The 55824-nt window shown below is 71.5% G+C and carries 48 protein-coding genes, 1 other RNA gene and 1 pseudogene (2 of these 50 only partly in view); 16 read left to right on the plus strand and 34 right to left on the minus strand.

The genetic code is table 11. The annotated features are described in order from the left end of the window. The 4 genes in view from fliI to fliF are tightly spaced (at most 41 nt apart) and all read right to left on the minus strand, a layout consistent with a single transcriptional unit that may run on beyond the window. On the minus strand, positions 1-799 hold the 5' portion of the coding sequence (gene fliI, locus JI742_RS06160; protein ID WP_201824778.1) for a flagellar protein export ATPase FliI. Its footprint begins 662 nt before the window's first position; only the first 799 of its 1461 coding nucleotides appear in the window; it begins with the start codon at positions 797-799; the stop codon falls past the left edge of the window. Then, complete coding sequence (locus JI742_RS06165) at positions 796-1626, minus strand: FliH/SctL family protein (RefSeq protein WP_201824780.1); 831 nt, start codon at positions 1624-1626, stop codon at positions 796-798. Before JI742_RS06165 ends, fliI begins: the two co-directional genes overlap by 4 nt. Beyond that, positions 1613-2608: a flagellar motor switch protein FliG gene (fliG, locus tag JI742_RS06170; protein ID WP_201824781.1), complete on the minus strand. Its 996-nt coding sequence runs from the start codon at positions 2606-2608 to the stop codon at positions 1613-1615. The genes JI742_RS06165 and fliG overlap by 14 nt, the downstream gene beginning before the upstream one ends. 41 nt (positions 2609-2649) lie before the next feature. Further along, positions 2650-4374 (minus strand): flagellar basal-body MS-ring/collar protein FliF, encoded by a 1725-nt coding sequence (gene fliF / locus JI742_RS06175; RefSeq protein WP_201824783.1) that lies wholly within the window; start codon positions 4372-4374, stop codon positions 2650-2652. A gap of 107 nt (positions 4375-4481) precedes the next feature. Here fliF and fliE point away from each other — a divergent pair, with 107 nt between their 5' ends. Next, positions 4482-4844: a flagellar hook-basal body complex protein FliE gene (gene fliE / locus JI742_RS06180; RefSeq protein WP_201824786.1), complete on the plus strand. Its 363-nt coding sequence runs from the start codon at positions 4482-4484 to the stop codon at positions 4842-4844. 201 nt (positions 4845-5045) lie between these two features. Then, positions 5046-5693: an NYN domain-containing protein gene (locus JI742_RS06185; RefSeq protein ID WP_201824788.1), complete on the plus strand. Its 648-nt coding sequence runs from the start codon at positions 5046-5048 to the stop codon at positions 5691-5693. An 85-nt stretch (positions 5694-5778) separates the two neighbouring features. Here the strand turns inward: JI742_RS06185 and JI742_RS06190 are convergent, their stop codons facing one another. The 13 genes from JI742_RS06190 to flhD all read right to left on the minus strand — a co-directional run bounded on the left by JI742_RS06190 (position 5779) and on the right by flhD (position 19062). Further along, positions 5779-7158 (minus strand): methyl-accepting chemotaxis protein, encoded by a 1380-nt coding sequence (locus tag JI742_RS06190; protein ID WP_201824789.1) that lies wholly within the window; start codon positions 7156-7158, stop codon positions 5779-5781. Positions 7159-7231: 73 nt separating this feature from the next. Then, on the minus strand, positions 7232-7945 hold the full coding sequence (locus tag JI742_RS06195; protein WP_182662940.1) for an RNA polymerase sigma factor FliA: 714 nt from the start codon (positions 7943-7945) through the stop codon (positions 7232-7234). 55 nt (positions 7946-8000) lie between these two features. Further along, entirely contained in the window at positions 8001-8879 is an 879-nt protein-coding gene (locus JI742_RS06200) for a flagellar biosynthesis protein (RefSeq protein ID WP_201824790.1), read from the minus strand. Between the two features lie 28 nt (positions 8880-8907). Next, positions 8908-10578 carry a flagellar biosynthesis GTPase FlhF gene (gene flhF / locus JI742_RS06205; protein ID WP_201824791.1) on the minus strand — a complete coding sequence of 557 codons (1671 nt, stop codon included), beginning with the start codon at positions 10576-10578 and terminating at the stop codon, positions 8908-8910. Continuing rightward, positions 10575-12683, minus strand: coding sequence for a flagellar biosynthesis protein FlhA (flhA, locus tag JI742_RS06210; RefSeq protein ID WP_201824792.1), 2109 nt, complete (start codon positions 12681-12683; stop codon positions 10575-10577). Before flhA ends, flhF begins: the two co-directional genes overlap by 4 nt. A 53-nt stretch (positions 12684-12736) precedes the next feature. Next, on the minus strand, positions 12737-13885 hold the full coding sequence (locus JI742_RS06215; RefSeq protein WP_201824793.1) for an EscU/YscU/HrcU family type III secretion system export apparatus switch protein: 1149 nt from the start codon (positions 13883-13885) through the stop codon (positions 12737-12739). 131 nt (positions 13886-14016) lie between these two features. Then, the gene (locus JI742_RS06220) at positions 14017-14676 is read right to left on the minus strand and encodes a protein phosphatase CheZ (protein ID WP_236676809.1); all 660 of its coding nucleotides are present in this window, start codon (positions 14674-14676) and stop codon (positions 14017-14019) included. A 10-nt stretch (positions 14677-14686) separates the two neighbouring features. Further along, complete coding sequence (cheY, locus tag JI742_RS06225; protein ID WP_201824795.1) at positions 14687-15082, minus strand: chemotaxis response regulator CheY; 396 nt, start codon at positions 15080-15082, stop codon at positions 14687-14689. Positions 15083-15112: 30 nt separating this feature from the next. Continuing rightward, positions 15113-16111 (minus strand): flagellar motor protein MotB, encoded by a 999-nt coding sequence (motB, locus tag JI742_RS06230; protein WP_201824798.1) that lies wholly within the window; start codon positions 16109-16111, stop codon positions 15113-15115. A gap of 135 nt (positions 16112-16246) precedes the next feature. Continuing rightward, positions 16247-17107 (minus strand): flagellar motor stator protein MotA, encoded by an 861-nt coding sequence (gene motA, locus JI742_RS06235; protein WP_201824800.1) that lies wholly within the window; start codon positions 17105-17107, stop codon positions 16247-16249. A 179-nt stretch (positions 17108-17286) separates the two neighbouring features. Further along, entirely contained in the window at positions 17287-18129 is an 843-nt protein-coding gene (locus JI742_RS06240; protein ID WP_236676810.1) for a class I SAM-dependent methyltransferase, read from the minus strand. A 20-nt stretch (positions 18130-18149) separates the two neighbouring features. After that, entirely contained in the window at positions 18150-18689 is a 540-nt protein-coding gene (gene flhC / locus JI742_RS06245) for a flagellar transcriptional regulator FlhC (protein WP_201824801.1), read from the minus strand. A gap of 49 nt (positions 18690-18738) precedes the next feature. Beyond that, complete coding sequence (gene flhD, locus JI742_RS06250; protein WP_182660721.1) at positions 18739-19062, minus strand: flagellar transcriptional regulator FlhD; 324 nt, start codon at positions 19060-19062, stop codon at positions 18739-18741. 467 nt (positions 19063-19529) lie between these two features. Here flhD and JI742_RS06255 point away from each other — a divergent pair, with 467 nt between their 5' ends. After that, positions 19530-20348 (plus strand): flagellin N-terminal helical domain-containing protein, encoded by an 819-nt coding sequence (locus JI742_RS06255; protein WP_201824802.1) that lies wholly within the window; start codon positions 19530-19532, stop codon positions 20346-20348. Positions 20349-20462: 114 nt separating this feature from the next. Here JI742_RS06255 and prfB read toward each other — a convergent pair. The 12 genes from prfB to gyrA all read right to left on the minus strand — a co-directional run bounded on the left by prfB (position 20463) and on the right by gyrA (position 34794). Continuing rightward, positions 20463-21567, minus strand: a protein-coding gene (prfB, locus tag JI742_RS06260; protein WP_201824803.1) for a peptide chain release factor 2 whose coding sequence is annotated in 2 segments (ribosomal slippage) — positions 20463-21485 and positions 21487-21567 — 1104 coding nt in all. Because the reading frame shifts where the segments join, the coding sequence is not laid out codon by codon here. Between the two features lie 126 nt (positions 21568-21693). Beyond that, positions 21694-22038 (minus strand): ComEA family DNA-binding protein, encoded by a 345-nt coding sequence (locus tag JI742_RS06265; RefSeq protein ID WP_201824804.1) that lies wholly within the window; start codon positions 22036-22038, stop codon positions 21694-21696. Positions 22039-22178: 140 nt separating this feature from the next. Further along, positions 22179-23345 carry a lipopolysaccharide assembly protein LapB gene (gene lapB, locus JI742_RS06270; RefSeq protein WP_201824805.1) on the minus strand — a complete coding sequence of 389 codons (1167 nt, stop codon included), beginning with the start codon at positions 23343-23345 and terminating at the stop codon, positions 22179-22181. Next, positions 23335-23709, minus strand: coding sequence for a LapA family protein (locus JI742_RS06275; protein WP_201824807.1), 375 nt, complete (start codon positions 23707-23709; stop codon positions 23335-23337). The genes lapB and JI742_RS06275 overlap by 11 nt, the downstream gene beginning before the upstream one ends. 10 nt (positions 23710-23719) lie before the next feature. Continuing rightward, entirely contained in the window at positions 23720-24046 is a 327-nt protein-coding gene (locus JI742_RS06280; RefSeq protein ID WP_201824808.1) for an integration host factor subunit beta, read from the minus strand. 182 nt (positions 24047-24228) lie between these two features. Next, positions 24229-25941 (minus strand): 30S ribosomal protein S1, encoded by a 1713-nt coding sequence (gene rpsA, locus JI742_RS06285; RefSeq protein WP_201824810.1) that lies wholly within the window; start codon positions 25939-25941, stop codon positions 24229-24231. Between the two features lie 154 nt (positions 25942-26095). Further along, on the minus strand, positions 26096-28183 hold the full coding sequence (locus JI742_RS06290; protein ID WP_201824812.1) for a bifunctional 3-phosphoshikimate 1-carboxyvinyltransferase/cytidylate kinase: 2088 nt from the start codon (positions 28181-28183) through the stop codon (positions 26096-26098). 63 nt (positions 28184-28246) lie between these two features. After that, positions 28247-29143, minus strand: a complete 897-nt coding sequence (locus JI742_RS06295; protein ID WP_201824814.1) for a prephenate dehydrogenase — start codon at positions 29141-29143, stop codon at positions 28247-28249. A 73-nt stretch (positions 29144-29216) separates the two neighbouring features. After that, positions 29217-30326, minus strand: a complete 1110-nt coding sequence (gene pheA, locus JI742_RS06300) for a prephenate dehydratase (protein ID WP_201824816.1) — start codon at positions 30324-30326, stop codon at positions 29217-29219. After that, positions 30319-31422: a 3-phosphoserine/phosphohydroxythreonine transaminase gene (serC, locus tag JI742_RS06305; protein WP_201826441.1), complete on the minus strand. Its 1104-nt coding sequence runs from the start codon at positions 31420-31422 to the stop codon at positions 30319-30321. Before serC ends, pheA begins: the two co-directional genes overlap by 8 nt. Before the next feature lie 121 nt (positions 31423-31543). Then, on the minus strand, positions 31544-32146 hold the full coding sequence (locus tag JI742_RS06310; protein ID WP_201824818.1) for a DUF2059 domain-containing protein: 603 nt from the start codon (positions 32144-32146) through the stop codon (positions 31544-31546). Further along, complete coding sequence (gene gyrA, locus JI742_RS06315) at positions 32143-34794, minus strand: DNA gyrase subunit A (RefSeq protein WP_201824820.1); 2652 nt, start codon at positions 34792-34794, stop codon at positions 32143-32145. Before gyrA ends, JI742_RS06310 begins: the two co-directional genes overlap by 4 nt. A gap of 344 nt (positions 34795-35138) precedes the next feature. On the opposite strand from gyrA, the gene ompA reads away from it, so the two are divergent. The 6 genes from ompA (at position 35139) to JI742_RS06345 (ending at position 44463) form a co-directional block, all read left to right on the plus strand. Beyond that, positions 35139-35813 carry an outer membrane protein OmpA gene (gene ompA / locus JI742_RS06320; protein ID WP_201824822.1) on the plus strand — a complete coding sequence of 225 codons (675 nt, stop codon included), beginning with the start codon at positions 35139-35141 and terminating at the stop codon, positions 35811-35813. Positions 35814-35942: 129 nt separating this feature from the next. After that, positions 35943-36644: a bifunctional 2-polyprenyl-6-hydroxyphenol methylase/3-demethylubiquinol 3-O-methyltransferase UbiG gene (gene ubiG, locus JI742_RS06325; RefSeq protein ID WP_201824824.1), complete on the plus strand. Its 702-nt coding sequence runs from the start codon at positions 35943-35945 to the stop codon at positions 36642-36644. Between the two features lie 23 nt (positions 36645-36667). Beyond that, the gene (locus JI742_RS06330) at positions 36668-37351 is read left to right on the plus strand and encodes an HAD family hydrolase (RefSeq protein WP_201824826.1); all 684 of its coding nucleotides are present in this window, start codon (positions 36668-36670) and stop codon (positions 37349-37351) included. 125 nt (positions 37352-37476) lie between these two features. Continuing rightward, entirely contained in the window at positions 37477-41496 is a 4020-nt protein-coding gene (locus JI742_RS06335) for a DUF748 domain-containing protein (RefSeq protein ID WP_491047173.1), read from the plus strand. 49 nt (positions 41497-41545) lie between these two features. Beyond that, positions 41546-41917: a transfer-messenger RNA gene (gene ssrA / locus JI742_RS06340) on the plus strand. A gap of 182 nt (positions 41918-42099) precedes the next feature. Beyond that, positions 42100-44463, plus strand: a complete 2364-nt coding sequence (locus JI742_RS06345; protein ID WP_201824831.1) for a heavy metal translocating P-type ATPase — start codon at positions 42100-42102, stop codon at positions 44461-44463. A 62-nt stretch (positions 44464-44525) separates the two neighbouring features. On the opposite strand, the gene JI742_RS06350 is transcribed toward JI742_RS06345, so the two are convergent. Beyond that, the gene (locus JI742_RS06350) at positions 44526-44927 is read right to left on the minus strand and encodes a hypothetical protein (protein WP_201824833.1); all 402 of its coding nucleotides are present in this window, start codon (positions 44925-44927) and stop codon (positions 44526-44528) included. An 839-nt stretch (positions 44928-45766) separates the two neighbouring features. Here JI742_RS06350 and JI742_RS06355 point away from each other — a divergent pair. The 6 genes and pseudogenes from JI742_RS06355 to JI742_RS06380 all read left to right on the plus strand — a co-directional run. After that, positions 45767-47206 carry a TolC family protein gene (locus tag JI742_RS06355; protein WP_201824835.1) on the plus strand — a complete coding sequence of 480 codons (1440 nt, stop codon included), beginning with the start codon at positions 45767-45769 and terminating at the stop codon, positions 47204-47206. A gap of 11 nt (positions 47207-47217) precedes the next feature. Next, positions 47218-48651: a copper oxidase gene (locus JI742_RS06360; RefSeq protein ID WP_201824837.1), complete on the plus strand. Its 1434-nt coding sequence runs from the start codon at positions 47218-47220 to the stop codon at positions 48649-48651. Between the two features lie 193 nt (positions 48652-48844). Continuing rightward, the gene (locus tag JI742_RS06365; protein WP_201824839.1) at positions 48845-49810 is read left to right on the plus strand and encodes an IS481 family transposase; all 966 of its coding nucleotides are present in this window, start codon (positions 48845-48847) and stop codon (positions 49808-49810) included. Positions 49811-50015: 205 nt separating this feature from the next. Then, entirely contained in the window at positions 50016-50207 is a 192-nt protein-coding gene (locus tag JI742_RS06370) for a hypothetical protein (RefSeq protein WP_201824841.1), read from the plus strand. Between the two features lie 246 nt (positions 50208-50453). After that, positions 50454-51583, plus strand: a protein-coding gene (locus JI742_RS06375) for an IS3 family transposase (RefSeq protein WP_201824843.1) whose coding sequence is annotated in 2 segments (ribosomal slippage) — positions 50454-50715 and positions 50715-51583 — 1131 coding nt in all. Because the reading frame shifts where the segments join, the coding sequence is not laid out codon by codon here. A gap of 59 nt (positions 51584-51642) precedes the next feature. Then, positions 51643-52206: pseudogene (locus tag JI742_RS06380) on the plus strand (ABC transporter substrate-binding protein); the annotation flags it as partial. A 33-nt stretch (positions 52207-52239) separates the two neighbouring features. Here the strand turns inward: JI742_RS06380 and JI742_RS06385 are convergent. From JI742_RS06385 to flgA, 4 genes are all read right to left on the minus strand, one after another. Continuing rightward, the gene (locus JI742_RS06385; protein ID WP_201824845.1) at positions 52240-53439 is read right to left on the minus strand and encodes a hypothetical protein; all 1200 of its coding nucleotides are present in this window, start codon (positions 53437-53439) and stop codon (positions 52240-52242) included. Between the two features lie 220 nt (positions 53440-53659). Next, positions 53660-54055 (minus strand): hypothetical protein, encoded by a 396-nt coding sequence (locus tag JI742_RS06390; RefSeq protein ID WP_201824847.1) that lies wholly within the window; start codon positions 54053-54055, stop codon positions 53660-53662. Between the two features lie 14 nt (positions 54056-54069). Continuing rightward, positions 54070-54429, minus strand: coding sequence for a flagellar biosynthesis anti-sigma factor FlgM (flgM, locus tag JI742_RS06395; RefSeq protein WP_201824849.1), 360 nt, complete (start codon positions 54427-54429; stop codon positions 54070-54072). 187 nt (positions 54430-54616) lie between these two features. After that, complete coding sequence (gene flgA, locus JI742_RS06400) at positions 54617-55351, minus strand: flagellar basal body P-ring formation chaperone FlgA (RefSeq protein WP_201824851.1); 735 nt, start codon at positions 55349-55351, stop codon at positions 54617-54619. A gap of 198 nt (positions 55352-55549) precedes the next feature. Between flgA and flgB the strand changes: the two genes are divergently transcribed. Continuing rightward, positions 55550-55824 carry the 5' portion of a flagellar basal body rod protein FlgB gene (gene flgB / locus JI742_RS06405; RefSeq protein WP_201824853.1) on the plus strand. The gene runs 142 nt beyond the window's last position, so only the first 275 of its 417 coding nucleotides appear in the window; the start codon lies at positions 55550-55552; its stop codon lies off the right edge, out of view.

Consider the following 55824-nt stretch of genomic DNA (forward strand, 5'->3'; position numbering starts at 1 on the left):
CCGCCACCACCACGCTGCGCTTGAGTCCCTCCTCGCCCAGGATGTCCTCGATGAATTCCTTGACCTCGCGGCCGCGCTCGCCGATCAGGCCGACGACGATCACATCCGCCGCGGTGTAGCGCGCCATCATCCCCAGCAGCACCGACTTGCCGACGCCCGAGCCGGCGAAGAGGCCGATGCGCTGCCCCCGGCCGACAGTGAGCATGGCGTTGATCGCGCGCACGCCGGTGTCCAGCGGCAGGCGCACCGGGTCGCGGTCCATGGCATTGATGGGGCGGCGCAGCAGCGGCTCGTCGTGCACGTCGGCGATGGGGCCGCGCCGGTCCATGGGCAGGCCCTCGGGGTCGACCACGCGGCCGAGCAGGCCGGGGCCCACCGGCAGGTGGCGGCTGCGGTCCTCGATGCGCCGCCAGGGGTGGCTGGGCTGGCCCAGGTGCGGCGGCTGCACCGGCACGGCCAGCGGCTCGACCCGCGCGCCGCTGGCCAGGCCATGCACCTCGCCGGTCGGCATCAGATAGGCCCGGTCGCCGGCGAAGCCGACCACCTCGGCCAGCACCGGCGCCTGGCCTTCGGGATGCAGCTGGCAGACCGAGCCGACCGGCACCCGCAGGCCGGCGGCCTCCAGCACCAGGCCGGCCACCCGCACCAGGCTGCCATGCACGGCCAGCGGCGCCGGGCTGGCGGCGAAGCTGCGCAGGTCGCTGAGGTAGCGCGCCCAGCCGGGCGGCAGAGCCGGTGCCGGGCGGGCGGGCTGCGGCGCGGCCGGCGCGCTGCCGGGCTCGAAGGGATCGGGCTTCATGCGCTCGCCCCGTCCACGGCCGGCTCGACCCAGGGCGTCTCGCGGCCCAGATTGGCCACGGCCCGGGCCCAGCGCGCGGCCAGGCTGGCATCGACGCTGCCCAGCTCGCTGTCGACCCGGCAGCCGCCGCGGGCGATCTGCGGATCGGCCTGCAGCCGGGCACCGCGGGCGGCCAGGGCCTCGCCGACGCCCTCGGCCACGCGCGGCAGCTCGTCGGGGTGCACGCGCATCACGATCTGGCGGGCCGAGCCCAGGGTGGCGTCCAGCGCCTCCTGGGCCACCTGCACCAGCAGCTCGGGCTGCCGGGCCACGCGGTCGCGCACCACCTCGCGGGCCAGGGCCACGGCAATGTCGGCCACCTGCTCGGCCAGCAGGGCCTGCAGGGCATCGAGCTGCTCGCCGTACTGCTGCGTCAGCGCCACCAGCGGCGCGGTGAGCTGCTGGGCATAGCGCTGCTTGAAGCCCTCCAGCGCGACCAGGCCGTCGCGGTAGCCATCGGCATAGCCCTCCTGGCGGCCCTGGGCGCGGGCCTGGGCGCGCTCGGCCTCCAGGTCGGGCGGCGGGGCCTCGGGCTCGGGCGGCTCGGGTGGCGTGGGGCCAAGCTGGCCCGGCCGCCAGGCGCTAAAGCTGCGCAGCTCTTCGCGCGGGATGAAGCGGGCATAGGGCTCGCGCGCGCCGGGCGTCGGCGTGGGCTCGGGCGGATGCTGGTGCAGGCGGCGGTGCGCCCGGGCGGCAGCGGCCTCGTCGCGCGGCGGTGCGGCTTCGGGCGCCGCCGCCGCGCCGGCCGGCCGGCCCAGGGGCTGCGGCTTGAAATCAGACGAAGGCATCGTCGCCGCCTCCGCCCAGCACGATCTGGCCTTCGTCGGCCAGGCGGCGGACGATCTTCAGCATTTCCTTCTGCTCGGCCTCGACTTCGGACAGGCGCACCGGGCCGCGCGACTCCAGGTCCTCGCGCAGCGTCTCGGCCGCGCGGCTGGACATGTTGGCGAAGATGCGCTCGCGCAGCTCGGCCGTGGCGCCCTTGAGCGCGATGACCAGCGACTCGCTCTGCACCTCCTTGAGCAGGGCCTGGATGCCCCGGTCGTCGACCTTCATCAGGTCGTCGAAGGTGAACATGTTGTCCATGATCTTCTGCGCCAGGTCCGGGTCGGCCGTGCGGATGAAGTCCAGCACCGAGGTCTCGACGCTGGAGCCCATCATGTTGATGATTTCCGAGGCCGTCTTGACCCCGCCCATCGAGGACTTCTTGGTCCGCTCGCCGCCGGCCAGCACCTTGCTCATGACCTCGTTGAGGTCCTTGAGCGCGCTGGGCTGGATGCCGTCGAGCGTGGCCACCCGCACCATCACCTCGTTGCGCTGGCGCTCGCTGAACTGCTTGAGCACCTCGGAGGCCTGGTCGAACTCCAGGTGCACGAGGATGGCCGCGACGATCTGCGGATGCTCGTTGCGCAGCAGCTCGGCCACCGAGCCCGGGTCCATCCACTTCAGGCTCTCGATGCCCGAGACATCGCCGCCCTGCAGGATGCGGTCGATCAGCAAGTTGGCCTTGTCCTCGCCCAGGGCCTTGCGCAGCACGCTCTTGACGTATTCGTCGGTGTCGTTGACGAGCAGCGTGGTGTCGGCCGCATCGTCGGTGAAGCGCTGCAGCACCGTCTCGACCCGGTCGCGCGGCACGGTCTTCATGCGGGCGATGGTCTCGCCCAGGCGCTGCACTTCCTTCGGCGAGAGATGGCGGAAGACCTCGGCCGCTTCCTCTTCGCCGAGCGACATCAGCAGGATCGCGGCGTCTTCCAGTCCCTGGTCGTCCATGGTGGGTGAGGGTGTGGGGGCGTGTTCGGGGGGATGCGGACTCAGGCGTCCTTGCTGACCCACTGGCGCATGATGGTGGCCACCGCGGCCGGGTTCTCGCGCGCCAGGGTGCGGGCCTGGTCGAGCCGCCGGTCGGTGGCCGGGGCCTCCAGCGCCGGCAGGCCCTGGGCCGACGGGCCGCCCAGCGCGACCGCGGCCTCGCCGCCGGGCATCGGCAGGGTGCCGACGTCGTCAACCACGGTGTCCAGCCGCGGGCCGGCCGGCCGCTCGACCGGCCGCGCCGCCTTCAGCGCCGGGCGGATCGCACCGAAGACGATGATCAGCGCCAGCAGCGCGATGCCCACCGGCAAGGCCAGGCTGCGCACCAGCTCTTGCAGCTCGGGTTGCTGCCACAGCGGGATCTCGGGCTCGGCTTCGGGCGCGGTGATGCGGAAGGGCGCATTGACCACCTTCACCGAATCGCCGCGCTCGGCATTGAAGCCCACGCTCTCGCGCACCAGCGCGGTCAGCTTCTCCAGCTCCTCGTCGCTGAGCGGCTGGCTCGTCGTCTTGCCCTTGGCATCGGTCACGCTGCGGTGGTTGACCACCACGGCCGCATTCACGCGCCGCACCTGGCCGCTGGCGCCGCGCGTCACGCGCACGGTGCGGTCGATCTCGTAGTTCACCGTCGATTCGCGCCGGCCGTTGCCGCCGGTGCTGCCGGTGCTGGCGCCGGCCAGGGTCTGAGCCGGGCCGTTGACGGGGGCCGAGGCCGGCGTCGGCGGCTGGTTGCTGGCCGCGCCCGGCACGCCGGTGGGCACGGCGGTCGCGCCGCCCGGGCCGGTCTCCAGGGTCTGCTGGCTGCGTACCGCGGGCGCGGCCTTCTCGCCCTGGTTGGGACGGAATTCCTCGGAGGTGGCCTCGGTCTCGGAGAAGTCGACCTCGGCCGTCACGGTGGCACGCAGGTTGTCGCGGCCGACCACCGGTTCCAGCAGCTCGTTGATGCGCTGGGCATAGCTGCGCTCGATCTGCTGCACGTACTGGAGCTGCTGCGCGTCCAGGCCGGGCGCGGGGCTGCCCTCGGGCGGGTCGGACAGCAGGGCGCCGCTCTGGTCCAGCACGCTGACCGACTGCGGCGTCATCTCCGGCACGCTGGCGCTGACCAGGTGCACGATGCCGGCGATCTGCGCCCGGTCCAGCATGCGGCCGGCATGCAGGGTCAGCAGCACGCTGGCGCTGGGCTTTTGCTGGGCGCGGAAGAAGCCGTTCTGGTTGGGCAGGGCCAGGTGCACGCGGGCGGCCTGCACGGCCGAGAGGGCCGAGATCGAGCGGGTCAGCTCGCCCTCCAGACCGCGCTGGAAGGTGAGCCGCTCCTGGAACTGGGTCTGGCCGAAGCGCGCGCTGTCCATCAGCTCGAAGCCGACGATCGAGCCCTTGGGCAGGCCGGCCGAAGCCAGCTTGAGCCGCACGTCATGCACCTTGTCCGCGGGCACCAGGATGGCCGCGCCGCCGTCGGCATGCTTGTAGGGCACGCCCATCTGCGAGAGCTGGGCCAGGATGGCGCCGCCGTCCTTGTCCGACAGGTTGGCGTAGAGCACCTTGTAGTCCGGCCGGCTGCCCGCCGTGCCCAGCAGCAGGGCCAGGGCCAGCAAGGCCAGCACGCCGCCGCCCAGCATCCACTTGCGGCCCGGCGGCAGCGTGCCCAGGCGCTGAAGCAGGCCGGGCGGGCTGGCGTTGGGGGTGCCGCCTAGCGGCATCGGGTTGGCAGCAGCCAGGGCAGTCTCCATGGCTGGGGATTGTTCCGGCGGGGCCGTTGGCACATGCGGGGAACAGTCGCGCCGAAGCGGGGCAGTTCCCGCCATCGCGGGCCGGCCTGCTCCGCACAATGCGCAGCATGGACGTCAAGCTCAAGCCCTTCGACTTCGCCCAGGCCGCGGCCCGGGCGGGCATGTCGCAGGTCGCGGATCGTGTCGCGGCCAAGCTCCGCGAAAGCGCCGCCGCGACCGCGGGCGAGGCCCCGGCCGCCAGTGCCCCGCCCAGCTTCCAGGACAGCTTCCGCCTGGCCCTGCGCCAGGTCAGTCAGGCCCAGCTCGAAGCCGGCGGCCTGCAGCGCGAAGTGCAGCTCGGCAACCCCACGGTCAGCCTGGAGCAGACCATGGTCGCGATGCAGAAGGCGCAGATCGGCTTCCAGGCCGCACTCACCGTGCGCAACAAGCTGGTCCAGGCTTACTCAGACGTGATGAACATGCAGGTCTGAAGGGCACTGCCGGCACCGGTCGCGTGCGGCAGGATTTGCGGATCCAGTGCTTACGCCCCGCGATGGGACGCCGATATGGCAAACTTTGAGTCATCAAAAACGGCTGCCTTTCGGGTGACATGTAACAGGAGGCTTGACCTCCGACCCGTCTGGCGGCCAATTTTTTGGGTCGGTTTGTTGGGTCTCTGAAGACAGCCAGGCATGCACCGCTACGCCATCTTGATCGACGGCGGATTCGCCCGGCGTGCCCTGCGGACCCGTGTGGCCGCCGACGCAGCCAGCTTTCAGCGCCTGGTTGAGACCCTAGCGGGCCATGTCGCGCTGCGGGATCGCCTCCTGCACCGGGTCTACTTCTACGACGCAACGCCCCTTGAAGGCTCGCGGACGATGCCGCTGCAAGGTGGCTTGGTCGAGTTTGGGCGCAGCCCGGTGGCTTCGGAATCCAAAGCCTTGTTCGACGAGCTGAAGCGCCTTCCATTCTTTTCGTTGCGAATGGGCGAGACTGCGCTCAACGGCTGGCAGGTGGACCCCAAGGCGCTGGAAGCCGCCACGACCGAGGCCCTCACGGTCACGGCTGCGCAGATCAAGCCCCGCATCACGCAAAAGGGCGTAGACATGCGCATCGGGATGGATATCGCCGCACTGACGCTCAAGCAGCACGTGCAGTGCATCGTCCTGGTGTCAGGCGATAGCGATTTCGTCCCTGCAATGAAGTTTGCCCGTCGGGAGGGTGTCCAGGTTTTCCTGTGTGCCCTTGGCCGCCGTGTTCGGCCCGCCATGCTTGAGCACAGTGATCTGGTGCTTGAGGTTGATCGGCCCAGGTCCGGGGCTGAGATAGCGGCCGTTTAGTCGCGAGCCGACATCATCCCGACGGGGGCCGATAGGCTCCCGCCGGTTCCCATTCGCAGGGAGTCTGGACGGGGCGCCGTGCTTCTCAGAACTTAAACGCCATCCGCATGCCGCCCCAGTGCCGGCCGCGCACGACGATGGGCGCCGCCGCTTCCTTGAGCAGCACGAAGTGGCCGCCGCCCATGTCGCGGCGGTAGGTCTGGAGCAGGAAGGGCCGGGTGTTGCGGGCACTGGCCAGGCCGGTGCGGTCGTTGAAGATGCGGCGCCAGCGGCTGTTGGCCGTGTTCCAGGTGACGTCGCCGGCGCGCTGCGGCTGGCAGTAGATGCGGTTGTGCGTCGGGATGTAGCCGTTGCGGTCGGTCGCGATGCAGAACACCACCTTCGGATCCAGCGCGAGAAAACGCTCCTGGACGGCCGGGAAGAGCCGGTCGCTGACCGCGTTGTAGGCCGTCAGATGCTGCAGCGGGTTGCTGCCCTCGACCGGGCGGTAGGCCTCGTCCCAGAGCTGGGCCTCGCTGAGCTCGCCGCGGACAAGGGCATCCTCCAGCGCCTCGGCAATCTCGCCGGCGGCCTGCTGCGCGGCGCGGATGAAGGGGCTGTCCTCGGTCTCCACGCCGCAGTCGGCGACCAGCTCGATCAGCGACTCGCCGGCCTTGAGGAAGGCTTCGCTGCGCTGGTTGGCCTGGCCCAGGGTGCTCACCGCCTGCTGCATCTCGCGCTCGATGCCGCCCATCTGCTCGGCCAGCCGGGTGCAGATGCTGCGGCTTTCGGCGGCGGCCTCGCCGATGCGGCCGACGCCGTCCTCGACCTCGGCCAGCGCGCGGTGGAAGGCGCCCTGGCTGGCGGCCTTCTGACCCTCGCGGGTCTGGATCTCGCGGGCCAGGGCGCCGATGCGCTGGTCCAGCTCGGCCACGGTGCTGAAGATGGCCTTGGACGAGGTCTCGACCTGGGCCGAAAGATCCTTGACCGCATCGGCCACCACGCCAAAGCCGCGGCCGGCCTCGCCAGCGCGCTTGGCCTCGACGCTGGCATTGAAGGCGACCAGCCGCGTCTGCAAGGCGATCTGCGTGATCTGCCCGGCAGCGTCGGAGACATGGCGCAGCGTGTCGACGATGGCGGCCACCTCCTGCCCGACCTGCTCGACCGCATGGCGCGCACGGCCGACCGCGGCATGGCTGGCCTCGGTGGTGCTGGCGATACCGGCCTGCGAGGCCTGCACCTCGCGCACCTGCACGCCCAGGGCCTGCACGGCGCTGGCGCCCTGCTGGCCGACGCGGGCGGCATCGTCGATTTCGCCGCGCACTTGCGCCGCGTCCTGGCCGAGCCGCGAGGCCAGCTTGGCGATGGAGGTGACGGCCGAGCGCAGCTCGGCGACCTCGCGTGGCGGGCTGGCGGCGCCGGGCTCGACCAGGCTGACCTGGGCGGCGGACCGGCGTCCGAAGCGTTGAAGAAAGGGGGTCAGCATGCTCGGCCTCGGGGTCTGGGCGGTGAGTGGGTTTCAGTCCGGCGCGGGCCGGGCCGTGGACAGGGGGGCCGGCTCAGTGCTCGCGCATCTTCACGCGCAGCCGGGCGATGCTCTGGCTGTGCAACTGGCAGACGCGGCTCTCGGTCACGCCCAGGATGGCGGCGATTTCCTTGAGGTTCAGGTCCTGCTCGTAGTACAGGCTCATCACCAGCTTCTCGCGCTCGGGCAGTTGCTCGATGGCCTGGACCAGGGCCTCGCGCATGCGGCGGTCCTGCAGGCGGCTCATCGGCGTCTCGCCGCTGTCGGGCACGTGGCGGTCGAGGAAGTCCTCGTCGCCCTCGTCGCCGCTCATGTCCTCCAGGTGCACGAGCTGGGTGCCGCGCACCTTGCCGAGCAGGCCCTGGTAGTCGGTCAGCGACAGGCCCATGGCCGCGGCAATCTCGCTTTCCTGCGGCGCGCGGCCGAGGCGGTGCTCAAGCTGCTGCACCGCGGTCTCGATCTCGCGCTGGCTCTTGCGGGTGCCGCGGCTGGCCCAGTCGCTGCCGCGCAGCTCGTCGAGCATGGCGCCGCGGATGCGCTGGCTGGCGAAGGTCTCGAATTGCACGCCCTGCGCCAGGTCGAAGCGCTGGGAGGCATCGGCCAGGCCGATCATGCCGGCCTGGATCAGGTCGTCGAGCTGCACATTGGCCGGCAGCTTGGCGATCATCTGGTGCGCCAGGCGGCGCACCAGCGGGCTGTACTGCCGCAGCACCGCATTCGTGTCGGGGCGACCGGTGGCGGTGTACATGGCGGCGGCGGGGGTGGGGCTGCGGGAGGGCGAGGCAAAGGGGCTCATGGCGGTCTCAGCGCATCGCGTGATGGCGGGCGGCGGGTGCGGCCCGCGGGGCAGGGGGCGGACCGGCTTCGCGGGCCAGGGCCGGCAGCGGGGCCAGCACCGGGCGGCCCTGCGGCTCGGCGCGTCGCCGCGTGGCCTCGCCGACCGGCGGCGCATAGGCGCAGGCCATCAGCGCCTCCAGGCGCTGCACCAGGGCCGGGGCGGGCGGCTGCTCGGGGGGCTCGGCCGGGTCGATGCCCATCCAGTGCTGCTGCACGCCGCCCAGGAAGCCGTCGGCGCAGCGCGCCAGGCTGGCGGCGATGCGCGGCGCCAGCCGCGAGCCGGGCGCTGCGGCGAGCAGCAGCTCGTGCGTGCGCAGGCCGGCGCGCAGGGCCAGCAGCTTGAGCGCGGCATAGGCTTCGGTCAGCGCCGCGCCCGATTCATCGCACAGCACCAGCGGGCGCAGCAGGGGCGCGCGGCCGTCGCGCACGGCGCGGCCGAAGAGCCGGGCCAGGTCGGCGGCGGGGGCATGCAGCAGGATCAGCTCGGCCTCGGGTGCGGCCTCGGCCAGGGCGTCGAGGAAGGCCTCGGTCGAGCCCCCCGCATCGACATGCTGCTGCGGCAGGCCGCGCGCGGCCAGATAGGCCAGGTGGCGGTCGAGCGGCTCGATCGCCTCGGCCAGGTCGAAGCGGGCCAGCTCGCCCGGCTCGCGGGCATGCAGGCCGGCATCGACGACCAGGGTGCGGCGGTCGAGCAGGGCGGCGGCGCCGGCCAAGCGTTCAAGCAGCAGGCCGCCCCAGGCCAGGGCCGGGTTGGCGATCACCGGCAGGATGCGCAGGGTCGGCGCCGCGAAGCGGCGGCGCAGGCCGGCGGCCTGGTCTTCGGGCATGCGGGCGGAGGCGCTCACGGCAGGGTCCTCGGCAGGGCAGCGGGCTTCAGCGGACGGGCGGCTTGAACAGGCGCGAGGCCGGTTCGCGTGCCGGCAGCGGCGCGGCGAAGACCAGGTTCATCTCGCCGCTGTCGAAGCGCCAGGCCGGGCTGCCGCCGCCGCGCAGCGCGCGCTGCACCAGGGCCTGCGCGCTCAGGCGGTGCCAGTCCTCCGGCACGCGCTGGCCGTTGGCGATGGCCAGCACCTTCATGCGGTGGCGGATCAGGGCATCGAGCGCGGGGGCGAGCTTGACGGCTTCGTCGAGCTTGCTCAGCACCACGCCCTCCACCCGCGCGCTGCGGTAGCGCTGCACCACGTCCTCCAGCGTCTCGCCCTGGGCCGAGGCATTGAGCACGAGCACGCGGCGGATCGAGGCATGCGCCACCATCTCCAGCAGCTCATGGGTGCGGCTGTCGCGCTGGGCCACGCCGGCCGTGTCGATCAGCACCATCTTCTTGGCCGAGAGCAGGTCGAGCAGGTCTTCCAGCGAGGCGCGGTCGTGCGCGGTGTGCACCGGCACGCCGAGGATGCGGCCGTAGCTGCGCAGTTGCTCCTGCGCGCCGACGCGGTAGGCGTCGAGCGTGATCAGGCCGAGCTGCGAGGCGCCGTGGCGGGTGGCGAAGGCCGCGGCCAGCTTGGCGGTGGAGGTGGTCTTGCCGACGCCGGTCGAGCCGATCAGGGCATAGATGCCGCCCTGCTCCTCCAGCGCGGCCTCGCGCTCGCCGGTCAGCAGATTGCATTCGAGCACGCCGCTGGCCCAGCCGATCTCGTCGGCCTCGGCCGGGGTGGCGGGCAGGGCATCGACGAGCTTGCGGATCAGCGCGGTCGAGAAGCCGCAGTCCAGCAGGCGCTGGGTCAGGCGGGCCTGGGCCGGATGGCGCTGCAGGCGCTCCATGAAGGCCAGGGCACCGAAGCGTTCCTCGATCAGGCCCTTCATCGCGCGCAGCTCATGGATCATGGCCGACTCGCCGCTGCTCGGCGCAGCCGGGCGGGCGGCTTCGGCCGGCGCCGGCTCGGGCGTGATGGCCGCGACCCGGCGGCGCGCGACGCGCTGCTCCACCGCATGCACGGCCATGTCGACCGGATCGGCCAGCAGGGGCAGGCGCTCGGGCGGGGCCGGCGGGGCGCGGCGGGCGCCGGCGGCATGCGGCTCATCGGATGAGCCGGCTGCGGCCGGGGTGCGGCGGGGGCTGGCTTCGGACCGGTCCTGGGCCTCGGCAGCAGCCGGCATGCGGCGCGCGGCGGGCGGGCTGGCCGGGGCCGCTGCGGGGCTGGGCCTTGGGGCGGCGGGCGGGCGGGCTGCGGCCTCGGGCCGGGCCTGCGCCGGGCTGGCCGGCGCTGCCGCGGCGGGCGGCTGCAGGGCCGCCTGGCGCTTGCGCAGCAGGCGTTCACGCACATAGTCCTGGAAGGACAGGGTGCTCATCGCCAGCTTCTGCACATCCTGGGTAACCTCGTCGCCCGCGGCCGGGGCCGGGGCAGCCGGCGCATGCGGCTCGGCCGCATCGGCCTGCGCGGCCAGCCGGTGGGCGGCGGCCAGGGCCTGGGGGGCCATGGCCAGCATCTCGACGCCCTGGCTCGTCTGGCGGGTGGAGAGGACGACGGCCTCCTCGCCCAGCGCGGCGCGCATCTTCTGCATGGCCTCGCGGGAGCTGCGGCCGGTGTAGCGCTGGACGTTCATGCGGTGCCTCCGATGACGGAACCGATACGGATGGAATGGGTTTCAGGGATCTCGCTGTGGCCCAGCACCTTCAGCCGCGGCGCGGCGCGGCGCAGCAGCCGGGCCACCGGCACGCGGATCGCGTCGGGCACCAGCAGGCAGGCGGGATGGCCCAGGTTCTCCTGGCGCTTGGCGCTGTCGGCGGCGCCGCGGCTCAGCGCATCGGCCACGCCGGGGTCCAGCATCGGCCCGTTGCCGCCGCCCAGGGCCTGGGCCAGCAGGCGCTCCAGCTCGGGCTCGATGGCGATCACGTCCAGCTCCTTCACCGGGCCGTAGATCTGCTGGACGATGGCCGGCGCCAGGGCGATGCGCACGCGCCGCGCCAGCTCGGCGGGGTCGGTGGCCAGGCTGCTGTTGGCGCCGACATGCTCGGCCACCGTCTCGACGATGGAGCGCATGTCGCGGATGTGCACCCCTTCTTCCAGCAGCAGTTGCAGCAGTTTCTGGAGCGTGGCGATCGGGACCATCTTGGGGATCACGTCTTCGATGACTTTGGGGGCCAGGCGGCCCAGGTGCTCGACCAGGGCCAGCGTCTCGCTGCGGCCCAGCAGGCGGGCGGCCTGGGTTTGCATCAAGTGTGAAAGGTGGGTGGCCACCACGGTCGAGCAATCAACGACGGTGTAGCCGGCCATTTGTGCTGCTTCGCGCTGGCCCTCGTCGATCCAGACCGCAGGCAGGCCGAAGGCCGGGTCGCTAGTGCGGGTGCCGATCAGCGGCGTCTGCGCGCCGCCCGGGTTGATCGCCAGCAGCATGGCGGGATAGGCCTCGCCCTCGCCGATCACCGCGCCGCGCAGGGTCAGGCGGTAGGCGCCGGGGCGCAGCTCCAGGTTGTCGCGGATGTGCACGGGCGGCGGCAGGAAGCCCACGTCCTGCGCGAACTTGCGCCGCACGCCCTTGATCCGGCCGAGCAGCTCGCCGCCGCGGGCTTTGTCGACGAGCTGGATCAGGCGGAAGCCCAGCTCCAGGCCCAGGGTGTCGACGGGTTGCAGGTCGTCCCAGCTCGCCTCGGCATTGGGGTCGAGCGGCTTGATCTCCTCGGCCGGCGTGGCGGCCGCGGCGGCGCGCGCCTCGGCCGCGCGGCGCTGCTGTGCCCAGGCCAGGGTGCCCAGGCCGGCGGCCATCAGCAGGAAGACCAGGTGCGGCATGCCGGGGATCAGGCCCAGGGTGCCGATCACGCCGGCGGCCACGCCGATCGACTTCGCGCTGCGGAACATCTGGCCGACGATCTGCTGGCCGACATCCTCGCCCTTGCCCACGCGCGAGACCACCATGGCCGCGGCCACCGAGATCAACAGGCCGGGAATCTGCGCGACCAGCGCATCGCCGATGGCCAGCAGGATGTAGTTGTCGGCCGCCTCGCCGGCCGACAGGCCGTGCTGGATCATGCCGATCAGCATGCCGCCGATGATGTTGATGAAGAGGATCAGGATGCCGGCGATGGCATCGCCACGCACGAACTTGCTGGCGCCGTCCATCGAGCCGAAGAACTCCGCCTCCTCGCCCACCTCGGCGCGGCGGCGCTTGGCCTCCTTCTCGTCGATCAGGCCGGCATTCAGGTCGGCATCGATGGCCATCTGCTTGCCCGGCATCGCGTCCAGCGTGAAGCGCGCGCTGACTTCGGCGATGCGCTCCGAGCCCTTGGTCACCACCATGAAGTTGATGACCACCAGGATGGCGAACACGACCAGGCCGACCGCGAAGTTCCCGCCGATCAGCACATGGCCGAAGCTCTCGATCACCTGGCCGGCGGCGCCGGTGCCGGTGTGGCCTTCCATCAGCACCATGCGGGTGGAGGCCACGTTCAGCGACAGGCGCAGCAGGGTGGACAACAGCAGCACCGTCGGGAAGGCCGCGAAGTCCAGCGGCCGCAGCATGTTGGCCGCGACCATCATGATCATCAGCGCCACCGCGATGTTGAAGGTGAACAGCAGGTCCAGCGCAAAGGCCGGCAGCGGCAGCACCATCATCGCCAGCACCAGCAGGACCAGCAGCGGCGCGGCCAGGCCGCTGAGCAGGCGGGCCTGCGGGCTCAGCCAGGCTTGCAGTTGACGCAGGGCGGGATTCATCGGGGCGGGTCCGGGCAGGGACGGTCAGGGCATCGGGGCGGGCGCGGCATGGCTCAGCCGGCCGCGGGGGCGGTGTGCGGGTCCAGCTCGGCCGGCACCGGCAGCGGCGGCAGGCTGCCGGGCATCGGCGCCTGGCCGGCCAGCGCGGCCTTGAGCTGATAGACGTGGGCCAGCACCTGGGCCACGGCGGCATAGAGGGCCACCGGGATCTCGCGGTCGAGCTCGCCATGCGCCCACAGGGCGCGGGCCAGCGGCGGGGCTTCGAGCACCGGCACGCCATGCTCGGCGGCCACCTTGCGGATGCGCAGCGCGACCAGGTCGGCCCCGACGGCGACGATGCGCGGCGCGCCGGCCGAGCCTTCCTCGTACTTCAGCGCCACTGCATAGTGCGTCGGGTTGCTCACCACCAGGTCGGCCGTCGGCAGCGCGCTGAACATGCGCTGCTGCGCGCGCTGGCGCATCAACTGGCGCAGGCGGCCCTTGACCTCGGGGTTGCCTTCCTGTTCCTTGTGTTCCTGCTTGGCTTCCTGATGGCTCATGCGCAGGCGCTTGGCATGCTGGAAGTGCTGCAGCGGCGCATCGACCAGCGCGAACAGCAGCAGCAGGCCCAGCACCGCGCCCAGGCCGCGCAGCAGCAGGCCGCCGAGGTGGCCCAGCGCGGCCGGCAGCGGCAGTTGCAGGGCGCCGGCAAAGCGCTCCAGGCCCTGGGCCAGGAAGAAGCCGGCCACCGTGACGATGGCCAGGGCCAGGCCGCAGGCCTTGAGCGTGTCGATCAGCTTGTCGCTGGAGAACAGCCCGACCAGGCCGGTGAGGGGATTGAGCTTGTCGAACTTCGGTTGCAGGGGCTTGAGCGTCCAGTTCCAGCCGCCCAGGGCCAGGCCGCCGAGCACGGCCACCGCCAGCAGGGCCGCGCCGACCGGCAGCACGGCCTGCAGGAACTGGCCGAGCGCGGCGCCGAGGCGGGCCTCCAGCACGCCGGGCGTGCGCAGGCTCTGGGCATCGAAGCGCAGGCCGCCGACGAGGATGTCGGACAGCGGCTCCAGCGCACGCGGCAGCAGGACGAGCGCCAGCAGCAAGCCCGCGCCCACCGCCAGGGCATGGCCGAGGTCGCGCGAGCGGGGTACCTGCCCGTCCTCGCGCGCCTGCTTGAGCCGGCGCGCCGAGGCGGGGAGATGGCGATCCTGTGCGTCGTTCTGGGCCATGGCTGGAAGGCATCCCTTTGCAGGGGATTCTTCCCAGCCAGCGCGCGGCGCGCCGCCGGATAAGCGGCGTGCACCGTGCCCTTATCGCCTGCTCTCGGCCGGGCGGCGCGAGGCCGCGGCCCGGTCCAGGCTCAGAAGCCGAGACTGGCCAGCAGGTCGTCGACCTCGCTCTGGCTGTGGACGATGTCGGTCCGGCCTTCGGTGTTGACTACGGGCCCTTGCAGGCTGCCGGTCTCGCCGCGCGGCGCGGGGGGCGGCACGGCGGCCAGCTCGGCCGGGGCAGTGGCCTTGAGCAGCTCGACGAGCTGGTCCTCGATGGTCGAGGCCAGGCCCACCACCCGGGCCACGACCTGTCCGGTGAGGTCGTGGAAGTCCTGGGCCATCATGATGTCGGTCAGGTGCGCATCGATGCGCTGCGAGGCGGCCTCGACCTCGCCGACGAAATTCATCACCCCGCCGCTGGCCACGGCCTTGACCGGGTCGGCGACGATGCGGCGCGCCATGTCGCGCGTCTGGGTGGCGATGGCCTCATGCTCGGCCTTGGCCTGGTCGACCGAGTTCAGCACCTTGTTGGCCGCGTCGGCCGTCTTCTGCGCGATGTATTGCAGGCGGCTCTTGGCATCGGGCAGGTTGTCGGCCACGTCGCGCAGGCGCGGCGCATAGCCGAGCTGGTGCAGCGCGTCATGCAGCATGCGGGTGAGTTCGCCGAGCTTCTGGTAGACCTCGGGCGAGGCGCCCTGGGGTTGCAGCGGGGTCAGCATCTCGGCGGGCAGGGCGGTGGTGGGGCTCATGCTTTGCTCCTCAGACCGCGGTGGCGAGCTTCTGCATGATCTTCTGCACCTTCTCCTCCAGCGTGGCCTTGGTGAAGGGCTTGACGATGTAGCCGGCCGCGCCGATCTGGGCGGCCAGCACGATGTCCTCCTTGCGGGCCTCGGCCGTCACCATCAGCACCGGCAGGTGCTTGAGCGCCTCGTCGGCCTTGACCGCCTTGAGCAGGTCGAAGCCGTTCATGTTGGGCATGTTGATGTCGCTGACGACGAAGTCGTAGTGGCCGTTGCGCAGCATCTGCAAGGCCACGACGCCGTCCTCGGCCTCCTCGGCCTGCTGGTAACCGATCTCCTTGAGCAGGCCACGCACGATGCGGCGCATGGTCGAGAAGTCGTCGACGATCAGGAATTTCAGCTCTGGGGTGCTCATGGGCGTCCTCGGGGAGGGGGCGTTCGCTGCTTATCGGCCGGCGGCCGGCGGACTTGAAGGGGGCGGGGGGGGCGGCAGGCGATCGATCAGGGCGCCGGCCTCGGGCGGGCGCTGGGCGTTGTCGACATCGATCGGCGGCTCCTCGCGCTCGGCCCCGCGGAAGAAGCGGTCCTCGGCCTCGCGGTTCATCACCACGATGCTGATGCGGCGGTTGGTCGGCGCCAGCGGATCGTCCTTCACGAAGGGCTGGCTGGCGGCCAGGCCCTGCACCCGCAGGATGCGGCCATCGTCCAGGCCGCCGGCGATCAGCTCGCGCCGCGAGGCATTGGCCCGGTCGGCCGAAAGCTCCCAGTTGCTGTAGCCGGCCGCGCCGCCGGTGAAGGGCGCGGCATCGGTGTGGCCCTCCAGCGTCAGGCGGTTGGGCACCTCGCCCAGCACCTCGCCCAGGGTGCGCAGCAGCTCGCGCAGATAGGGCTGCACCGTGGCGCTGCCGCTGGTGAACATGGGCCGGTTCTGGGCGTCGGTGATCTGGATGCGCAGGCCGTCGCGCGTCAGGTCGAGCTTGATCTGCGACTTGAACTCGGTGAGCCGCGGGCTGGCGATCAGCACCTCCTCGACCTTGTCGCGCAGCAGCTTCAGCCGCGCCTGCTCGGCCTGGGCCTGCTCGGCCTTGAGCGATTCGAGCTTGGCCAGGGTGTAGCTGCTGCGCTTCTGCTCGGTCTCGCCCCGCTTGACCTGACCGCCCTGGCGGCTGAGGTCCTCGCCGCCGCCCTGGACGACGGAGGACGAATCGCCCGAGCCCGAGCCGCCGAGCATGGAGATCTTCACCGGGTTGGCGAAGTAGTCCTGGATGCCCTTGCGGTCGCCCTCGGTCGTCGAGCCCAGCAGCCACATCAGCAGGAAGAAGGCCATCATCGCCGTGACGAAGTCGGCATAGGCGATCTTCCACGCCCCGCCATGCGCCGCATGGCCGCCCTTCTTCACCCGCTTGATGATGATGGGCTGAAGCTTCTTGGCATCACCCGCCATGGCAGGCCTCCGACCTCAATCGACCCGGCCGGCGAAGCCAGGCCGACTTCCAGCAGACGCCGCGGATCCGGCTTCGCCGGTCCGCTGGCGTCGCCCCCCTCGGGGGGGTGCGCCGCAGGCGCTCCGGGGGGGGGCTCATTTCTTGCCTTTGACGTGGCCTTCGAGCTCGGCGAAGGTGGGGCGCTCGGTGGAATAAAGCACTTTGCGGCCGAACTCGATGGCGATGGCCGGGGCATAGCCCTGCATCGAGGCCAGCAGCGTGGTCTTGATGCATTGCAGCTCCTTGCTGCCTTCCTCGACCTTCTGCTCCAGCAGGCCGGCTACCGGCTCGGCAAAGGCATAGGCCAGCAGGATGCCGAGGAAGGTGCCGACCAGGGCCGAGCCGATCATGGCGCCCAGCACGGCGGGCGGTTGGCCCACCGAGCCCATGGTCTTCACCACGCCCAGCACGGCCGCGACGATGCCGAAGGCCGGCAGGCCGCCCGCCACGCGCTGAATGGCCGCCACGGGGGCATGGGCCTCGTTGTGGTGGGTCTCGATCTCGCTGTCCATCAGCGATTCGATCTCGTGCGGATTGAGGTTGCCGCTGACCATCATGCGCAGGTAGTCGGTGATGAACTCGACCACATGGTGGTCGCTGCCGACCTCGGGGTACTTCTGGAACAGCGGCGACTTGTCGGGCTCCTCGACATCTTTCTCGATGGCCATCAGCCCGTCCTTTCGGGCCTTCTGCAAGATGTCGTAGAGCAGGGCCATCAGCGCCATGTAGCGCGCCTTGGTGTACTTGCTGCCCTTGAAGCAGGAGAGGGTGCCGGCCACCGTGGCCTTGACCACCTTCATCTGGTTGTTGACCAGGAAGGCACCCAGCGTGGCGCCGCCGATCATGCCCATCTCCCAGGGCAGGGCCTTGAGGATGGGGCCCATGTTGCCGCCGTGGGCGATGAAGACCCCGAACACGCAACCGAGCACGACGACCCAGCCGATGATGACGAACATGGTTGGCGAATCCGCAGGAGGAAGTCAGGGAAGAGGAGGGCGAGCGCTGTTCAGGCCCATCGTCCCCCAAGTCCGCCGGGGCAAGGCCCCAAAAAAAGCGGCGGATCAGGGACTGATCCGCCGTCAAGGCGCTCCAAACGCCACCAGGAGAACAACACGCAAGATGCTTTGCGGCGGGCTCAGGCCGCGTTCCGGCCCTCGTCGATCCGCCGGCGCAGGCCCAGGGGCCGGACACTCGCGGCCCGGAAGGGCGCGCGGTAGGCGTAGAGGGTGTGGCCGCCGGCCGGCAGCCGCAGATCGGCCCGCATGCCGGGCAGGGGAAAGGCCAGGCTCAGCAGCCAGGCGCCGGGCTCCAGCTCGGCCTGGGCCTTGGCCAGGGCGCGCGGCATGGATTCGGGCCGCTGGAAGAGGTAGACCATGTCCAGGCCCTCCCAGTCGCTGCCCCACAGGTCGCCGCGCCGGATCGCGGCGCCGCGGCAGCGCAGGCGGGCGACCAGGCTGAGGGGCAGGCTGGTCTCGATGCCTTCGAGCCGTGCATCCGGGTAGGCGCCGCGCAGGGCCTTGAGACCGTCGCCCAGGCCGCAGCCGGCATCGAGGATGCGGGGCTCGGCCGGCAGGGGCAGGCGCTCGGCCAGGCCGTCCAGGGCCTGGGCGGGGGTGGGGTAGAGCGGCGCATCGCGCCAGGCCGATCGCGGGTAGAGCAGCAGCAGCAGGCCCAGCGGCAGCAGCCAGACCCAGGCCGGCAGCACGCCGGCCAGCAGGCCGCCGAGCAGCATCACCGGATAGCCCAGCAGCAGGCAGACCTGGCGCATGCGGCTGTCCGCGCCGGGCAGGAAGGCCAGCGGCAGCAGGCAGGCCAGCAGGGCCGCCGGCGCCTGACCCAGGCCGGCATGGCCCAGCAGGATCTGGAGCGCCCAGGCGCTGGTCCAGGCGGCGACCGCCGGCAGCGGCCAGGCCAGGCTGAGGGGCCGACCGGTCGACACGGGCTCGCGCTCCGGAAGTCGGGTGATGTTGGCGGACATGGTGCGACGCGCGCAGGCGCTCAGTGCAGTTGCAGTGCGCCGCTGGCCTTGCCCTTGCCGGCGCGGGCCGGCGGATTGCACAGGCCGCAGACGTAGTGCTTGGCGATCTCGTGCGGATGCGTGACGAAGTGGCCGCCGCACTGGCTGCACGGGGTCATGGTCAGCATGCCGTTGTCGATGAACTTCACCAGGCGCCAGGCGCGGGTGATCGAGAGCTGCGGCTCCAGGCCCTGGGTCTGGATCTGCTCCATGTAGAGCCGGTAGGCCTTGATGATGGTCTCGATCTCGTCGAGGGCCGCGCTCTTGTTCAGGTACTCGTGGATGTTCAGGAAGAGGCTGGCATGGATGTTGGGCTGCCAGGTCATGAACCAGTCGGTGCTGAAGGGCAACTGGCCCTTGCTGGGCGACTTGCCGGCGACTTCCTTGTAGAGACGCAGCAGGCGCTCGTAGGACAGGTCGGTCTCCGACTCCAGCACCTGCAGGCGGGCGCCGAGCTGGATCAGCGTGACGGCGGTCTCGATCTGCTTGGCTTCGGTCAGAAGGCTCTTGCTGCGGCTCATGGCGGGCTCCGGATTCAGGTGCTGGTGCGGGGTCGGGTGCAGCGCGGACTCAGGCGGCTTCCTGGTGCCGGCCGGCCATCAGGATGCTGGCGTGCAGGCGGCTGACGCCCTCGTTGGCGGCGCTGCGGCCGTGGTTGGTCAGCAGGCCCCAGACCATCTCGTCGTCCACCCGCATGCGCATCAGCAACTGGTTGCCCGAGGCGACCTTCATCAACTGGGCCGGGCTCAGGGTGATCAGCAGGTCGGCCGCTTCCTCCGACAGGCCCAGGCGGAACAGCGCCTCCTCGCGGTCGCGGCGGATCAGGCTCTGCGCCAGCATCAGGTAGGAGAGGTTGGCTTCGCGGATCTCCATCAGGATCTGTTCGGTGGTCATGGCGGCTTCCTGCGTGTCGGGTGGGGGGAGGGATCTGGCGGGCGATCGGCGCTTTGTTTTTGCGATCACCGTGGAATGAACTGTAGGCAGGCCCCCGCCCGGCTTGAATCAGCCTGGCGCTGTTTGCGAGGTGCTGGCAGGGAGACAGGCGTGTCGGACAAATTCCTACACGGCGGGCGGCAACACGGTGTTTTTCCGAGGGCCCCTCAAGTCCGCGCAGGCGGCTTCCGATAAGCAGCCAACGGGTCGAACGATCGATCCCGCGGTCCGGCAAGGACCCCTGCAGCCGCCTTACAAGGACCGGCGGCGCGCAGGCCCCTTGCGTCGGGCGAGCGCCTTCCGGACGGGCTTCGGCCCGGTCGGCGGGCAGGCAGATCGGTGCATGCCGCTTGCCACCCTGGAACCAGCATCACCGTCCTTCTATCGCCGGCGCAAGCCGGGTCTCTCATCCCGTCAAGGAGCCCATCATGGTCATGACCGTCAACACCAACAACTACTCGCTCAATGCCCAGCGCAATCTGGGCGGCTCGCAGTCGATGCTTGCCACCTCGATGCAGCGCCTGTCGTCCGGCATGCGCGTCAACAGCGCGAAGGACGATGCCGCCGGCCTCGCCATCGCCGAGCGCATGAATGCCCAGGTGCGTGGCATGAACGTCGCCCAGCGCAATGCGAATGACGCGATCTCGCTGTTCCAGACGGCGGAAGGCGCGATGGGCAAGATCGGCGAGAACCTGCAGCGCATCCGCGAGCTGGCCGTGCAGTCGGCCAGCGGCTCGATCAGCGACGACGACCGCGCCAACCTGCAATCGGAAGCCGACCAGCTCGTCGAGGAAATCGCCCGCGTCGGCGACAACGCGAAGTTCAACGGCATCAACCTGCTCGACGGCAGCTTCACCAGCACCGATTTCCAGATCGGTGCCGACGGCACCGACGTGATCACCGCCGCCACCGACTTCGACATGACCGCGCTGACCGCTTACGCGGCCGCCGACATCAGCACCGCCGCAGGCGCCACCGCCGTCATCGCGGACATCGACACCGATCTCGACACGCTCAACACCGCGCGCTCCCAGGCTGGTGCCTTCCAGAGCCGCTTCGAGGCGGTGATCTCGCAGCTCCAGGTGAGCGTGGAAAGCACCTCGGCCGCCCGCGGCCGGATCATGGATGCCGACTTCGCCGCCGAGACCGCCAACCTGTCGAAGGCGCAGATCCTCCAGCAGGCCGGCACCGCCATGGTCGCCCAGGCCAACCAGTTGCCGCAGCAGGTGCTGTCGCTGCTGCGCTGATCGAACGCCCGGGCCCGCAAGGCGCGGGCCCAGAGGACAGAAAGCCCCTGCCGGCATCGCGCCGGCAGGGGCTTGTGCTTTCAGGGGCCAGGCTCAGGGTCTGAGCCCCGGGGCTCAGACGCCCTGCTTCAGGCTGGCGGCGATGAAGCCGTCCAGGTCGCCGTCCAGCACCTTCTGGGTGGCCGAGACCTCGACATTGGTGCGCAGGTCCTTGATGCGGCTCTGGTCCAGCACATAGCTGCGGATCTGGTGGCCCCAGCCCACATCGGTCTTGCTGTCCTCCAGCTTCTGTTGCTGCTCGCGCTGCTTGCGCATCTCGTGCTCATAGAGGCGCGCGCGCAGCATCTGCCAGGCCTCGTCGCGGTTGCGGTGCTGCGACCGGTCGTTCTGGCACTGCACGACGATGCCGGTCGGGATGTGGGTGAGCCGCACCGCCGAGTCGGTCTTGTTGATGTGCTGGCCGCCGGCGCCGCTGGCGCGGAAGGTGTCGGTGCGCACATCGGCCGGGTTGATCTCGATCTCGATCGAGTCGTCGACCTCGGGATAGACGAAGACACTGGCGAAGCTGGTGTGCCGGCCGCCCGAGCTGTCGAAGGGGCTCTTGCGGACCAGGCGGTGCACGCCGGTCTCGGTGCGCAGGTGGCCGAAGGCGTAGTCGCCGCTGATCTTCAGCGTCGCACTGCGGATGCCGGCCACGTCGCCCTCGGTCTCTTCCATCACCTCGACGGCAAAGCCCTTGCGCTCGCAGTAGCGCAGGTATTGGCGTTGCAGCATCTGCGCCCAGTCGCAGGCCTCGGTGCCGCCGGCACCGGCCTGGATGTCCAGGAAGCAGGGCATGGGATCGGCCGGGTTGTTGAACATCCGGCGGAATTCCAGGCCCTCGACCTGCTCGGCCAGGGTGACAGACTCGGCCTCGATCACGGCCAGGCCGTCCAGGTCCTCGTCGGCCTTGCTCAGCTCGTACAGCTCGCCGTTGTCGGCCAGGTTGCGCTCCAGGCTGGCGATGGTCTCGACCACCGCTTCGAGCGACTTCTTCTCGCGGCCCAGGGCCTGGGCATTCTTGGGATCGTTCCAGACGGTCGGATCCTCGAGCGCGGCATTGACCTCGCTCAGACGACGGGACTTTTCATCCCAGTCAAAGATACCTCCGGAGTTCAGCGGTCCGGTGGGCGAGGTCGGCAAGGCGGCTGCCGATGGCGTTGATGCGTTCGATGTCCATGGGGTCTCGGGCGTTCGGTCGGTGCAGGGCCGGCCAGGATGGCCGGAAACCCGCGATTTTCGCACTGCACCGGCCGGCCCTTGGCTTGCGGCTGGGCGCCACCGCCCTCCCGGTGGCGCCGTGGCCTCAGCGGCTGGCAGCCGGCCGGGCCGGGGCCGGGCGCGGGGCGGCCGGCGCGGCGCTGCCGCCGGGCGCATAGGGCTTGCCTTCGACGGTGAGGCCGGCATCCGACAGGCGTTGGGCGCTGCCGGGGCCGACGCCGCCGACGCGGCCGATCAGGTCGCTCCAGTCGCGGAAGGGTGCCTTCTGCCGCTCGGCCAGCAGCTTGCCCGACAGGGCCGGACCGATGCCCTTGACCGATTCCAGGCTGGCTTGGTCGGCGCGGTTCACGTCGACCGCGGACCAGGCCGCACCGGCGGCGCAGCCCAGCAGCAGGCCGCAGGCGATCAGGCGACGCAGGGGGGTGTTCATCAGCATGTCTCCCAGGTGGCGCCGGCGGCTTGCCGGCTGCGAACCACTCTAGGCAGGCGGCCGATCCGGCGGCGGGCCGGCAGCCCCTCGGAAGTGGGGCTGCGCTCCCCAGCTTGTAGGGCTGCGCGCGGCGCGGCCGCTCAGGCGTCTTCCAGGCGCTGCGGCGGGTAGCTGTCCCAGGTCTGGCAGCCGGGGCATTGCCAGAAGTAGTTCTGCGCCTCGAAGCCGCAGGCCGCGCAGCGGTAGCGCTGCTGCGGCCGCGCACCGGCCGCGACAACCCGGGCCAGGGTCTCGGTCTGGGCCGGGTTCAGGCCTTCGCCCTGCGCCGCCTGGTGGCGCAGCAGGGCGGCCGCGCCGGACAGGCCGGGCCGGCTGGCCAGGGCCTCGTTGAGCAGGCTGGCCTGGGCCTGGGGATCGTCGGTCAGTTGGTGAAGGGCGTTCAGCAGGTCCTGGCTGGGTGCGAGGCGGTAGGCCTCCAGCAGCCGCGCCCGCACCGCCTCGACCTGGCCGGCGGCCCGGGCCGCGGTGGCGATCTCGCCGGCCACCAGGGCCGCGATGCTGGGCTGGCTGACCAGCAGCGGCTGCCAGGCGGCCAGGGCCTCGGCCGGCTGGCCGGCGCGGGCCAGGGCCAGGCCCTGCAGCACCTGCGGGCGCGGGGCCTGGGGTGCGGCTTCGCGGGCCCGCGCCAGCGCGGCGCGGGCTTCCTCGGGGCGCTGGCGCGCGTCGGCTTCCAGCGCCAGTTCGCAAGCATGATGGGCGATGCGGGCGGCGAAGGAGCCGGCGCCGCTGGATTCGAGCTTGCGCGCGGTCTCGATGGCGGCATGCCAGTCGCGCGAGCGCTCGTAGAGGCCGAGCAGCTCCAGCCGCGCATCGGTGGCGAAGGCGCTGCCGTCCAGCGTGCGGAAGGCGGCTTCGGCGCGATCGAAGAGGCCGGCCTTGAGGAAGTCCTGCGCCAGGGCGAACTGCGCGCGGGCGCGCTCGGATTCGGCCAGGTCGCCCCGGGCGAGCAGATGCTCGTGGACACGCACGGCGCGCTCGTACTCGCCGCGGCGGCGGAACAGATTGCCCAGCGCGAAGTGCAGGTCGGCGGTGCCCGGGTCCTGCTGCATGGCCTCGATGAAGGCATCGATGGCCTTGTCCTGCTGTTCGTTGAGCAGCAGGTTCAGCCCGCGGTAGTAGGCCTTGGGCGAGTCGGCCTGTTCGCGCTTCCACTGGCGCAGGTCGAAGCGGGCGGCCAGCCAGCCAAAGCCGAAGGCGGCCATGACCGCCAGCGGCAGCAGCGAGAGCAGGGTGGGGTTAAGATCCATCGGGGGTGCCGCGCAGGGCATCGCGCGGCCCCAGGGCCGGCAGGTCGGGAAGGGGGGGCGGCCGCAGATCGGCTGCGCCGCCGGCGGCGGCAGACCGGCCGGGTTCGCTGCCAACCGGGGCGGTCTCGGCGGCGGCATCCTGGCGCTCCTGCGCGCGGCGGCGGTGGCGCCACCAGCTCGGCAGCATGGCCAGCACGCCCAGCGCGCAACCCAGCGCGAAGGCGGCGAGCACGATGTAGACCATCGGTGCGCGCCATTCGTGGCCGAAGAACCAGCGGACCGCGGCCTCGTCCTGGTTGTTCAGCGCGAAGGCGAACAGCGTGAAGAAGAGGAAGGCCCGCAGGAGCCAGGTCAAGACCCGCATGCGATCGATTCTAGGCGTCGGCCCGGTCGGCCTCGCCCGCCGCCGGGGCACGCGCGCCGGCCGCATCGACCGACTCGCGCAGGGCCTTGCCCGGCTTGAAATGCGGCACCAGCTTCTCGGGGATCGGCACTTGCTCGCCCGAGCGCGGGTTGCGGCCCATGCGCGGCGGCCGGCGGTTGATCGAGAAGCTGCCGAAGCCGCGGATCTCGATGCGGTGGCCCTGGGCCAGCGCATCGCTCATCGCATCGAGCATGGTCTTCACCGCGAACTCGGCGTCGCGGTGGGTGAGCTGGGGGAAGCGCTCGCCCAGCAGGTTCACCAGGTCGGAACGGGTCATGGTCATCATGATCGGGAGGAGGCTGCGGGCCCGGCCCGCCCAGGCCGGACACGCGGCCGCGCAGCTTAACGCCTGCCGCGGCGGGGCCGGAAATGACGACGGGGGCCGAAGCCCCCGTCGCTGGATGGACCCTCGACGCCCGGGGCCCGAAGGCCGTCCGGCGTCGGGCCCGCGGCCGCGGATCAGTTGTTGCCCTGATCCAGCTTGGCCTTGAGCAGCGCGCCCAGGCTGGTCGTGCCGGCGTTCTCACGCTCGTTCGACTGCGAGATGCGCTGCATGGCTTCCTGCTGCTCGACGTTGTCCTTGGCCTTGATCGAGAGCTGGATCGAACGGGTCTTGCGATCCACGTTGATGATCAGGGCGGTGACTTCGTCGCCGTCCTTCAGCACGTTGCGGGCATCTTCCACGCGGTCGCGGGAGATCTCGCTGGCGCGCAGGTAGCCGGTCACGTCCGGGGTCAGTTGGATCTCGGCGCCGCGGGCGTCCACCGTCTTGACGGTGCCGGTCACGGTCGCGCCGCGGTCGTTCATCGTCGTGTAGGTCGCGAAGGGATCCCCATCGAGCTGCTTGATGCCCAGGCTGATGCGCTCGCGGTCCACGTCGATGGCCAGCACCAGCGCCTCGACTTCCTGGCCCTTCTTGTAGTTGCGCACGGCGGCCTCGCCCGGCTCGTGCCAGGACAGGTCCGACAGGTGCACCAGGCCGTCGATGCCGGCCGCCAGGCCGACGAAGACGCCGAAGTCGGTGATCGACTTGACCGGGCCCGACAGCTTGTCGCCACGCTTGTGGTTCTGGGCGAACTCTTCCCAGGGGTTGGCGCGGCACTGCTTCATGCCCAGCGAGATGCGACGCTTGTCCTCGTCGATCTCCAGCACCATGACCTCGACCTCCTCGCCCATCGTCACCAGCTTGCTGGGGGCGACGTTCTTGTTGGTCCAGTCCATTTCGGAGACGTGCACCAGGCCTTCGATGCCCGGTTCGATCTCGACGAAGGCACCGTAGTCGGCGATATTGGTGACCTTGCCGAACAGGCGGGTGCTGTTCGGGTAGCGGCGCGAGACGCCGATCCAGGGATCGTCGCCCATCTGCTTCAGGCCCAGGCTGACGCGCATCTTCTCGGCGTCGAACTTCAGGACCTTGGCGGTCAGTTCCTGGCCGACCTGCACCACTTCCGTCGGGTGACGGACACGGCGCCAGGCCATGTCGGTGATGTGCAGCAGGCCGTCGATGCCGCCGAGGTCGACGAAGGCACCGTATTCGGTGATGTTCTTGACCACGCCGTTGACGATGGCGCCCTCGCGCAGCGTCTCCAGCAGCTTGGCGCGCTCCTCGCCCATCGAGGCCTCGACCACCGCGCGACGCGACAGCACAACGTTGTTGCGCTTTCGGTCGAGCTTGATGACCTTGAACTCCATGGTCTTGCCCTCGAAGGGCGTCATGTCCTTCACCGGGCGGGTGTCGAGCAGCGAGCCCGGCAGGAAGGCGCGGATGCCGTTGACCAGCACCGTCAGGCCGCCCTTGACCTTGCCGCTCACCGTGCCGGTGACGAACTCGCCGGATTCCAGCGAGGTCTCCAGCGACAGCCACGAAGCCAGGCGCTTGGCCTTGTCGCGCGACAGCATGGTGTCGCCGTAGCCGTTCTCGATGGCGTCGATCGCCACCGCGACGAAGTCGCCGACCTGGACTTCAAGCTCGCCCTGGTCGTTGCGGAACTCGTCGATGGGCACATAGGCTTCGGACTTCAGGCCGGCGTTCACGACCACGAAGTTGTGCTCGACAGCCACCACCTCGGCGGAGATGACCTCGCCGGCGCGCATGTTGGACTTGTGGAGCGACTCCTCGAAGAGCGCGGCGAACGATTCCGAACCTTGGTAGGCGGGAGCGGTTTGGGGCATGGGATGGATCTTCCGGGCCGGCGGGCGCCAGCGGTATCGCCGCGGAGACGGCGGTTGATGGTTGAATCCGCGCCCTCGGGCGGCCCGTCGGGCCAGGGAGGGAAGGGCGCGGGCCCTGGGCGGCGGTGAGGCCGCCCATCCTGCGGGTCGGGCCTCAGGCGGCCGGAGCGTGCTCCGGGCCGGACGGGGCCTCACCCTGCGCGTCGTCCCACCAGCGCAGCAACTGCGCGATCGAGGCTTCGATCGTCAGCGCCGAGTTGTCGAGTTCTCGCGCATCTTCGGCCGCTTTCAGCGGGGCGCTGCTGCGGGAACGGTCCCGTGCGTCGCGCGCTTCAAGGTCAGCCAGAAGGGCCGGTAGTGTAGCCGACACGCCGGCTGCGCCGAGCTGGCGCAGGCGCCGCTCGGCGCGCTGCGCGGCGCTGGCCGTCAGGAAGACCTTGAGCTGCGCATCCGGGAAGATCACGGTGCCCATGTCGCGGCCGTCCGTCACCAGGCCGGGCAGGCGGCGGCAGCGGCGCTGCCAGTCGAGCAGGGCGGCGCGCAGCGCCGGCAGCGCGGCGATCTGCGAGGCCATCTGGCCGATGGCCTCGTCGCGCAGCCGGTCGGTCACGTCCTCGCCCGGCGTGCCGAGCAGGGCCCGGCCGCCCTCGAAGCGCAGCGGCAGCGCGGCGGCCAGCGCGGCCAGGGCCGGCGCGTCATCCGGCGCGATGCCGGCGCGCTGCGCGGCCAGCGCGCAGGCGCGGTAGAGCGCGCCCGAATCGAGGTGGTGGTAGCCCAGGCGCTCGGCCACGGCCGAGGCCAGGGTGCCCTTGCCGGAGGCGGTCGGCCCGTCCACGGTCAGCACCGGGATGGCGCCGGGCTCGGCCCGCGCCAGGGCAAGGAAGTCGCGGAAATAGCCCGGATAGGTCTTGGCCACGCAGCCCGGGTCCAGCACCCGCAGCCCCACCGGCGGCTGGCCGGCCGCGCCCGGCGCCAGCGGGTTGAAGGCCGCCAGCGAGGCGCACATGGCCATGCGGTGGTCGTCGTAGGTGTGGATGGCCGCACGCTGCCAAGCGCCGGTCGGCGGGCTGACTTCGAGATAGTCGGGCCCCTCGACCACGGTCGCGCCGAACTTGCTCAGCTCGGCCCGCATGGCGGCCAGGCGGTCGGTCTCCTTCACCCGCCAGCTTGCGATGTTGGACAGCCGCGTCCTGCCCGGGGCATAGAGGGCCATCACGGCCAGGGTCATGGCCGCATCGGGGATGGCATTGCAGTCCAGGTCCACCGCCTTCAGCGGCCAGGCGCCGCGCTTGACCAGCAGGGCATTGGCTTCCATCGTCACGTCGGCGCCCATGGCGCGGGCGGCGTCGACGAAGCGGATGTCGCCCTGGATGGATTCGGCGCCCACGCCTTCGATGCGCAGCGGTGCATCGACCGCGGCAATCGCCGCCGCGCCGATGAAGTAGGAGGCCGAGGAGGCATCGCCCTCCACATGCACCGCGCCCGGCGAGCGGTAGCGGCTGCCGGCCGGGACGGTGAAGCGCTGCCAGCCCTCGCGTTCGATCGCGATGCCGAAGCGCGCGAGCAGCTTGAGCGTGATCTCCACATAGGGCTTGGAGATCAGCTCGCCCTGCACCTCGACATGCAGCGGCCGGTCCTCGGCCACCAGCGGCAGGGCCAGCAGCAGGGCGGTGAGGAACTGGCTGGAGACATCGCCGCGCACGCGGATCGGCGCATCCAGCGCCAGCGGGCTGGGGCCGCTCAGGGCCAGCGGCGGATAGCCCTCGGTGCCGGTGCAGGCCACCTGGCAGCCCAGCGGGCGCAGGGCCTCGACCAGGTCGCCGATCGGCCGCTCGTGCATGCGCGGGATGCCGCGCAGGCGGAAGCCGGCACCCGTCGTGCCCTGGCGCGCGGCCAGAAGGGCCAGGGCCGCGGCCAGCGGGCGCATGGCCGTGCCGGCATTGCCCAGGAAGAGATCGGCCTCCTTCACCGCCAGCCGGCCGCCCAGGCCGGTGACGGCCAGCGGGCCGCCCGGCGTGGCGCTGGGCGTGACCGTGCAGCCTAGCGCGCGCAGCGCCTCCAGCATGACGGCGGTGTCGTCCGAGGCCAGCAGGTCGTGCACGAGCGTCGTGCCCTCGGCCAGGCCGGCCAGCAGCAGCACGCGGTTGGAAATGCTCTTGGAGCCCGGCAGCCGCGCCGTGCCGCCGATGGCGACGAGAGGCGGCAGGTCGAGGAAGGGCGGGCGGGCGGCGGAGGCGGACATCGGCGGGCGGTTCACGGGGCGCGCGGCCGGGCCGGCCCGGCGCGGGATCGGGGGGGAAGGGCTTCAGTCGCCCGCCGCGGCGGGCGGCAGGGCGGCCGGGCCGCCCATCGTCCAGGCGCTGCGGCCGGCGGCGGGGGGGCGGATCAGGGCCTCCAGCGCCGCGGCATCGCCGGCCTGCAGGGCCTGGCGGTGGCGGGCGAGTTCGGCTTCGAAGAAGTCGAGCTGGCGCAGCACCTCGTCGCGGTTGGCGGCGAGGATGTCGCGCCACACGGCCGGGTCGCTGGCGGCGATGCGCGTGAAGTCGCGGAAGCCCGGTCCGGCCAGGGCCAGGTGGGCGGCGCCCTCGGGCTGGGCGGCCACGGCCTGGAAGGCGGCGAAGGCGATCAGGTGCGGCAGGTGGCTGACGGCCGCGAAATGCGCGTCATGGGCCTCGGGGCTGAGCTGCCACACGCGGCTGCCGAGCGCGCGCCACAGCGCGGCGGCGGCCTCCACCCGGGCCGGCGGGTTCTCGGGCAGCGGGGTGAGGATGAGGGCGCGCTCGCGGTAGAGCCCGGCCTCGGCATGGTCGAGGCCGGCCTTCTCCTTGCCCGCGATCGGGTGGGCGGGCACGAAGTTGGCCAGGCGCAGGCCGAGGCGGCGGCGCGCCGCGGCGACCACGTCGCGCTTGGTCGAGCCCACGTCCATCAGCAGCGCATCGGCCTCGATCGCGGGGGCCAGGGCGGCCAGGCTGGCTTCGGTGGCGGCCACCGGCACGGCCAGCAGCAGCAGGTCGCTGCCGGCGGCGGCCTCGGCCGGGCTGGCCGCGCCGGCATCGATCACGCCGCGCGCCAGCGCCTTCTGCACGGTGGCGGCCGATGCGCTGTGGCCGACGATGCGCCGGACCAGGCCGGCCTCGCGCAGCGCCAGGGCGAAGGAGGCGCCCATCAGGCCGCAACCGATCAGGCCAAGCTGCTGGAACATGGGAGGAAGGGGTCGAAGGGGAAAGGGCTTCGGCGCCCCGCCGGCCGCCCGCGGCCGACGGAGTGCGGGCCCGTCAGTGCACGTCGAGCGGGTAGGTGCCGAGCAGCTTGAAGTAGTCGCAGACCGCGCGCAGGTCGCGCAGGGCCTGGGCCACGGCGGGCTGGTCGGGATGGCCCTGGAGGTCGATGTAGAAGTAGTAGGCCCACTGGTCGGCCGTGCGCGCCGGGCGCGATTCGAAGCGCGACATCGACACGCCGTGCTGCTTCAGCGGCACCAGCATGTCGTGCACGGCGCCGGGCCGGTTGGTCACCGACACGACCAGGCTGGTGCAGTCGTGGCCCGAGGCGCGCGGCGCCGGGTGGCGGTCGGGGTGGGTGACGATAACGAAGCGGGTGCGGTTGTTCGGATCGTCCTGGATGGCCGGCGCGGTGATGTGCAGGCCCCACTCGCTGGCCGCGCGCTCGCTGGCGATGGCGGCCAGGCGCGGGTCGGCCGCGGCCAGGCGCGCGCCCTCGGCATTGCTGGACACCGGCCGGCGTTCCACGCCCGGCAGGTGGTTGGACAGCCAGCCGTGGCACTGCGCCAGGGCCTGCGGGTGGGCGCAGACCGCCTCGATGTCCTGCAACTGCCGGTCCCGGCGCAGCAGGTTGTGGCGCACGAAGAGGCTGGTCTCGCCGATGATGAACAGCGGCGTGGTCAAGAAGAGATCGAGCGAGCGGGCGACCACGCCCTCGGTCGAGTTCTCGACCGGCACCACGCCGAAGTCGGCTGCGCCGGCGGTGGTGCTGCGGAAGACCTCGTCGATGCTCGTGCAGTCGACCCGCGCGATCGAGCTGCCGAAGTAGCCCAGCGCCGCCTGCTCGCTGAAGGTGCCGGCCGGGCCGAGGTAGGCCACGCGGGTGGGCGTCTCCAGCGCGCGGCAAGCGCTCATGATCTCGCGCCAGATCGGCGCGACGCTGTCGTTCTTCAGGGGCCCCGGGTTGCAGGCCTTCAGGCCGTCGATGACCTGGGCTTCGCGCTCGGGGCGGAAGACGACCGAGCCCTCGCGCTTCTTGATCTCGCCCACCTCGCCGGCCAGGGTGGCGCGGCGGTTGAGCAGGGCGAGCAGCTCGCGGTCGACCGCATCGATCTTCTCGCGCAGGGCGAGCAGGCCGGGATCGGGCGGGGCAGGGGTGTCAGCCATGGCGGCGCTGGAAGTCCTGCATGAAGTCGACCAGGGTCTCGACCCCGGCGAGCGGCATGGCGTTGTAGATCGAGGCGCGCAGGCCGCCGACCACCTTGTGGCCGCGCAGCGCGCTGAGGCCAGCGGCCTCGGCCTCGTCGACGAAGCGGTCGGTCAGGGCCTCGTCGCGCAGGAAGAAGGGCACGTTCATGCGCGAGCGGTCGGCCACGGCGACCGGGTTGCGGTAGTAGCCGCCCGAGCCGTCGATGGCCGCATACAGCCGGCCCGACTTGGCAAGGTTGCGCTGCTCGATGGCGGCCACGCCCCCCTCGGCCTTGAGCCATTGCAGCATCAGGCCCAGCAAGTAGATGGGGTAGGTCGGCGGGGTGTTGAACATCGAGCGCTGCTCGGCCGCCACCCGGTAGTCGAAGACGCTGGGGCAGATCGGCAGGGCCTGGCCGATGAGGTCGTCCCGCACGATGACGACGGTGATGCCCGAGGGGCCGAGGTTCTTCTGCGCACCGGCGAAGACCAGGGCCGCGCGGGTCCAGTCGATCGGCCGCGAGCCGATGTTCGACGAGGCGTCGATCACCAGCGGCGCCTCGCTGCCGAGCGCGCGCAGGTCGGGCAGCTCATGCAGCTCGACGCCATGCACCGTCTCGTTGCTGCACACATGCACATAGCTGGCGTCCGGCCGCAGGGCCCAGCCGCTGGCCGGCGGCATGTGGGTGTGGCCGCTGTCCATCGTGCTGGCGGCCAGGGCCACGTCGCCGTAGCGCTGGGCCTCGGTCCAGCTCTTGCGGCTCCACTCGCCGGTGACGACCACGTCGATCTTGCGGCCCGGCCGAAGCGCCGCCAGGTTCATCGGCACGATGGCGTTCTGGCCGATCGCGCCGCCCTGCATGAAGAGCACCCGGTAGTTGGACGGGATGGCCAGCAGTTCGCGCAGGTCGGCCTCGGCCCCGCCCAGGATGTCTTCGAAGGCCGGGCTGCGGTGGCTCATCTCCAGCACGCTGACGCCGCTGCCGCGGTAGTCCAGCATCTCGTCGGCGGCCTGGCGCAGCACGCTCTCGGGCATGGTCGAAGGCCCGGGCGAGAAGTTGAAGACGCGGTGCAGCAGGCCGGGTTCGGCGGCACGGGCCGCTTGCAGGGTGAGGGGAGCGTTCATCGCGGAAAACGGTTGCGGGCAGGGCCACCAAGCCGGCGGCGGGTGGGGCGCAGGGCCCCGGGGGCGATCTTCAGGGCTGGGCCTTGCCGGCCGACGCAGCCGGTGCGGCCGAAGCGCCGGCCGCCGGCGTCGTCGTGTTCAGGCCCAGGGCGGCACTCATTTGCTGGTCGAGCAGCTTGATGCGCTCCTGGATCTCGCCGCGCATGTCCTGCACCAGGCGCTCGGCCAGGGCCTTGTTCAGGTCGGGCAACTGGGCTTGCAGCTTCTTGGCCACCGGCGATTCGTAGAAGGCGACGATCTGGCGGATCTCCTCGTCGCTGAACTTCTGCTCGATCTGCGGCAGCAGGATCTGCTGGGCCAGGTCGGCCGTGCGGCGGCGGGCGACCGGCAGGGTCTCGTCGACGTACTTGCGGGCCGCGTCCTGGACCTGCCGGGCCGCGGCTTCGCGCTTCTCGGCCGGCACGCGGGCGCGCAGCACGGTCTCGGCCGAGCTGAGCATCTGCCGCACCGGGCTCTCCACCAGGTTGCGGGCGACGGCGTCGAAGGTGCTCTGCTGGATGGCCAGCAGCTTCTGCGCGTTCTCGCGGCTGGCGGCCTCGGCCGCGCCCAGCGGCAGCAGCGCGAGCAGGCCCAGGGCCAGGCCGATCAGGGGATGGGGGCTGGGGCGGGTCATGCCGGGTCTCCGGAAGAGGCTTCGTCGCCGCCGGCCTCGGCCTCCGGCTCGGACGCGATGGGATCCTGGGCGTCGTTCTCGACGATGCGCTGCAGGCCGCTGAGCTTGGCGCCGGCGTCCAGCGCGATCAGCGTCACGCCCTGGGTGGCACGGCCGAGTTCGCGGATCTCGCCGACCCGGGTGCGCACCAGCACGCCGGTGTCGGTGATCAGCATGATCTCGTCATGCGCCCGGACCAGGGTGGCGGCCACGACCTTGCCATTGCGCTCGCTCTGCTGGATGGCGATCATGCCCTTGGTGCCCCGGCCATGGCGGGTGTACTCGACGATGCTGGTGCGCTTGCCGAAGCCGTTCTCGGTGGCCGTCAGCACGCTCTGCGTCTCGTCTTCGGCCACCAGCATGGCGATCACGGTCTGGCCCGGCTCCAGCGCCATGCCGCGCACGCCGCGGGCGGTGCGGCCCATGGGCCGCACATCGCCTTCGTCGAAGCGCACGGCCTTGCCGCCATCGCTGAACAGCATCACGTCATGCTGGCCGTCGGTCAGGGCCGCGCCGATCAGGTGGTCGCCCTCGTCCAGGTCCACGGCGATGATGCCGGCCTTGCGCGGGTTGCTGAACTCGTCGAGCGCGGTCTTCTTGACCGTGCCCAGCGCGGTGCCCATGAAGATGTAGTGGTCGGCCGGGAAGCTGCGGAAGGAGCCGGTCAGCGGCAGCACGACGGTGATCTTCTCGCCGGCTTGCAGCGGGAACATGTTCACGATGGGCTTGCCGCGGCTGGCGCGGCCGCCCTGCGGAACCTCCCAGACCTTCAGCCAATAGACACGGCCGCGGTCCGAGAAGGCCAGGATCCAGTCGTGCGTGTTGGCGATGAAGAGCTGGTCGATCCAGTCGTCTTCCTTCGTCTGCGCCGCCTGCTTGCCCCGGCCGCCGCGCTTCTGGGCGCGGTACTCGGCCAGGGGCTGGCTCTTGATGTAGCCGGTGTGGCTGAGCGTGACGACCATGTCGGTCGGCGTGATGAGGTCCTCGGTGCCCAGCTCCTGCACGTTGTGCTCGATCACGCTGCGGCGCGCGCCGACCTTGGTCTGGCCGAATTCCTGGCGCAGCGCGACGAGCTCGTCGCTGATGAGGGTGGTCACGCGCTCGGGCCGGGCGAGGATATCCAGCAGGTCGGCGATCTGGGCCATGACCTCCTTGTACTCGCCGACGATCTTGTCCTGCTCCAGGCCGGTCAGGCGCTGCAAGCGCATTTGCAGGATCTCGCCGGCCTGGTCTTCGGACAGGCGGTAGAGCCCGTCGGCCTGCAAGCCGAAGGCGGCGGGCAGGCCCTCGGGGCGGAAGGCCTCGCGGCCACCCGGGGCCTGGTCGGCGGCGCGGGCGAGCATCTCGCGCACCAGGCTTGAATCCCAGGCCTGGGCCATCAGCGCGGCCTTGGCCAGCGGCGGGGTCGGCGATTCCTTGATCAGGCGGATGAAGTCGTCGATGTTGGCCAGCGCCACCGCCAGGCCTTCCAGCACATGGCCGCGCTCGCGCGCCTTGCGCAGCTCGAAGACGGTGCGGCGGGTCACCACCTCGCGGCGGTGCTCCAGGAAGATGTCGAGCAACTGCTTGAGGTTGCACAGGCGCGGCTGACCGTCGATCAGCGCGACCATGTTCATGCCGAAGCTGTCCTGAAGCTGGGTCTGCTTGTAGAGGTTGTTCAGGACGACCTCGGGCACCTCGCCGCGCTTGAGCTCGATCACCACCCGCATGCCGGACTTGTCCGACTCGTCCTGGATGTGGCTGATGCCCTCGATCTTCTTCTCGTGGACCAGCTCGGCGATGCGCTCGAGCAAGGTCTTCTTGTTCACCTGGTAGGGGATCTCGTCGACGATGATCGCCTGGCGCTGGCCGCGGTCGATGTCCTCGAAATGCACCTTGGCGCGCATCACCACCTTGCCGCGGCCGGTGCGGTAGCCCTCGCGCACGCCGTTCGTGCCGTAGATGATTCCGGCGGTGGGGAAGTCCGGCGCGGGGACGATCTCCATCAGGTCCTCGATCGTCGCCTCGGGCACCTTCAGCAGGTGCAGGCAGGCGTCGACGATCTCGTTGAGGTTGTGCGGCGGGATGTTGGTCGCCATGCCGACCGCGATGCCCGCCGAGCCATTGACCAGCAGGTTGGGCAGCCGGGTGGGCAGCACCAGCGGCTCTTTCTCGGAGCCGTCGTAGTTGGGGCCGAAGTCGACGGTTTCCTTGTCGATGTCGGCCAGCATCTCGTGGGCGATCTTGGCCAGGCGGATTTCGGTGTAGCGCATCGCCGCCGCGTTGTCGCCGTCGACCGAGCCGAAGTTGCCCTGGCCGTCGACCAGCATGTGGCGCAGGGAGAAATCCTGGGCCATCCGGACGATGGTGTCGTAGACCGCCGTGTCGCCGTGCGGGTGGTACTTGCCGATCACATCGCCGACGATGCGGGCCGACTTTTTGTACGGCCGGTTCCAGTCGTTGTTCAGCTCGTGCATGGCGAACAGCACGCGCCGGTGCACCGGCTTGAGGCCGTCGCGCGCGTCCGGAAGGGCCCGCCCTACGATCACGCTCATCGCGTAGTCGAGGTAGGAGCGGCGCATCTCCTCCTCAAGGCTGATCGGAAGGGTTTCCTTGGCGAAAGCGCTCATGCAGGAGGGGACGGGTCTCGGGGAGGCGGCCGGGGCCGGGGGAGGGCGCGGTCTCGTGCGGAGCGTGCCGCCGGGCCTCCGCCCCTGAACAGGGACAGCAAGCTTTCGCCCCGGAACCGGGGCTGCGGACCGTGCCCAGAACCGCCAAGTGTAAGGGCGCGGCTCTGTCGTCCGACGGCAACAGCGCGCGCCGGGATGGAGCGGTCACGAAACCCACACTTGTTGGGGAAGGGGGCTATGGCAGAATCTTTCCGGCAGGCGAAATGCCTCGCAGCTCGGGTCCATACCGACTTGCATAAACCCTGACGTTCGTGGCGGCGTCTGCGAACAGCCCTAGGAGCATCATGAACAAACTGAACAAGATCGCAATGGTGGTGGTTTCGGCAGCGCTCGGCGCCTGCGCCACTGGCACCCCGGCACCCGGCACCATCGACAATTGGCGCGCGGCCGACGGCACCGTCTGGAAGAACGGCTCGAACGAGCACTGCTGGCGCGATTCGAACTGGACCCCGGCGACCGCCCTGAAGGGCTGCGACGGCGCGCCTGCCCCGGCTCCGGCCCCCGCTCCTGCGCCCGCCCCGGCTCCCGCTCCGGCTCCGGCTCCGGCGCCTGCCCCGGCGCCCAAGCCGGCTCCTGCCCCGGTGCCCGCCCCGGCCCCGGTCAGCGAGAAGGTCACCTACGCCGCCGACGCCTTCTTCGACTTCGACAAGGCCGTGCTCAAGGCTGAAGGCAAGGCCAAGCTGGACGACCTGGTGGCCAAGACCCAGGGCCTGAACCTGGAAGTCATCATCGCCGTCGGCCACACCGACTCGGTGGGCTCGGATGCCTACAACCAGAAGCTCTCGCTGCGCCGCTCCGACGCCGTGAAGGCCTATCTGATCGGCAAGGGCATCGAGAAGAACCGCATCTACACCGAAGGCAAGGGCGAGACCTCGCCGGTCGCCGACAACAAGACCAAGGCCGGCCGCGCGCAGAACCGCCGTGTCGAGATCGAGGTCGTCGGCACCCGCAACAAGTGAGTCCCGGGGCGCAAGCCCCGCTCACCCCGAAACCCCGCTCCGGCGGGGTTTTTTCTTGGTCCCAGCGAAAGGACCGGGCAATCCGGCGCGCCGGATTGCCTGCCGCGCCCAGCCGCTAGCATGCCGCCCATGAGCAACGTCGATCCCCAGGAGCTTGCGAAATTCAGCGAGCTCGCCCACCGCTGGTGGGACCCCGAGAGCGAGTTCCGCCCGCTGCATCAGATCAACCCGCTGCGCCTCGAATGGATCGATGCGATGGTCGGCGGTGTCGCGGGCAAGCGCACTGTCGATGTGGGCTGTGGTGGCGGCATCCTGGCCGAGTCCATGGCCCGCCGCGGGGCCCAGGTGCTGGGCATCGACCTGGCCGGCAAGCCGCTGAAGGTCGCGCAACTGCATGCCATGGAAGCCGGCGTGCCGGGCCTGGCCTACCGCGAGGTGGCTGCCGAGGCCCTGGCCGCCGAGCAGCCCGGCAGCTTCGACCTCGTCACCTGCATGGAGATGCTGGAGCATGTGCCCGACCCGGCTTCCACCGTGCGGGCCTGTGCGCAACTGGTCAAGCCCGGGGGCTGGGTGATCACCTCGACGATCAACCGCAATGCCAAGGCCTTCCTCTTCGCCATCGTCGGCGCCGAGTACGTGCTGCGCCTGCTGCCGCGCGGCACCCACGAATACGCCAAGTTCATCCGCCCCAGCGAACTCGCCCGCCATGCGCGCGAGGCCGGGCTTGATGCCGTGGCCGGTCGTGGCCTCGAATACAACCCGATGACCCGCCGCTACTGGCTCAGCGAGAACCAGAGCGTGAACTACATGCTTGCCTTCCGCCGGCCCTGAGCACCGCTGCCGTCGTGCATCCGATGCCCCTCACCGACCCCGCCCGGCCGCCGGCCTTCGCCGTCCGTGCCGTGCTTTTCGACCTCGACGGCACCCTGGCCGACACCGCCCCCGACCTCGGCGGCGCCCTCAACCGCCTGCGCGCGCGCGCCGGCCTGGCGCCGATGCCGATCGCCGAGCTGGCCCGGGTGGCCTCCTCCGGTGCGCGCGGCATGATTGGCCACGGCCTGGGCCGCCATCCCGGCGATGCCGACTACGAGGCCTTGCGCCTGGCCTTTCTCGACGAATATGCTGGCGCGCTGACCCGCGACTCGCGTCTCTTCGACGGCGTGGCCGAACTGCTGCAGGCCCTGGCGACCCGCGGCCTGCGCTGGGGCATCGTCACCAACAAGGCCATGGTCTATGCCGAGCCGGTGGTGCAGGGTCTGGGCCTGGGCGCTTGCGCCGTGCTGGTGGCCGGCGACAGCACGCCGCATCCCAAGCCCCATCCCGCGCCGCTGCTGGCCGCCTGTGCGGCCCTGGGCCTTGAGCCGTCCGATTGCGTCTATGTGGGCGATGACGAGCGCGACATCCAGGCCGCCCACGCCGCCGGCATGCCGGGCATCGCCGCCGCCTATGGCTACCTCGGCCTCGGCACGCCCCTGGCCGACTGGGGCGCCGATGCCACCGTCGCTCAGCCGCCCGATTTGCTGGACTTGCTGGCCTGAGCCGGCTTCAACCGGCTTGAACCGGCCGAAGCGCCCGCCCGGGCCGATCCCGGTTTGACCCTGGCCCGGCCGCTGGCGACACTGCGCCGCCGTTCCTCCTGCCCCACCGCCCACCGCCTGCCGCCATGCCCCGTCTGCCGCGTGACTTGCCCGCCCGGATCCGGGTTCGACTGCACCGGCACCGTCGGGGCCTGCTCGTGCTGGCGTCTCTCGCCCTCGCCTGGACGCTGATCGCCAGCCTGATCCTGCCGCGCGTGCTGCGCCCGCAACTGCTGGACGCAGCCAGCCAGGCCCTGGGCGCGCCGGTTCGTCTGCAAGCCCTGCACATCACACCCTGGGCGCTGGCCGTGCGGCTGGAAGCGCTGGAGATCGGGCCGGAAGGCCAGCCCTGGCTGGCCGTCGATGCGCTGGAGCTGAACCTGTCCAGCGAATCGATCTGGCGGCTTGCGCCCGTGCTCGACCGCCTGCATGTCCAGGGCCCGCGCATCGACCTGGCCCGCGAGGCCGACGGCCGCCTCAACATCGCCCCCCTGCTCGACAAGCTGGCCACGCCGCCTGACGCGCCGCCCCCGCCCCCGGGCAAGCCGCTGCGCTATGCGCTGAACAACCTCAGCCTGGTCGACGGCGAAGTCCAGTTCCGCGACGCGCTCAGCGGCGCCACCCACCGCATCGAGGCCCTGCGCCTCGGCCTGCCCTTCCTCTCCAACCTGCCCAGCCAGGTTGCGATCGAGGTGCAGCCCGAGCTGTCGGCCCGCATCAATGGCAGCGACTTCGCGGCCCGCGCCCAGGCCCTGCCTTTCGGCGCCCGGCCGGAGGCGCGCCTGCACCTGGCCTGGCAGCAAGTCGACCTGGCCTGGTGGGCCGAGGCCCTGCTGCCGCTGGCCGGGTCCGCCCTGCCGCAGCCCCTGCCGGCCAGCTTGCAGGCCGGCCGGCTCGACCTGGCGCTGGACCTGGTCTTCCAGGCCCCCGAGGCCGAGGACGCCGCACCGCGCGTGCAGGTGCAGGGCGAGCTGGCCGTCGACGGTCTGCAGATCGCCGCGCCCGGCCACGGCGGCCTGCTGCACTGGCAGCGCCTGCACCTGCGCGGCCTGGATCTCGAACCCCTGGCTCAGCGCCTGAGCCTGGCCGAACTGAGCTTGCAAGGCCCCGCCCTGGGCTTGGACCTGCCGCAGTTGCGCCAGGCCCTGGCCCGGCCCGCGCCCGCCGCAGCGCCCCCGGCAGCCGCGCCGGCCTCGGCGCCCGCCGCAGCGCAGGCGCCGGCGGCCGAGTGGCAATGGCGCATCGACCGCCTGCGGCTCGACGAAGGCCGCGTCCAGTTGGGCGCGGGCCTGCCCGCGCTCGACCGCCTGCCGCCGCTGGCATTGAGTCTGCCGCCGCCCCCGGGGGCCAAGGAAGCGCCGGCCGCAGGGCCGGCTTCCGCGGCAGCCTCCGCGGCGGCTGCGTCCGAGGCGCCACAGCCCACCGAAGTGCTCGACACCGTGCAGGACCCGGACGGCCCCCTGCGCCTCCAGGCCCTCAGCCTTGACGTGCAGGACCTGCGCAGCGCGCCGGACGCGCCGCCCGCCCGCCTCAGCCTGCGCGCCGTCGACAGCCGAGGCGCCCGGCTGCAAGTCGCCGGCAGCGTGCAGCCAGCGCAGCGCGCCCTGCAGCTCGATGCCGAGGTGCAGGCCCTCGGCCTCGCCCCCTGGCTCCAGGCCCTGGAGCCGATGCTGCCCCAGCCCCTGCCCGTCAAGCTGGCCGACGGCCGCCTGGGCTTGCAGGCCCGCCTGGTCCAGGAAGCCGCCGGCGCCGGTCAGGCCGCCGGTCTGGCGGTGCAGAACGGCGTGCTGACCCTGGCCGAGCTCGACCTGCGGCCGACCGGCGCCCCCCCGGCCGCCGAGCCCGCCGCCCGTGCAGCGCGCACCCCGCGATCCGCCCGCGCCCAGCGCCCCGCCGGCCCGCGCAGCGCCCTGCCGCGCCCCGCCACCCCGGCCGAGGACCGCCTGCGCCTGCGCGAGCTGCGGCTCGAAGGCGTGCAGCTCCAGGGCCTGGGCGGCCCCGCGGCGCCGCAGATCGACATCGCCCGGCTGGGCATCGACGGCCTGAACCTGGCCGCCACCCGCGCCCGCAGTGCCGCGCTGCCCTGGCTGGCCGGCCTGGCGCCGCAAGCGGCGTCCCAGCCCGCCGCCGCCCGCGCCGCGCCCCCGGCCGCCAGCGCACCGCCGCTGCGCTGGCAGCTTGGCGAGCTGCGCTGCACCGATTGCGCGCTGCGCTTCGACGATGCCGCCGTGCAGCCGGCCGCCACCGTCGCGCTGGACCGCCTGCAGTTCCAGCTCAGCGGCCTGGGGGCCGACCTGGGCCGCAGCCTCGGCTTCCAGCTCGACACCCGCGCCCAGGGCGCTGGCCGCCTGCAACTGGCCGGCACGCTGCGGCCACAGCCCTTGCAGTTGCGCAGCAAGGTCGATCTCTCGGCCCTGCAACTGGCCGTGCTCCAGCCCTACCTCGACCCCTACCTGAACATCCTGCTGGCCCGGGCCGAACTGGGCGCGCGCGGCGAGCTGCAAGTCGACGGCAGCGCCAAGCTACCGGTCGAGCGCGCCACCTGGAAGGGCCAGGCCTCGGTCGAGCGCCTGCTCGCGCTGGACCGGCTCAACGATGCCGAATTCGTCCGCCTCAAGCGCTTCAGCCTGAGCGGCAGCCAGATCCGCTGGACGCCGCAGCGCCTGCAAGCCGATCTCGGCAGCATCCTGCTCGACGACTTCTACGGCCGCGTGATCATCAATGCCGACGCCCGGCTGAACCTGGCCGACATCGTCAAGCGCGAAGGCGAGCAGGGCGAGCGCTCGATCACAACGCCCGATGCCGAGGCCGGAGCCGCCGCGGCACCGGCCGCGCCCGTGCCCGCGCCTGCCGCACCCGCCGCCCCGGCCCCCGCCGTGCCGGCCAGCCCGCCGCCCGAGCTGCGCTGGACGGCCATCGAGCTGCGCGGCGGCCGCGTCGACTTCACCGACAACTTCATCAAGCCCAACTACTCGGCCCAGCTCACCGAGCTTAAGGGCCAGGTTTCGGCCGTGGCCTGGGACGACCCGCGGCCGGCCACCGTGGCGCTGGCCGGCAAGGTCGACAGCGGCGCGCCGCTGCTCATCGACGGCACCGTGCATCCGCTCGGCGCCCGCCTGGCCACCGACCTCACGGCCCGCGCGCAGGGCATCGAGCTGACCCGCCTGTCGAGCTACTCCGGCCGCTACGCCGGCTACGGCATCGAGAAGGGCACGCTCTCGGTCGAGCTGCGCTACCGCATCGAGCAGGGCCAGCTCGAAGCCAGCAACCGCATCGTGCTCAACCAGCTCACCTTTGGCGACAAGGTCGACAGCCCGGATGCGCTGAAGCTGCCGGTTCAGCTCGCCGTCTCGCTGCTGCAAGACCGCAACGGCGTGATCGACATCGACCTGCCGATCCGCGGCAGCCTGGACGACCCGCAGTTCTCCGTCGGCCGGGTGATCCTGCGCGTCATCGTCAACTTGATCGGCAAGGCCATCACCGCGCCTTTCAGCCTGATCGCCAAGGCCTTCGGCGGCGGGCCGGGGGGTGACGACCTGGGCGACCTGCGCTTCGCGCCCGGCTCGGCCGAGCTGGACGCCGCCGCCAAGGCCCAGCTCGACAAGATCGCCCAGGCCCTGGCCGACCGCAAGGGCCTGCGGCTGGAGGCCACCGGCCAGGCCGATCCCGGCGTCGACGTGCAGGGCCTGCGCCAGCGTGCCATCGAACGGCAGATCCGCGCTGCCAAGGCCCGCGCCAGCCGCGTCGCGCCCGACAGCGTCGAAGTCGACCCCGCCGAGCGCACGAAGTGGCTGGAGGCTGCCTACAAGGCCGCCGACCTGCCCGGCAAGCCGCGCAACCTCATCGGCTTGCAGAAGACCTTGCCGCCCGAGGAGATGGAAGCCCGCCTCGCCGCCGCCGTGCCCACCGCCGAGCCGCAACTGCGCGCCCTGGCCGACGAGCGCGGCAACCAGGTCAAGGCCTACCTCAGCGCCAAGCTGCCGGCCGAGCGCGTGCTGCTCACCCGCTCGCGCCTGGCCGAGCCGGCGGCAGCGCCTGCTGCCGCAGCATCCGCCCCGGCGGCCGCCGACGCAGGCGGCCCGCGCGTGATCTTCAGCATCCAGTGAGACCCGGCCCGCCCTGGGGGGCGGGCCGCTGGCCTACACTCCGCCCCCTGGGCCCGACCTGGCTTCGACGTGGGTGCGGACTTGGAGCGGGGCATGCCGAGCATCAGTGAGCTCGTAAATCCAGCTGAAACAAACCAACTGCGAACGACGAACGTTTCGCCCTCGCCGCTTAAACACCGGTGAGCGTCTCAACGGCAGGCCGATGGGCCGGGTCTGACCCGCAAGGGAAGGGCTGAGACGTCATGCACATCGGCTGGTCGACCGTCGGGTTACTTGGCGTTCGGCGAGATCTAGGTGACTGGCGCTGACCGTAGCGTGCTCCTGCGCGACGGCAGCGTGAGATCCAAATCAGGCGGCTAAGCATGTAGATCTGCCCGGGAATGGCTTGCGGACGGGGGTTCGATCCCCCCCGGGTCCACCATCTCTCCAAAGGGGCTTGCGCGAAGGCGCAAGCCCCTTTTTCTTGGGTGCGGCGAAGCTGTTCGGCCCACGTCGGCCCGGTGCCCGGTCGCGCGCCATGGCGCGCCGGATCGCGCTTGATCTGCGACATCCCGCGGGCCGGGGACTTGCGCCACAGTGCATCGCCCCCACATCTCAAGCCACATGAAGCCGATCCTGCCCGATCCCTCGCCCGTGCGCCCTGCCGGCGGCCCGGGTTCGTCGGCTGCGGGCTGGACGCTGTCGCTGGGTGGCCTGACCTGCGCGGCCTGCGCGCTGCGGGTGGAGCGTGCGCTGCGGGCGCTGCCTGGGGTGGCAGCGGTGGCGGTGAATCCGGTCAACGACCAGGCGCGGGTCGAGGTGGCGGCCGGGCAGGCGCTGGACCTTGCCGACTTGGTCGACGCGGTCGAGCGGGCCGGCTACGAGGTGCTGGGCAGCGACACGCTGGGCCCTGCGCCGAGGCCGGCCGGCCCCGTGCCGGAAGGGCCCCAGGTCGACGCCGCCCTCGCCGTCCAGGCCCGCGCCGAAGCGGCCACCACCGCCGCCCGCCAGGACGCCCAGCGCCGCGACATCCTGGGCACCGCCCTGGCCCTGCTGCTGACCCTGCCGCTGCTGCTGCCCATGCTGGCCACGCCTTTCGGCCTGCACGCCATGCCGCCGGCCGGCGTGCAGGCCGTGCTGGCCAGTGCGGTGCTGTTCGGGCCGGGCCTGCGCTTCTTCCGGGCCGGCTGGGCCGCGCTGCGGGCGGGCAGCGGCAACATGGACCTGCTGGTCGCCCTGGGCAGCACGGCGGCCTGGGGCTTGTCGATGGTGCTGTGGTGGGGGGGCGAGACCGAGGCGCTGTACTTCGAGTCGGCCGCCGTCATCGTCGCCCTGGTGCGCCTGGGCAAGGCCCTGGAAGGCCGGGCCAAGCAGCGCACCGCGCAGGCCCTGCGGGCGCTGGCCACGCTGCGGCCGCCGCGGGCGCGCCTGCTGCTGGACGATGGCCGCGAGCTGGATCGCCCGGTCGAGGCCCTGCGCGTCGGCGACCGCCTGCGCGTGCGGCCCGGCGAGCGCCTGCCGGCCGACGGCGTGCTGCTCGCCGGCCTCAGCCACCTCGATGAATCCGCCCTCAGCGGTGAAAGCCTGCCGGTGGCGCGCGGCCCGGGCGACCGCGTGCGCGCCGGCACGCTCAATGGCGAGGGCGTGCTGGAGCTGCGCGTCAGCGCCGTCGGCGCCGAGACCACGCTGGCGCGCATCGTCCGCCTGGTCGAGACGGCCCAGGCCGCCAAGCCGCCGGTGCAGCGCCTGGTCGACCGGGTCAGCGCCGTCTTCGTGCCGGCCGTGCTGGGCCTGGCCCTGCTGACCGGCCTGGGCTGGCTGCTGGCCGGCGCCGCGCCGGCCACCGCGCTGCTGCATGCGGTGGCGGTGCTCGTCGTGGCCTGCCCCTGCGCCCTGGGCCTGGCCACGCCCATGGCCCTGATGGCCGGCACCGGCGTGGCCGCGCGCCACGGCCTGCTGATCCGCGATGTGGCGGCGCTGGAGGCGGCGCCGACGATCCGCGTCGTCGCCTTCGACAAGACCGGCACCCTCACCCTCGGCCGGCCGAGCCTGGCCGGCCTGCAGGCCGCGCCCGGCGTGTCGCCCGAGGAGCTGCTGCGCCTGGCCGCCGCCCTGCAGCAGGGCAGCGAGCATCCGCTGGCCCGCGCGCTCGCCCAGGCGGTGCAGGGCGGCGCGGCCGGCGTCGGCCCGCTGGCGACGCCCCTGCCGCAAGCGCAGGACGCCCGCGCGCTGCCCGGCCGCGGCATCGAAGGCCGGATCGACGGCCGCCTGCTGCGCCTGGGCAGCCCGCGCCTCGCGCAGGAAGAGGGTCTGGACACCGCCCCGCTCGAGGCCGCCGCCGCCCGCGAGGCCGCCGCCGGCCGCAGCCTGGCCTGGCTGATGGCGGTGCAGCCGGCGGGCCGCCCGCGCCTGCTTGGCCTGCTCAGCTTCGGCGACCGCGTCCGCCCCGAGGCGGCCGAAGCCGTGCGCCGTCTGCGCGAGCGCGGCCTGCACACCGTCATGCTGAGCGGCGACCATGCGGCCAGCGCCGAGGCCCTGGCCCGCCAGCTCGGCCTGGACGGCTGCGAATCCGGCCTGCTGCCGGCCGACAAGGCCGAGGCCATCGCCCGGCTGCGCGCGGCCCACGGCCCGGTCGCCATGGTCGGCGACGGCCTGAACGACGCGCCCGCCCTGGCCGTGGCCGACCTGGGCCTGGCCATCGGCGGCGGCACCGACCTGGCGATGGAGACCGCCGGCATCACCCTGATGCAGGGCGATCCGCGCCGCGTGGCCGATGCGCTAGAGCTGGCCCGCCGCACCCGCCGCACCCTGGTCCAGAACCTGGGCTGGGCCTTCGGCTACAACCTGATCGCCCTGCCGCTGGCCATCGCCGGCCAGCTCAGCCCGGCCCTGGCCGGCGCCGCCATGGCATGCAGCAGCCTGGGCGTCGTTGCCAACGCCTGGCGCTTGCAGCGCTGGCGGCCGGCACCGATGGAGGGGGCGGCGTGAGGGCTGTGGGCGCTGCGGGCGCTTGCCGTCCGCTCCGCGCGGCGGCCTGCCCCCACGCCGGATCAGCCGCCCGCGTCCGGCCTAGACTTGCCACCATGTCGTCCCGCCTGCGCCTCATCCTGCTGGCCCTGCTGATGCTGGCCCTGCCGCTGCAGGCCCAGCGTGTGCTGGCCATGGGCTGCGCGATGACGGGCCCGGTCCAGGGCGTGGGCGGGCTGTCGGGTCAGATGGGCCATGCGGGTCATGCCGTCCATGGGGGTCAGGCGACGGACCACGCGGTTCATGCCGGTCACGCTGGCCATGCCGTCCATGTTGGCCACGCAAATCCCACCCGATTCGCCGACCTCGCCAGCCCTTCCGATCACACCCAGCATGGCCACCACGCCCAGCATGCCCAGCATGCCCACGGCGAGCCGGCTGCGCATCACGCTGCCTGTGCTGCGGGCGACTGCGGCAGCAACCACCGCTGCAGCGTGTGCAGTTTCTGCACCCTGGGCCTGGCCCTGCCGGCGGCCGTGCCCGCCTTGCCGGCTGCGCCCATGCCGGGCGAAGTACAGCCCCAGGCGGCGTCGCTGCCGCCCGCCGACCGGGTGCCGCCCGGTCTCGACCGCCCCCCTCGAAGCCTGAGCGCCTGAGCTCGCGCGCCCCCCGGGGCGCGTGCCCGGCCAGCCGCCCCGCTGCGGCCGGCCTCCTCAGCCGTCTTCGAGGTCTTCATGCATTCCCCGCTTCTCCCGCCCGGCCGTCGGCCTGGGCGTGGCTGGCTTGGCCTGGCCCCGGCCACCCTGCTGGCCTTGCTGGCTGCCAGCGCCCTGGCGGCGCCGCCCCGGCCCGATCCGCTCGACCCGGCCGCGCCCGTCCCCCCGCTGCTGCACCGCTCGGCCGTGGCCGAGCACCGCAGCCCGCTGCCCACCGGCCGCGACTGGCGCGAGGCCAATGACACCGTCGGCCGCCTGGGCGGTTGGCGCGGCCACCTCGGCCCCGCACCCGGCGAGCCGGCGGCGCCAGCTGCCGGAGTGCCCGCTCCCGCAGCGGGAACGGGCACTCCGGCAGGGCCGGCGCCTGGCCTGAATCCGGGTCACCAGGGACACGGTGGTCACCAAGGCCATCCGGGACACGGCGCCCACCAAGGCCACCAGGGACACCAGGGACACCAGGGACACCAGGGACACCAGGGCCACCAAGGCCACCAAGGCCACCAAGGCCACGGGGGCCACGGGGGTCACGGGGGTCACGGGGGCCACCAAGCCCCGCCACCCGCTGCCCCGTCCGGGCAGGGTGCGCCACAGGGTGCCGGGGGGGCGCGATGAGCCGCGATACCGCCCCCAAGAGGTCGCCCCGCCCCGGTCGCCTGCGCCTGCTGGCCCTGCTCGCCCCGCTGCTGCTGGCTGCCTGCGCCGCGCCCTCCGGGCCGGCGGGTTTCGCGCCGGTGGCCGAGCAGGTGCAGGCGCGCACCGGGCTGCGGCCCGTCTGGCCGCGCACGCCGGCCGACGAAGCCGCGGCCGAGGCCCGCAGCGCCGAGCTGCTCGCCCAGCCGCTGGGCCTGGACCAGGCCCTGGCCCTGAGCCTGCTGAAGCATCGCGGCCTGCAAGCCCGCTTCGAGGAGCTGGGCCTGGCGCAGGCCGAGCTGCTGCAAGCCACCCGGCTGCCCAATCCCTCGCTCAGCATCGGCCGCTTCCGGCAGGGCGAGGAGACGGAGATCGAGCTGCGCCTCGGCTTCGACCTGCTCCGCCTGGCCCTGGCCCCCTGGCTGCGCCCGCTGGCCGAGGCCGAGTTCGCCGCCCGCCAGCAGACCCTGGCCGCCGAGCTGCTGGCCCACCTGGCGGGCGTGCGGCAAGCCTGGATCGAGGCGGTTGCCGCCCAGGAGCGCCTGCACTACCGCCGCCAGATCCGCGAGGCCGCCGAGGCTGGCGCCGAGCTGGCCCGTCGCATGGCCGAAGTCGGCAACTTCAATGCGCTGCGCCGCGCCCGCGAGCAGGCCTTCTATGCTGAGGCCACGCTGCGCCTGGCCCAGGCCGAGCAGGCCGCCCAGGCGCGCCGCGAGGCGCTGATCCGCGCCATCGGCCTGTGGGGCAGCGACACCGCCTTCCGTCTGCCCGAGCGCCTGCCGCCGCTGCCCGCCCAGCCGGCCGAGCGGCCGGACATCGAGCAGCAGGCCATGGCCTCGCGGCTGGACTTGCAGGCCGCCCGCCAGGCCGTCAGCCAGGCGGCCGCCCGCCTGGGCCTGACCCGGCCGACCCGCTGGGTCAATGTGCTGGAAGTGGGTTTCGAGCGCGAGCTGCCCGACGAAGGCCCGAACCGCCGCGGCACCGAGCTGCGCTTCGAGCTGCCGCTCTTCGATTCCGGCCAGGCCCGGCTCGCCCAGGCCGAGGCGCGCCACCGCATCGCGCTGCAGCAGGCGGCGCAGCTCGCCATCGAGGCGCGCTCCGAGGTGCGCGAGGCTTACGGGGCCTATCGCCATGCGCACGACATCGCCGTGCTGCATCAGGCCGAGCTGCTGCCCCTGGCCCAGCGCATCGTCGACGAGCAACTGCTTCGCTACAACGGCATGTTGGTCGGCGTCTTCGAACTGCTGGCCGATGCCCGCGCGCAAGTGGCCGCCGTCGAGGCCGCCATGGAAGCCCGCCGCGCCTACTGGCAGGCCGAAGCCGCCCTGGCCCAGGCCCTGATCGGCCGGCCCGCCGTCTTGCCCGTCCTCACCGAATCCCCCTCCGCCGTGCCGGCCGCCGCCGCCGGCGGGCATTGAAGGAACACGCCATGGTCTCCCGAAGAAACTTCCTGGCCGGCAGCAGTGCGATCACCGCGGGCGTGGCCGCCGCCAGCGTCAGCCGCGTGGCGATGGCCGCGCTGCCCGAACCCGCGGTCGCCCCCGGCACCGCCACCCAGCCGCCGCTGGCGCCGCCCAACGGCCGGCCCTATCGCCCGGTGCTCACCCTCAACGGCTGGACGGCGCCCTGGCGCATGAAGGACGGCGTCAAGGAATTCCACCTCGTCGCCGAACCCGTGGTGCGCGAAATGGCCCCCGGCTTCACCGCCCACCTCTGGGGCTACAACGGCCAAAGCCCCGGTCCCACCATCGAAGTGGTGGAGGGCGACCGCGTCCGCATCTTCCTGACCAACAAACTGCCCGAGCCCACCACCATCCACTGGCACGGCCAGCGCCTGCCCAGCGGCATGGACGGCGTGGCCGGCCTCACCCAGCCTGCCGTGCCGCCCGGCCAGACCTGGGTCTACGAGTTTGTCGCCCGCCGGCCCGGCACCTTCATGTACCACCCGCATGCCGACGAAATGGTGCAGATGGCCATGGGCATGATGGGTTTCTGGGTCACCCATCCCAAGGGCCGGCATCCGTGGATCCAGGAGGTGGACCGCGATGTCTGCTTCCTCCTCAACAGCTACGACATCGAACCCGGCAGCGCCACGCCCAAGGTGATGACCATGCTCGATTTCAATCTGTGGAGCTGGAACAGCCGCCTCTACCCCGGCATCGATCCCATCGTCGCCCGCCAGGGCGACAAGGTGCGCCTGCGCGTCGGCAACCTGACGATGACCAACCATCCCATCCACATCCACGGCCATGAGTTCTTCGTCACCGGCACCGACGGCGGCCCCACCCCGCCCGCCTCGCGCTGGCCGGAAGTCACCGTGGACGTGGCCGTCGGCCAGATGCGGCAAATGGAATTCGTCGCCGACGAAGTGGGCGACTGGGCCTTCCACTGCCACAAGAGCCACCACACCATGAATGCCATGGGCCACGACGTGCCCACCATGATCGGCGTGGACCACCGCGGCCTCGTCGACAAGATCAACCGCCTCGTGCCCGACTACATGCTGATGGGCGAACGCGGCATGGCCGACATGAGCGAAATGGCCGGCATGCCCCTGCCCGCCAACACCGCCCCCATGATGACCGGCACCGGCCCCTTCGGCTCCATCGACATGGGCGGCATGTTCACCGTGCTGAAAGTGCGCCCCGACCAGGCCCCCGGCGATTCACGCGATCCCGGCTGGTGGCGCCATCCGCCGGGCACCGTCGCTCGGCCGTGGACGGGTGCGGCGCCGGAGCCAGGTGCGGCGCCGGGCTCAGCGCCCGCCGCAGCGCCTGGCGCGGCCCAGGCACCGCAACCCGCCGCCCAGCCGGGGGTGGAAGTGCGGGTGAGGAAGCCGCAGGGGGGGCATGGGGGGCATTGAGGGGGCGCAGCCCGCCGAGGGCGATACCGCGGCGGGCTGCGAGCGCCAGCGCGCCGCCTATCCAAGACCCCTCAATGGTGTTGTCTAGCTGTCGTGTCCCGGATGAATGGCTCCTTGGCAGCCGGCATGCGATCCTCGTAGGCCGGGAGGTCTTGCGGGGCTTGCTGGCAGACTTGAACCACCGGGGCTCACGATGCTGATCAGCTTGCACAAGAACGCCACCACCACGCCGGCCACGCGCTTGGCGATCCAGCAGGCCCATGGCACCGAGGCCGAGCTGGCGCAGCGCTTCGGCGTGGGCAAGTTCACCATCCGCAAGTGGCGCAAGCGCACCACGGTCGAGGATGGGAGCCATACCCCGCACCGACTGCAGACCAAGCTGAACGCCGGCCAGGAAGAGATCGTTGTCTACCTGCGCACGCACCTGCGCCTGTCGCTGGACGATTTGCTTGCGGTGGTGCGCGAGTTCATCGAGCCGAGCATGAGCCGCTCGGCGCTGGACCGCCTGCTGCGTCGGCGCGGCGTGAACCGCCTGCCCGAGCCCGAGGTCGCCAAGACGCAGGTCAAGTCCTTCAAGGCCTACGAGCCAGGCTACGTTCACATGGACGTGAAGTACCTGCCGCAGATGCAGGACGAGACCGAGCGGCGCGATGTGTTCGTGGCCATCGACCGCGCCACGCGCTGGGTCTTCATCGCCATCAAAGGCAGGAAGACGGCGAGCGCGGCGCGTTCGTTCCTCAACGCGTTGCACAAGGCTGCGCCCTTCAAGATCAAGACGCTGCTGACCGACAACGGGCGGGAGTTCACTGACCGGGCCTTCGGTCGGCGCGAGAAGGACGCCAGCGGCGCGCACGAGTTTGATGGGCTGTGCGAGGCGCTGGGCATAGGGCATCGGCTGACGAGGCCGAAGCACCCGCAAACAAACGGGATGGTGGAACGCTTCAACGGGCGACTGGCGCAGGTGCTGAAGTCGCACCGCTTCAACAGCGCGCAGGACTTGGAGACAACACTGCATCGCTTCGTCTGGCTCTACAACGAGCACCTGCCGCAGCGCGCGCTGGACCTGAACACGCCCGTTCAGGCGCTGAAGAAGTGGCAGTCCACGCACCCGGATTTGTTCTCAAAAAGGGTGGTCAATCACCCGGGACCCGACATCTAGCCGATGGCCCCAAAGGCTTCTGCCGTGTGCGCCAAACCTATCCTCATGCGCTACCTGCTTCATCGGCACGCACGATCAAGATGGCCTGCCGTACTCACGCGAAAGCGCCGAGTATTGGCCGAAGGCAGACCAGACCGAAGCCGCCTTGGTTCATGGGCGCTGGACTCAACGGCGGGAGCCGTAATAACAACCAAGGAGATTACTCATGGCCGAGACCAAACGCCCAGACTTCGCCGCTTACGTGGAACGTGACAGCGACGGGGACAAGAAAGCCAACTGGCGAGAAATAGGCGCTGCGTTCGCCCATAAAGACGGGAAGGGTTTCGACCTCCTCCTAGACGCCGTGCCTGTTTCTGGTCGTGTGGTTTTGAGGACCATCGAGGATAAAGCCGAGTGAGCGACTAGACGTGCTGCCCGTGACCTTCTGGCGCAATTTGGCGGGCAACACTGGCCAGCCATTGCCCGCGCACACGAATACGAAATGATGAGACGTGACGGCGACGCGACAGATTGGCGGGCCGTCTCAAGCTGGATAGCCACGAAGCATCTTCCGACTCTCACTTAGCTGGCGCAAATGTGACCTGCAACCCGCCATCCGTACCAAGGCAATAGAGAAGAATCCGCGCAACCGACAGGAAGCGCGATGCGCAAGAGCAGATTCACAGATGAGCAAGTCATCGGGTTCATCAAGCAGGCCGACGCGGGCATGAGCGTGGCGGACCTGTGCCGCCGAGAGGGGTTCAGCTCGGCAACCTTCTACAAGTGGCGAGCCAGGTTCGGCGGCATGGAGCCCAGCGACGCCAAGCGGCTGCGCGAGCTGGAAGCCGAGAACAACCGACTCAAGAAGCTGCTGGCCGAGGCGGTACTGGACAACGAGGCGCTGAAGGTGGCCTTCGGCGTAAAGCGCTGAGCCCACCGGCGAAGCGACGCGCGGTGGGCACGATGTTGGAAACGACCTTGATCAGTGAGCGGCGCGCCTGCGCGCTGGTGGGCCTGTCGCGCGACAGCTGGCGGCACCCGCCCCAGCGTGCGCAGCACGACCAGGCGACGAGCCAGCGCATCGTCGAGCTGGCGCATGAGCGGCGGCGCTTCGGCTACCGGCGCATCGCCGACTTGCTGCGCGCCACGGGCACCAAGATCAACGACAAGCGCGTGTACCGGCTCTACAAGCTGGCCGACCTGTCGGTGCGCAAGCGCCGCGGCAAGCAGCGCCTGAAGCTCGAACGCGTGCCGCTGCACGAGTGCCAGACGATCAACGAGGTGTGGAGCATGGACTTCGTCAGCGACAGCCTGGCCAGTGGGCGGCGCATCAAGTGCCTGACCGTCACCGACGACTTCAGCCACGAGTGCGTGGACATCGCCGTGGACCACGGCATCGGCGGCGAGTACGTCGCGCGCGTGCTGGACCAGGTGGCGCGATTCCGGGGCTACCCGCAGGCCGTGAGGACCGACCAGGGGCCGGAGTTCACCAGCCGCGCCTTCATGGCCTGGGCGCAGGCCAAGGGCGTGCGCCATATCCTCAACCAGCCGGGTAAGCCCACACAGAATGCCTACATCGAGAGCTTCAACGGCAAGTTCCGCGACGAGTGCCTGAACGAGCACTGGTTCCAGAGCTTGAAGCAGGCGCGCGTCGAGATCGCGCGCTGGCGGACCGACTACAACGAGGTGCGACCGCACAGCAGTTGCGGGCGGATGCCGCCAGCGACGTTCGCGGCGCAGCATCGACAGACAACCGGCGGCGCCGTGCCGGCGCCGCAGAAAACCCAGGAGTAATCTCCTTCAACCAAGCGGATTCCTCACAAAGCTTGGTACGGGTACTGGGGGCAGGTCAGGCCGAGGAGAAGTGCGTCGCCGAAGGCTTCGGCCTGCCGCGCCGGGCCGTCATGTACAACGATTTCGTGCTCATCGGTCCGAAGGCCGACCCGGCGGGCCTGAAGGGCGGCGACATCGTGGCCGCGCTGGCCAAGCTGGCGGCGGCCAAGGCGCCGTTCATCTCGCGCGGCGACAAGAGCGGCACCCATGCCGCCGAGCTGCGCTACTGGAAGGCCGCCAATGTGGACATCGCTGCTGCCAAGCCGGCGGGCTACCAGGAATGCGGCTGCGGCATGGGCCCGGCGCTGAACATGGCCAGTTCCACCAACGCCTATGTGCTGGCCGACCGCGGCACCTGGCTGAGCTTCAGGAACCGCGGTGAACTGGCGGTGCTGGTGGAAGGCGACAAGCGGCTGTTCAACCAATACGGCGTGATCGTGGTCAACCCGGCGAAGCACCCGCATGTGAAGCAGGCGCTGGCGCAGGCCTTTGCCGACTGGGTGCTGTCCAGCGCCGGGCAGGCCAGCATCGCGGCCTACAGGATCGGCGGCGAGCAGCTGTTTTTCCCGAACGCGCAGCGCTGAGGCCGCCGCACGCCGCGGCCTAGCGCGCCGTTGCTACAGCCGGTCGATGATCTCGCTGCCGATGGTGGCTTCCAGCGTCAGCACCGAGGCCAGCGCAGCCGAGGCGGCGTCGGAAGAATCGGTGATGGCCATGGCCAAGTCGGCAGCCAGGCCGCAGGCGGTGTCCACGTACTTCAGCCATTCGGGGATGCCGTCCTTCATGCCGTCCAGGGCCTTCTGGAACAGCTTGCCGCGCTCGTGCGCCACCTCCACCCGTTCGTTCACCGCAATGGTGGCCTGCAGCAGCTTGTCCAGCGCCTTCTCGGACTTTTCCAGCGCCAGGGCCGCCTTGCCCACCTTGTCCGCCGGGAGCGTGGCCTTGGCGGTCTTCAGCGCCTTGGCCAGCTTTTCCTGCTCGTCCATGGCGTCGTAGATGGTCACCGACAGCTTCTTGGATTCCTTTTCCAGCTTGCTGATGTTGATGTTGTGCAGGTCAATGTGAGACTGGCAGTTCTTCAGGCTGGGCGTTTCCAGGCCGACGGCCTTTGACAGCAGGTTCAGCCCCACTTCCTTGACGCCCTGCGCGATCTTGCCGCTGGTCTTGGCCTTGGCCACTTCCTCCTTCATGATCTTGCGCAGCACCGCCAGCTCACCCTGGATCAGCAGCGCCATCTTGTCGGCGGTGCTGGCCAGCTTCAGCCCTTCCTGCACGATGCCCACCGAGGTGCGCACCACGCCGATGATGCCCACCGGCGACAGCGCGCCGGCCGTGGCTACCGACAGCACGATGCCGCCGGTCATGGTGATGGCGTTCAAGGCGATCTTTCCGACGGACTTGATGCGGAACGCCAGCAGTTCGCTCTTGCCCTTGCGGTAGGCCTCGATCACCTCCACGGCCTCGTCGGCCATGGCGTCGCTGGCCTTCTGGAAGTCGGCCTCCAGCGTGGACTGCAGGTCGCGGGCGAAGGCCGCGGCGGCGGCCTTGTTGAATTTGGCGGCCTTGGCCTCGGCGGCGACGATCTTCTTCATCGCGTCGCCCATGGCCTTGCGCGCCTTGTCGCCCGCGGCCTGCTGCAGCTTGGCCAGGGTGGACGGGTTCTTGGCGATGTCCTTGTACAGGGCATCGTCCATTTCGATCACCACCTGCAGCAGCATCACCTTCGGCAGCGTGACGAACTGCAGTTCGCCGCGCATCTGCGTTTCCAGGTACTTGGCAGCGTCGTACTCGACGGCCGTCCACTTCTTCGTTCCCAACGTGTCGTCTCCTTGCTGGCGCCTTTGTTGACGCGCGCGCCAGTATCCACCCCGACGGTGGCTGTTGCCGTGCAAGAAGTTGCGGTGTGCAGGTTCAGCCCAAGGTCAGCTCGCTTCATCACTCAGATCGTCGCGGGCCCGGCCAGCGTATGCAAGCACGACAGTGGGTGACTAATGCTGTCCCTTGCAAAAAAGAAAGCCCCCGTCGCCGGGGGCTTTTCTATGCGGAACCGAGCCGCCTCTCCCCGCGCCCCAGGCCGCCCGGCCCATAGACCGTCACCTCCCCCGGCAGCAGCACGCTGACGGCGCGTTCGACGGCGGCGTGGGCGCGGCTCAGGGCTTCGCGCTGGGCCAGGATGCGGCCGCGGTCGCGCAGCAGGCGTTCGCGCAGTTCGGGGGGCAGGGGGTGGGGCGCGTCGTGGCGCAGGCTGTCCAGCGCGGCGGGCAGGGCTTGCTGCAGGGCGCGGCTGGCTTCCAGCAGGGTGCCGCTGTCGCGTTGGCGCAGGGCCTGGCCGAGGCTGTCCAGATGGTGTTCGAGCGCGCCCAGGGCGCGCTCGAAGGCCTGGGTGTTGCCGGCGGGGGCGGCTGGCGGGGTGTCGGCGGGCTGCGGTTTCATCGGCGGGCCGGGGTTCAGCCGCCGCTGGCGACGCGGCTGGGGCCGCCGCCGAGCACGTCGATGGCGTTGGCGATGAGCTTGTCGGCAATGGCGCCGGCATCGACGCGGTAGCTGCCGTCGGCGATGGCCTGGCGCAGGGCGGCGACCTTCTCGGCGTCGAAGTCGCCGTCGGTTCCGCTGAGCATCTGGGCGGCGGCCGAGATTTCGACCCGGGTGCCTTCACCGGCCGGGCTGGCGGCGGCGGCGCTGCGCAGTTCGGTCGGGGCTGGGTCCAGCTTGACGCGGGCCGCGGCCTGGCTGTCCTGCGGGCTGAGGTTGGGGGCTTGCACCGGCGCGGTGGGCGCCGGGGGCGGGGTGGACGCGCCGATCTTCATGGCTGGCTCCCGAGTTCAAGGCCGGCCGAGGCCGGCCGGTGGGGGGCAATGGGCCGGCAGGGGCCCGTGCGGAGGTGCGACATGGTGGAGCTTTCGGACGGCTGCGTCCAAGCTTGAGCGGAATTTGCGGCACCCCCGCACGCGCAGGGGCGGACCGGGCAGGACGGGGGAGGGGGGCGGCGAGATTTCACAAGCGCAGTTCCACCTGGCCTTCGCCGACGGCGATGCCCTGGACGATGCGGCCGTTGTCGATGCGCACGCGCACGGGCTGGCCGTCGAGCCCGGCGCCCAGGGCCTGGCCGCGGCCTTCGATGGTGAAGCCGCGGCCCACGGCCGTCACTTGCACCGGGCTGCCGGCGCTGAACCACTGGCGCTGGCGCAGGTCGCCGGCGCGCAGGGGCTGGCCGGGCGGCAGGCTGCGCATCAGCACGCGGCCTTCGGCTTCGGCCGGGTTGACCAGGGCGGGCGAGGGCAGGGCGGCCAGGTCGACTTCGTCGGTCTGAAGGTCGTCGGCGCTCAGCTTGCGGCCGGCGGCCAGGGCCTGGCGCGGCACCAGGGCCGGGCCCCAGATGCGCACGGTGACGGGCAAGTAGACCTGCCAGCGCACGGGGCCCTGCACGCAGCGCAGGGCGACGCGGGTGCTGCCCCAGGCGCGGTAGCCCGGGGGCAGGCTGGCCTGCACCTCGGCACAGGGGGCCAGGCGCAGGCGGCCGGGCAGCTCGCCGGCTTCCACGTCGAAGCGGCGGCCCTCGGCCTGGGCTTCGGCGGCCTGCTGCACAAGCTGCAGGGCCTGGGCGCGGGCGGGGGCCAGGGGATCGGCGGTGGGCGGCTCGGCCTGGCTGGCGCCGGCCGCAGCCAGCAGCGCCCCGGCCAGCAGGGCGCGGCCCGGCGCGGGGCGGGTGCGCCGGGGCGGGCTTGGCATCGGGGCGTGCGGCAAGGCGCACGAAGGCAGGCTCATGCGGCGCACTGTAGGCCGGGCTGGCGGGCCCCCGGGGCGGGAAATGCGGGGTGCCGGCCCTGCTATTCCCGGGCATGGCCGGCCGGGCGCTTTCCACAATCGACGCACACCCCTTACCGGGTCTGCGCCCCCCGACGCAGCCCCCTGCCTTGCGAGCCCGCGATGCTGAACCGCCTGACCGACACGCTGAACTTCCAGGCCCAGGCGCTGAGCCTGCGCGCCGAGCGCCAGCGCATCCTGGCCAGCAACATCGCCAATGCCGACACGCCGGGCTACCAGGCCCGCGAGATGGATTTCGCCGCCGCGCTCCGCGAAGCCACCGGCCATGCCAACCCGGCCGCCCGCCCGGCGCCGGCCCAGGCCGCGCCGCGCGCGGGGCACCTGCCGCTGCAGCCCGGCGAGGCCGGCCCCACCGCACTGCGCTATGCCACGCCCAG

It is taken from the genome of Piscinibacter lacus, assembly GCF_016735685.1.
Taxonomy (GTDB): domain Bacteria; phylum Pseudomonadota; class Gammaproteobacteria; order Burkholderiales; family Burkholderiaceae_C; genus Aquariibacter; species Aquariibacter lacus.

What these genes read in the sequence shown, in the direction of transcription:
- JI742_RS06165 (WP_201824780.1), bottom strand. Translation starts at nt 1,626, where the DNA reads ATGCCTTCGTCTGATTTCAAGCCGCAGCCCCTGGGCCGGCCGGCCGGC.
- fliG (WP_201824781.1), bottom strand. Translation starts at nt 2,608, where the DNA reads ATGGACGACCAGGGACTGGAAGACGCCGCGATCCTGCTGATGTCGCTC.
- fliF (WP_201824783.1), bottom strand. Translation starts at nt 4,374, where the DNA reads ATGGAGACTGCCCTGGCTGCTGCCAACCCGATGCCGCTAGGCGGCACC.
- fliE (WP_201824786.1), top strand. Translation starts at nt 4,482, where the DNA reads ATGGACGTCAAGCTCAAGCCCTTCGACTTCGCCCAGGCCGCGGCCCGG.
- JI742_RS06185 (WP_201824788.1), top strand. Translation starts at nt 5,046, where the DNA reads ATGCACCGCTACGCCATCTTGATCGACGGCGGATTCGCCCGGCGTGCC.
- JI742_RS06190 (WP_201824789.1), bottom strand. Translation starts at nt 7,158, where the DNA reads ATGCTGACCCCCTTTCTTCAACGCTTCGGACGCCGGTCCGCCGCCCAG.
- JI742_RS06195 (WP_182662940.1), bottom strand. Translation starts at nt 7,945, where the DNA reads ATGTACACCGCCACCGGTCGCCCCGACACGAATGCGGTGCTGCGGCAG.
- flhF (WP_201824791.1), bottom strand. Translation starts at nt 10,578, where the DNA reads ATGAACGTCCAGCGCTACACCGGCCGCAGCTCCCGCGAGGCCATGCAG.
- flhA (WP_201824792.1), bottom strand. Translation starts at nt 12,683, where the DNA reads ATGAATCCCGCCCTGCGTCAACTGCAAGCCTGGCTGAGCCCGCAGGCC.
- JI742_RS06215 (WP_201824793.1), bottom strand. Translation starts at nt 13,885, where the DNA reads ATGGCCCAGAACGACGCACAGGATCGCCATCTCCCCGCCTCGGCGCGC.
- JI742_RS06220 (WP_236676809.1), bottom strand. Translation starts at nt 14,676, where the DNA reads ATGAGCCCCACCACCGCCCTGCCCGCCGAGATGCTGACCCCGCTGCAA.
- cheY (WP_201824795.1), bottom strand. Translation starts at nt 15,082, where the DNA reads ATGAGCACCCCAGAGCTGAAATTCCTGATCGTCGACGACTTCTCGACC.
- motB (WP_201824798.1), bottom strand. Translation starts at nt 16,111, where the DNA reads ATGGCGGGTGATGCCAAGAAGCTTCAGCCCATCATCATCAAGCGGGTG.
- motA (WP_201824800.1), bottom strand. Translation starts at nt 17,107, where the DNA reads ATGTTCGTCATCATCGGCTGGGTCGTCGTGCTCGGTTGCGTGTTCGGG.
- JI742_RS06240 (WP_236676810.1), bottom strand. Translation starts at nt 18,129, where the DNA reads ATGTCCGCCAACATCACCCGACTTCCGGAGCGCGAGCCCGTGTCGACC.
- flhC (WP_201824801.1), bottom strand. Translation starts at nt 18,689, where the DNA reads ATGAGCCGCAGCAAGAGCCTTCTGACCGAAGCCAAGCAGATCGAGACC.
- flhD (WP_182660721.1), bottom strand. Translation starts at nt 19,062, where the DNA reads ATGACCACCGAACAGATCCTGATGGAGATCCGCGAAGCCAACCTCTCC.
- JI742_RS06255 (WP_201824802.1), top strand. Translation starts at nt 19,530, where the DNA reads ATGGTCATGACCGTCAACACCAACAACTACTCGCTCAATGCCCAGCGC.
- JI742_RS06265 (WP_201824804.1), bottom strand. Translation starts at nt 22,038, where the DNA reads ATGAACACCCCCCTGCGTCGCCTGATCGCCTGCGGCCTGCTGCTGGGC.
- lapB (WP_201824805.1), bottom strand. Translation starts at nt 23,345, where the DNA reads ATGGATCTTAACCCCACCCTGCTCTCGCTGCTGCCGCTGGCGGTCATG.
- JI742_RS06275 (WP_201824807.1), bottom strand. Translation starts at nt 23,709, where the DNA reads ATGCGGGTCTTGACCTGGCTCCTGCGGGCCTTCCTCTTCTTCACGCTG.
- JI742_RS06280 (WP_201824808.1), bottom strand. Translation starts at nt 24,046, where the DNA reads ATGACCCGTTCCGACCTGGTGAACCTGCTGGGCGAGCGCTTCCCCCAG.
- rpsA (WP_201824810.1), bottom strand. Translation starts at nt 25,941, where the DNA reads ATGCCCCAAACCGCTCCCGCCTACCAAGGTTCGGAATCGTTCGCCGCG.
- JI742_RS06290 (WP_201824812.1), bottom strand. Translation starts at nt 28,183, where the DNA reads ATGTCCGCCTCCGCCGCCCGCCCGCCCTTCCTCGACCTGCCGCCTCTC.
- JI742_RS06295 (WP_201824814.1), bottom strand. Translation starts at nt 29,143, where the DNA reads ATGTTCCAGCAGCTTGGCCTGATCGGTTGCGGCCTGATGGGCGCCTCC.
- pheA (WP_201824816.1), bottom strand. Translation starts at nt 30,326, where the DNA reads ATGGCTGACACCCCTGCCCCGCCCGATCCCGGCCTGCTCGCCCTGCGC.
- JI742_RS06310 (WP_201824818.1), bottom strand. Translation starts at nt 32,146, where the DNA reads ATGACCCGCCCCAGCCCCCATCCCCTGATCGGCCTGGCCCTGGGCCTG.
- gyrA (WP_201824820.1), bottom strand. Translation starts at nt 34,794, where the DNA reads ATGAGCGCTTTCGCCAAGGAAACCCTTCCGATCAGCCTTGAGGAGGAG.
- ompA (WP_201824822.1), top strand. Translation starts at nt 35,139, where the DNA reads ATGAACAAACTGAACAAGATCGCAATGGTGGTGGTTTCGGCAGCGCTC.
- ubiG (WP_201824824.1), top strand. Translation starts at nt 35,943, where the DNA reads ATGAGCAACGTCGATCCCCAGGAGCTTGCGAAATTCAGCGAGCTCGCC.
- JI742_RS06330 (WP_201824826.1), top strand. Translation starts at nt 36,668, where the DNA reads ATGCCCCTCACCGACCCCGCCCGGCCGCCGGCCTTCGCCGTCCGTGCC.
- JI742_RS06335 (WP_491047173.1), top strand. Translation starts at nt 37,477, where the DNA reads ATGCCCCGTCTGCCGCGTGACTTGCCCGCCCGGATCCGGGTTCGACTG.
- JI742_RS06345 (WP_201824831.1), top strand. Translation starts at nt 42,100, where the DNA reads ATGAAGCCGATCCTGCCCGATCCCTCGCCCGTGCGCCCTGCCGGCGGC.
- JI742_RS06355 (WP_201824835.1), top strand. Translation starts at nt 45,767, where the DNA reads ATGAGCCGCGATACCGCCCCCAAGAGGTCGCCCCGCCCCGGTCGCCTG.
- JI742_RS06360 (WP_201824837.1), top strand. Translation starts at nt 47,218, where the DNA reads ATGGTCTCCCGAAGAAACTTCCTGGCCGGCAGCAGTGCGATCACCGCG.
- JI742_RS06365 (WP_201824839.1), top strand. Translation starts at nt 48,845, where the DNA reads ATGCTGATCAGCTTGCACAAGAACGCCACCACCACGCCGGCCACGCGC.
- JI742_RS06370 (WP_201824841.1), top strand. Translation starts at nt 50,016, where the DNA reads ATGGCCGAGACCAAACGCCCAGACTTCGCCGCTTACGTGGAACGTGAC.
- JI742_RS06390 (WP_201824847.1), bottom strand. Translation starts at nt 54,055, where the DNA reads ATGAAACCGCAGCCCGCCGACACCCCGCCAGCCGCCCCCGCCGGCAAC.
- flgM (WP_201824849.1), bottom strand. Translation starts at nt 54,429, where the DNA reads ATGAAGATCGGCGCGTCCACCCCGCCCCCGGCGCCCACCGCGCCGGTG.
- flgA (WP_201824851.1), bottom strand. Translation starts at nt 55,351, where the DNA reads ATGCCAAGCCCGCCCCGGCGCACCCGCCCCGCGCCGGGCCGCGCCCTG.